Origin of the sequence: Parasphingorhabdus sp., from assembly GCF_036964565.1 — a bacterium.
GTDB lineage: Bacteria > Pseudomonadota > Alphaproteobacteria > Sphingomonadales > Sphingomonadaceae > Parasphingorhabdus.
In genome coordinates this window covers 1-57,671 of the sequence record NZ_JBALTN010000006.1, presented here as the reverse complement: position 1 = coordinate 57,671, position 57,671 = coordinate 1, and the positions used below count along the sequence as shown (strand labels likewise).

Here is a 57,671-nt window from a genome sequence, read left to right as displayed (position 1 = left end):
GGACAAGATGGTTGCCGAACTCGACAATCCCTACATCCTGATCCACGAAAAGAAGCTGACCAACCTGCAGCCATTGCTCCCGATCCTGGAAGCGGTTGTGCAGGCCGGCCGTCCGCTGCTGATCATTGCCGAAGATATTGAAGGCGAAGCGCTCGCGACCCTGGTGGTCAACAAGCTGCGCGGCGGCCTCAAGATCGCTGCGGTCAAGGCTCCCGGTTTCGGCGATCGTCGCAAGGCGATGCTCGAGGATATCGCGATCCTGACCAAGGGTGAAATGATCTCTGAAGATCTCGGCATCAAGCTGGAAAGCGTTACGCTGAACATGCTCGGTGAAGCCAAGAATGTCACGATCGACAAGGATAACACCACGATCGTCGACGGCGCTGGCAAGAAAGCCGACATCAAGGCGCGCGTGGAAGCGATCCGCAACCAGATCGAAAACACGACGTCCGACTATGACAAGGAAAAGCTGCAGGAACGTCTGGCGAAACTCGCTGGCGGTGTTGCCGTGATCAAGGTCGGCGGCGCATCCGAAGTCGAAGTGAAAGAGAAGAAGGACCGCGTCGACGACGCCCTGCACGCAACCCGTGCGGCTGTCGAAGAAGGCATTGTCCCTGGCGGCGGTGCTGCGCTTCTCTATGCCACCGCGGCGCTCAAGGGCCTCGAAGGCATCAACGACGACCAGACCCGCGGCATCGACATCGTTCGTCGTGCGCTGCAGGCTCCGGTTCGCCAGATCGCTGAAAATGCGGGCTTTGACGGCGCGGTTGTGGCCGGCAAGATGCTTGACCAGAAGAGCAAGGAATTCGGTTTCAACGCAGCGACCGACGTCTATGAAGACCTGGTCAAGGCTGGCGTGATCGACCCGACCAAGGTTGTTCGTGCAGCCCTGCAGGATGCATCCTCGGTTGCCGGACTGCTGATCACCACCGAAGCGGCTGTGGCGGAACTGCCATCAGACGACAAGGGCGGCGGCGGCGGCATGCCGGACATGGGCGGCATGGGCGGCATGGGCGGCATGGGTTTCTAAAAACCCCAACCACTCAGCCAGTGCTGAACCAATCAAGAGGGGCCGGAGGGAAACTTCCGGCCCTTTTTCGTGCGGCAGTGACAGAAGTTTGCAAATGCTGTGACTTATGCGATGAGGTTGCCTTGGATATGACAGCCACAGGATGATTTTCATGCGCAACCGTTTTCTTCTCACCAGCTCTTTCTTGATCGCGGGACTGGTCGTCCTGTCGCCGATGCCGGCCACCGCTGCGCCGGAGCGGCCGGCCCAGGCAACTGCGAGCGAAACCGACCGGATCAACGCCTGGTTCGATGCAAAATATGAGGAACAGCTGAAATTCAGCCCGATCGAGCAGACGGCGATCGGGCGCAAGACCGACTATGGCCTGATCGACGATTTCAGCGAGGCCGGTGCCGACCGGGAACTGGCGTGGCTGCGCGATGCCGTCGCGGAGATGAAAAGCCGCTTTGACTATGCCAAGCTCTCGCCCGAGGCGAAGACGTCCTATGATATCTGGCTGTATAATCTCAAGCAGGCGGAAGCGGGGGTGCCGTTCCGCAGCCAACGCTATGTGCTGCACCAGCACAATGGCCTGCAGTCCTATTTTCCCACCTTCCTGATCAACACCCACAAGGTCGAGACCGAAGCGGATATGGCCGCCTTCATCCAGCGCCTGTCGGGTGTCGCGACTGCGCTCGACCAGTTGCTGGTCCGTGCCCAGGCCAATGCCGAAGCGGGCACCCGTGCGCCCCGTTTTGCCTATGAAGGGGTGATCGACCAGTCGAGCAAGATCATCAGCGGTGCCCCCTTTGACGAGGGCGCGCCATCGGCGATCTGGACCGCAACCGAGGAGAAGCTGCAAGGGCTGGTCGATAGCGGCGCGATCGATGACGCGCGTGCATCGGCGCTCAGAGACCAGGCGAAAGCGGCGCTGGTCTCCGCCTTTGCTCCCGCCTATCAGCGTATCATTGCCTGGTACAAGGCCGACCTGCCCAATACCGACGCTACCGCCAAAGGTGTCGGGGCGCTGGCAGACGGGCAGGCTTTCTACAATTATCGCCTGGCCAACCAGACGACCACCGAGCTGACCGCCGACGAAATCCACAATCTGGGCCTGTCCGAAGTGGCGCGCCTGCGCGATGACATGGAAGCGGTCAGGGATCAGGTCGGTTTCGAGGGCGACCTCAAGGCCTTCTTCAAGTTCATCCGCGAGGACGACCAGTTCTATTTTTCCAACGACGATGCCGGTGCGGATCAATATATCGCGGCGGCCAAGGAGCATATCGCGGCGATCAAGCAGCGGCTGCCGAACTATTTCGGCATCCTGCCCAAGGCCGACCTAGAAGTGCGGCGGGTCGAATCCTTTCGCGAGCGCGATGGCGCCGCCCAGCATTATCGCAGCGGTACGCCGGACGGGTCGCGGCCCGGCATCTATTATGCGCATCTCTCCGACATGCGGGCGATGCCGATCCCGACCCTGGAGGTGATCGCCTATCACGAGGGGTTGCCCGGCCATCACATGCAGATTTCGATTGCCCAGGAGCTGACCGGCATACCGACCTTCCGGACGCAGGCGGGCTATACCGCCTATAGCGAGGGCTGGGGGCTCTATTCCGAAACGCTGGCCAAGGAAATGGGCGGCTATCAGGATCCCTATTCGGAATTCGGCCGGCTCACCAGCGAGATCTGGAGGGCGATCCGGCTGGTCGTCGACACCGGGCTGCACAGCAAGGGCTGGAGCGAAGAACAGGCGGTCGCCTATTTCCTCGACAACAGCTCGATTCCGGAAGCCGCCGTCCGCTCCGAGGTTCGCCGCTATCTGGTCAATCCGGGACAGGCAACCAGCTACAAGATCGGGATGATCAAGATTCTCGAACTGCGGGCACGGGCGAGGGAAGCGCTTGGCGACAAGTTCGACATTCGTGCGTTCCACGATGTTGTGCTGGGCGGCGGTGCCTTGCCGCTGGGCATATTGGAGCAGCGGGTGGATCAGTGGGTCGAGGCGATGAAAGCCTCCTGACCGCGCTTCTGCGATCAGCAGCGAAGACCTGTCCCAAGAGACGCCTGGCAACGACTTGCGCTCTCGGGGATTAGACCTGCATGTCCGAACCTGCCAAGCTTGCCACCGGATCGATCAGCGGACATCTGGTCGCCCAGACCGCGCCGATGCTGTTCGGAATCGCGGCGATCATGTCTATCGGCATTGTCGACGCCTATTTTATCGGCCAGCTTGGATCGCAGGAACTGGCTGCGGTCAGCTTCATCTTCCCGATCACGGTGGCGCTGTCTTCGCTGGGCGTCGGCGTGATCGCCGGGATCAGCTCGGTGGTGTCCCGTGCGCTGGGATCAGGCAAGTCCGGCCGAGCGCAGCAACTCGGCAATCTCGGGATGGCCATGGCGATCGTGTTCGGGCTGGTGGTCGCCGCCACGCTTTATCTGCTGAAGGATCCGCTGTTCCGGCTGATGCAGGCCGACGAGGAACTGCTGCCGCTGATCGACGCCTATATGACGCCTTACGCCATCGGCTTCCCGCTCTTGCTGATCACGATGGGGGGCAACGGCGTACTCCGCGGCCAGGGCGCGGCGAAGCGGGCCTCTGCCATTCTGCTGGCCTTTGCCGGCGCCAACTGGGTTCTTGATCCGATCCTGATTACCGGGATCGGATCGTTCGACGGCTTCGGGGTGGCGGGTGCCGCCTATGCCACGATCGCCGGCTGGGCCCTGGGTACGTTGCTGGCGATCGGTTTTGTCCAGTCGAGCAATATCCGGATCAATCCGGCCTGCCTGACCTCGGCGGAATGGGGCAGCGGCGTCCGGTCATTGATCAGGGTCGGGGGACCGGCAGCCTTGTCCAACGCGATCAACCCGGTCGGCCTGTCGATTCTGACCGCCCTGCTCGCCAAATATGGCCAGGACGAAGTCGCCGGCTTCGGAGCAGCCGGACGACTGCAGAGCTTCGCGGTGGTCCCGATGCTGGGACTGTCCAGTTCGATTGGCGCGATCGTGGGACAAAATTGGGGCGCCGGCCAGACCGGACGCGCGCGCCTCGCGGTGGCACAGTCGATCGGTTTCTGCCTGGTCTACGGCCTGATCATCGCGGCGATACTGGTCCTCGCCCGGGACTGGCTTGGTGGCTTTTTCAGCGAGGACGCCGATGTACTGGATGCGCTCAGTCGCTATTTGCTGATCGCGGCCTGGGGGTTTGCCGGCTATGGCGTCCTGATCGTGGTCAATGGCGCGTTCAATGCGATTGATCGCGCGAGCATTGCGCTCAGCCAGTCGGCCGGCCGGGTGTTGCTGATCATGGTGCCCTTTGCATGGCTGGCTGCCGGCTTGCTGGGGGCGGACGCGATCTACGCGGGTGAACTGGCAGCCAATGTTCTCGGCGGCGCCGGCGCGGCAGCGCTGGCCTGGTATCTGATGCGCCGATAGCCGGCATTCGCCGCGCGCGCAAAGCGGGTCGATAGTGCTGGATTGTATGCCGCCGCCGGAATAGAACGAGCGCGAGAGGGGATGGCTTATGGTCGCCAGCACATTCGAGCTGTTCAAGATTGGCGTCGGTCCGTCAAGCTCCCATACGATGGGACCAATGCTGGCCGCCGCCCAGTTTGTCGAGCGGCTGTCGGATACCGGTCGACTGAACGATATAACGCGGCTGGAGACATTGCTGTTCGGTTCGCTGGCGCTGACCGGAAAGGGCCATGCGACCGACCGCGCCATTCTGCTGGGCCTGTCGGGAAAGCGACCGGAGAATATCGAGCCGGATGCAGCGGACGCCCTGGTGGAGCAAATCCGCGCAAGTTCGGAAATCTGCCTCGACGGCTCCCGCGCAATTGCGTTTGACGAAGAGAATGATGTCATTTTCGATCAGAAGAAACGCCTCGACTTTCACAGCAATGCCATGCGGTTCAACGCGTTTTCGGGAGACGATCTGGTCGAAAGCCGGGTCTATTATTCGGTCGGCGGCGGCGCCGTGCTGGACGAGGACGAGATCGGCAGCAACAGCCCGGAAAGCGGCCTGTGGGACGTACCGCACCGCTTCTGCTCGGGCGCGGATCTGCTCCGGATTGCCGCAGACCAGCAGCTGTCGATCGCCGACATCATGCGGGCCAACGAGCGCACCCGGCTGACCGACGAGGCGATCAGCGCCGGCATCCGCGCGATTGCCGATGCGATGTCTGCCTGCATCGACCGCGGCATCCAGCAGGGCGGCATCCTCCCCGGGGGGCTGCGCGTCAAGCGGCGGGCGCCGCTGATCCACGCACGGCTGATGGAACGACAGGAGCGTTCGCTGTCCGACCCGCTCACCATCCTCGACTGGGTCAATCTCTGGGCGCTGGCGGTCAACGAGGAAAATGCCGCCGGCGGCAAGGTGGTCACGGCGCCGACCAATGGCGCCGCCGGGATCGTGCCCTCGGTGCTGCGCTTCTACGAGCGATTCGCGCCCAAAGCGGATAGCGAAGGCGTCGAAACCTTCCTGCTGACCGCTGCGGCGATCGGCTCGCTGTTCAAGGAAAATGCCTCGATCTCCGGTGCCGAGGTCGGTTGCCAGGGCGAGGTTGGCGTTGCCTGTTCGATGGCGGCGGCCGGCCTGACGGCGGCCTGGGGCGGAACGCCGTTGCAGGTGGAAAATGCGGCCGAGATCGGCATGGAACATAATCTCGGCCTGACTTGCGACCCGGTCGGCGGGCTGGTGCAGGTGCCGTGCATCGAGCGCAACGCGGTCGGCGCGGTGAAGGCGATCGAAGCGGCGCGGCTGGCGATACTCGGCGACGGGACTCACCGGGTCAGCCTCGACGAGGTGATCGAAACCATGCGCAAGACAGGGCTCGACATGTCCGATCGCTACAAGGAAACGTCACAAGGGGGCCTGGCAGTCAATCTGGTTGAATGCTGAGCAAAAACGGGGGAACAGGTCAATGAAGAAGCTGGGACTGGTTGTACTGATATTGCTGCTGCTGGCCGGGGCTGCGGCCCTATTGTTCCGGGAACAGGTTGGCGAACGGCTGTTCGCTCGCGCGGTGGAGTCCGGCGTTGCGCGCGACATCATCGGCGGTCTGCCCGATGGCATCAATGTCGTGCTGTGCGGGACCGGATCGCCGCTGCCCGACCCGAGCCGCGCAGGGCCCTGTTCCGCGGTCGTCATCGACGGCAAGATGTTCATCGTTGATATCGGCGGCGGCGCGGTCCGCAAGATCGGGATGATCGGTCTCAATCCCGGTGCCACGGAAGCGCTGCTTTTGACTCATTTCCACAGCGACCATATCGATGGCATGGGCGAGCTGATGATGCAGCGCTGGGCTGGTGGCGGACGCGATGCACCGCTGCCGGTGATCGGACCGGAAGGCGTCGAGGCGGTTGTCGACGGGCTGAACGCGAGCTACGCCGCCGATGCGCAATATCGCATCGCCCATCACGGCGCTGCCACGATCCTGCCGACCGGCAAGGGCGGGGTGGCCCAGCCATTTTTAATCCCCGAGGGGCAGGCCCAGATGGTGGTCTATGACCGGGACGGCATTAGGATCACCGCCTTTCCCGTCGACCACCGGCCGATCGCTCCCGCTGTGGGCTACCGGTTCGACTACAAGGGCCGGTCGGTCGTGTTCAGCGGCGATACGGTCAAATTGCCGTCGATCGCGAAGGCCTGCAACGGCTGCGACCTGCTGGTGCACGAGGCGTTGAACGCCGGCATGGTCCGCAGGATGGAAAGGGAATTCGAACAGGCGGGGCGCAAGCGACTGGCCAAGATCATGGCCGACATCCAGAATTATCACACGACTCCGGTCGAGGCGGCCGAGACGGCCAAGGCCGGGAAAGCGAAGATGCTGGTGCTGTCGCATATCGTGCCGGCGCTGCCGCTGGCCTATCTGGAGAGCTATTATCTCCAGGGGGTCGAGGCCGCCTTCGACGGACCGGTGGTTCTGGGTCAGGACGGGATGCTGTTCCGCCTGCCCGCCAATAAGAATAGTATCGAACGGGACGATTTGCTCTAGTTTGGCCGCCATTCCTGCGCTCCTGCGCGGGCGGGAGCCCATCTCCCGAGCAGCCATATGTACCAGCAAGCGGGAGATGGGCCCCCGCTTCGGGGGGCACGATTATGACCACGAACCGATACTGGCGTCTGAACAGCCGTCCCGAGGGCAGCAATGTGGCGGATGCGCTTTCGCTCGAGAGCGAAGCCATGCCGGAGCTGGCCGAGGGCGAAGTGCTGGTCAGGGCCGCCTTTCTGTCGATGGACGCCGGCACCCGGATGTGGATGACCGAGCGCGAGGACAGCTATCAGCCGCCACTGGAGCTGGGTACGAAGATGGTCGGGCTGGTGCTCGGCCATGTCGCCGCGTCGCGCCATGCCGATTTTGCCGAAGGCGACCTGGTGCGCGGGTTCGGGCAATGGGCCGAACATAGCGTGATGCAGCCGGAACTGGCAGGTCTGGTCAGGGTTGACGACGGCATCGACGACATCAGGCAGCATTTCGGCGTGCTCGGCTTCAACGGCTGGACCGCGCTCTGGGGTATCAAGGAGACGGCGGGGGTCAAGGCGGGTGACAATGTGCTGGTCTCCGCTGCAGCCGGGTCGACCGGCCTGCTCGCCTGCCAGGTCGCGAAGCTCCTGGGCGCCAATGTCTATGGCCTCGCCGGCGGACCGGAAAAATGCCGCTGGCTGGAGGAGGAGCTGGGGATCACCAGGGCGATCGACTACAAGAAGGACAATATTGCCGCCGAGCTGGCCAAGGTCGAGGGAGGGATTAACGCCTATTTCGACAATGTCGGCGGGCCGATTCTCGACGCCGTGCTGCCCAATATGGCGCTCTACGGCCGCATCGCGCTGTGCGGCCTGCTCGCCCAATATGAAGGCGACGGCCGCGGTCGGGGGCCGGAGCAGTTCGACCAGATCCTGATGAAACGGTTGCGCATCGAGGGCTTTTTCTCGCCGGATTTCGCCGACCAGGGCGAGCGGCTGACGGCGGAACTCAAGGTCTGGCTGGACGAGGGCCGGATCGACACGCCGTTTGATGTCACCGAGGGCATGGAAAACGTGCTGACCGCCTACGAGAAACTGTTCACCGGCGGCAATATCGGCAAGGTGCTGGTCAGGATTTCCTGAGGCGCGCGCCAAAAATGGACAATGCCATGATCGTCGTGGCGAGCGAGATCGAAAGCAGCGCCAGTCCGTGCCACCCGGCGCCGGTGTAGACCGCGGTGCCCAGCCAGCTTGAAAAGCCGCCGCCGGTGAACATGATGACGATATAGATGGTCATCAGCCGGGTGCGGATTTCCGGGGCGCGACCGAACAGAATTGTCCGGTTGGCGACATCCATCGACGAGCCGCCAAAATTGCAGAACAGGATCGGCAGGATCATGATCCAGATATCATGCTCGGAAATCAGCAGCAGAAGGGCCCCGATCAGCTGCGAGAGCGCGAACAGCATGCGGGCCCTTTCCGGGCCGATGCGATCGCCGAGCCGTCCCGACCAGGGGGCGATGAATATATTGCTGACCGCCAGCAGAGCAAGATAGCCCACCGCATCGACGCCATAGCCCATCGCCGGACTGGTCAGGTGCAGGCCGATGCCGAGCCACAGGGCGAGAAAAAATCCGAAGGACAGGGCCTGCAACAAGCCAGCGAGCAACACGTCGGGCATGGTTCTTATGATCGGCCAAAGCGACGCCAGCAGGGGCGCCATAGCTTTGGCTCGGGCTTGATTCGTCGCGGAAATTCTCGTCCTTCTCCATGATCAGCGGAACGATGACGAGGAGCAGGGCGGTCAGGCCAGCGCCGACCCAATAGGCGGCTCGCCAGCCGAAATGCTGGCCGAGCACGCCGCCGCCGGCGCGGCTTCCGAGCAGGCCGACGGTAATCCCCGCGGACATGATCCCGGTGACATGGCCGATCCTGTCCGGCCGGACCCGCTTGGTGACATAGGCGGGCAGCAGATAGGGGGTGATGGTCATGAAGCCGAGCAGCGAGGAGGCGGCGACGAACAGCAGGAAATTCTGGGACAGCGCCATGGCCAGCATCGCCAGAAACTGGCCGCCGACAAACAGGATCACTAGCTTGCGGTTGTTGATCCGGTCGCCGAGCGGCAAGAGCAGCAATATGCCAAGCGCCAGTGCAATCTGGTTGAAGGCCGGTACCAGGCCGAGTAAAATACCGTGGACATCAAATTCATCGCCGACCGGTGCGATCAGCGGGTGGATATAATAGCCGTTGGCGACCGCAACCGCGCAGGCGGCCGAAAACAGGAACAGCTTGATCTCGCTGATTCGCCGCGGCGCGGTGATTGTCGATGCAGATACGGGAACGGGCAAGGGCTGGCTTTCGATAGATGCAGACCCAGTCATGGTGCAGGAAAAACCGCAAGTCCTCTGTCTGTTTCGCTAGCCGATGATATCTTCGATATCCCGGAGCGCCTTATCATATACCCGTTCCTGCAACAGCGCCAGCACGTCCGGGTCGGCCCTATCGGGATGCCCGCTGTCAAACGGCGGCTGCGGGTCATATTCGAGACTGAGCTGGATGGTTTCGGCGAGCCGTTGCCCGGCGATTTCCGCGACCACGGTCAAGGCAAAGTCGATGCCCGATGTCACCCCGCCGGCGGTGAACAGATTGCCGTCCCTGACCACCCGCGCTTTTTCGTGGGTCGCGCCGAATTTTGCGAGCAGAGATGTGTAGGCCCAATGGCTTGTAGCGCGTTTCCCGCCAAGCAATCCGGCGGCACCCAGCGCCAGCGAACCGGTGCAAACCGAGGTGACATAGCGGGCGGCAGCTGCCTGGTCGCGCAAGAATTGCAGCGCGGCTTCATCCTGGATTACCTCCCTGGTGCCAAAGCCACCAGGCACGCACAGCAGATCGGCCTGCGGGCAATCGGACAATTGCGTCGAAGGCAGGATCGCAAAGCCGCTGTCGGTCTGGATTGGCCCCATGCCCTTTGCCGCGGTGTGGATGACGGCACCCGGTATGCGGGACAGCGCTTGTGCCGGTCCGGTGAAATCGAGTTGCGTGATCCCGTCAAAAAGCAGGAAGACTATGTGGAATGGCTTTGGGCTGTCGGTCATCGGGCTGCTCCCAGGTTAGAGAAATGCCCAGGCGATCGGCTATGGCAATCTGTCCGCTCCCCGATGGTGGCCCATCCTGATCTCGCCAGTCACGAACAGCGTCCTGTTTACCATCATCGATTTGGGCAGACAATCGTTTTCGCCGCTGCCCCGCGGCCAGCGCATGTTAATCGAGTCCCTGCTAGCAACGTCCCATGGCTTACGGGACGCAAAGCAGCAGGCAGGATCGCGCCCGATCACTGGGAGCGGTGATCGTGATTCATGCCGCCCTCGGCTATGCTCTGGTAAGCGGCGTGGGAATGGAAATTGCCAGACATGTGGATGCCGGCTTCAAGGTCATCGAGATTACCCCTCCACAACCGCCTCCACCCGCACCGGACACACAGCCGGCGGAAGCGGAAGAAGGGGCAGCCTCCCCTGAAAATCTGCGGGCAAAACCGACCCAGATTGTGCTGCCGCCGCCAGAAGTGAAGCTTGATGTCGTCACGCCGGTGGTGGTTGCGCCGGTTGCCGGACCAGGAAATGACAATCGGGCGGGTGCCTCCAGCCAGCCCGGGCCGGGATCGGGCAGCGGCGGACAGGGCGAAGGATCAGGCAGCGGCGGCAGTGGCGACGGAACGGGCAGCGGTGGCGTAGTCTCCGGACCGCGCCACCTCTCGGGCTTTTTCCGCCGCCAGGACATTCCCCGTTCCGTGTGGAAAGCCGACACGCGCGGACGGGTGATCGTGCGGTTTACGGTCGGTGCGGACGGCCGAGCCCGCGACTGTCAGATCCGGCAGACCAGCGGCCATGCCGAACTGGATGCGATTACCTGCCGGCTGATCGAACAGCGGTTCCGCTTCGAACCGGCCCGCGACAAGAACGGCCGGGCCGTGGCCAGCCCTTATGGTTGGGTGCAGGAATGGTGGCGCGACGGTCGCGGCCCGCAGGGCCTCGACGGAGCAGGCCCCTAGGCCCCCATATAGTCGCGCTTGCCGAGCGAGACCCCCTGCATCCGCAGCAGATTGTAGGCCGTCGTGATGTGGAAATACAGATTCGGCAGGAAAAAGCGGACAACATAGGCCTGGCCATCCAGATCCATGGTCTGTCCGGGGCCGACCGGCAGGGAGATCGCCATGCCGGCATTGGCGTCGATGGTCGCGTCATCCGCAGCCGCCACCGTTTCCGCGCATTCCGCGACCCGCTTCATCAGCGCGTCAAAATTATCGCCTTCCATTGGCAGGTTGGGCAGCTGGTCAGGGGCGGTGCCGGCCATCCGCGCGGCGCCGCGAACGGCGAATTCGGTGATCATCTGTACCTGCCATTTGAGGTCGTTCATGTCGGGAAACAGCCGGGCTGCGAGATAGGCCTCTTCGGCGGTCCCCGCTGCTTCGGCAGCGGCCTTGCCCTTGACCAGTAGGGTGGTCAGGCCGCGAAAGGCCTGTGCGGTCGAATCCTTGAATATTCCGGAGAGAGCAATCGTCATATGGCGTTCCTTCTGTTTCGAAGTTGCAGGCGGGTTTTAGAATATGCCGGTGAGAAGATAGAAGCCAAGCGCCATGAAGCTGCCGAATGTGCACAATGCGCCAATCGCCCGAAAAATCGGAAAGGTCCCGGCGGTGAGAGCGTCTTGCGAACCGGCGGCGGTAGAAAGCGCTATCGCGTGGAGAATTCGTCCCGCGACGAAGATGACGGCAATGATCCGGACGATATCATCGGGGACGACGGTCATTTCCGCCAAAGCGAGTACGACAATGAACAGCGCGGCATTTTCGGCAAGATTGCCATGGCGACGAATCTTGCGTTGCAGCACCGGATCATCGGCTGCGTCCGGACCATCAGGCTTGCGGATGCGATGGAGGGTCACGAGACCCATCAAGGTGGCTTGCAGGATGATGAGAACGGCCCCCGCGACGGTAGCTGCAAGGGGAATGGTCATCGAATGTCTCCTGGGCGACAGACCCCATGTCGGCGAAAATAGAGCAGCCTGATAGCAGCGGCGATTCCGGTTGGCTATACTGGTCCGGTCGAGAAATATAAGGGTCATCCGGGGACAGTTTCATACCATCGCGTTAACCATGCATCTGCATAGCGGTTAAACATATCCTGCCTAGTCCGGTACCCAATGAATACGACTCTCTCCAACTTGTCCCCGGTACGGCAGACAGCGATTGTCACGGCGATTGCGGCCCTGTTGTCGGTGGCGCTGACCAGTTTGATGTATCTTCTCTCCTACGGTTTGGACGATCGGTTCTGGTCGGCGATCAACATGGCGCTTGTGATTCCGCTGGTGATTACCGTTCCGCTGGGCCTGCACACGTCCCGGCAGCGGTTCAAGCTGGTCGGACTGGCGAACCGGCTTCAGGAAGCGCAAAGCAGCTTGCGCGAAGCGAACAAGGCACTTGAACGGCGCGCCAATTTCGATGGCTTGACGGGTCTGCTCAGCCGAGACAGTTTTTTCAACCAGCTCGATCAGGTGCGCGTCGATAACCGCGCCAATATCCTGATGATCGTCGATGTCGATCATTTCAAGAATATCAACGACAATTTCGGACATCCGGTCGGCGATCAGGCGCTGATCCTGCTGGGCAAGATATTCCGCAAGACATTGCGCCACACCGACCTGGTGGGGCGCATAGGCGGCGAGGAGTTTGGAATTTATCTGCCCGACACGAGCGTGCCCGAAGGCCAGATCATTGGCGAGATAATCCGTCACGAGATCGAGAACACGGTTTTTGAACCCTATCCCAACATGCATCATGTGCTGACCGTGAGCGTCGGCTTGACCGATGTCGCCCCGCATCAGCAGCGGGCGGCCCTGATGGGCAATGCCGACACCGCCCTGTTCACCGCGAAACGGCGCGGGCGCAACCAGGTTGTGCTGTTTGAGCCGGGACTGCGCACCAAGCCGCGGCCCGTCCACGACAAGGTCAAACCCCTGAAATCGACCATGCAGCGTTCAAATTTCCGCTGACCTTCAATTTGAAATGACGAAGCCTGTCGGCGCTGCTAGTGCTGGCGGCCATGACGGACATTTCAGACAGCGCATCCAACCATCTCTATCTCGTTGACGGCTCGGCCTATATTTTCCGGGCCTATCACCGCCTGCCGCCTTTGACCAATGTGCGGGGCGAGCCGGTCGGCGCGGTTTATGGCTATACCACGATGCTGTGGAAGCTGGCCGACGAGCTGAACAAGGCCGACGGCCCGACCCATATGGCGGTGGTGCTGGACAAGGCCGGCACCAGCTTTCGCAACGATCTCTACGAGCATTACAAGGCCAACCGGCCGGAGGCGCCCGAAGATCTGAAGCCGCAATTCCCGATAATCCGCGATGCGACGCGCGCTTTCTCTCTGCCATTGATCGAGGAAGAAAATGTCGAGGCCGACGACATGATCGCCTCTTATACAAAAGCGGCGCTGGAAGCGGGCTGGAAGGTTACCATCGTCTCGTCAGACAAGGATCTGATGCAGCTGATCGAGCCGCATGGCGAGAGCCGCGTCGACATGCTCGACACGATGAAGAATGCGCGGATGAACCGTGCGACGGTCGAAGAGAAATTTGGCGTCGGACCCGAACGGCTGGGTGATGTCTTGGGGCTGATGGGCGACAGCTCCGACAATATCCCCGGCGTCCCCGGCATCGGGCCGAAGACCGCATCCAAGCTGATCAATGAATTTGGCGATATCGAAAGCGTGCTTGCCGCCGCGCCCGAGATGAAGAAATCGAAGATGCGCGACAATCTGATTGAATATGCCGAGCAGGCGCGACTGTCGCGGGTCCTGGTGACGCTGCGTGATGATTGCCCGCTGCCGGATACGCTCGAAAGTTTTCTCATCCAGGATATTCCCGATGCGCCGTTGCGCGAATTTCTGTCGCACCACGGCTTCAGCAGCCTGCTCCGCAAGCTGGGCGGGGACGGTCACGCCGAGCCGCAGAATCCGGATGTCGCCGACAGCGCTCCGGCCGAGGCGGTCGCCAAATTGCCCGATGCGCCAGCGATCGACCGGTCAAAATATGAATGCGTGCAGACGATGGCGGCGCTTGACGCCTGGATTGCCCGCGCCACCGAACAGGGTGTCTGCGCCGTAGATCTGGAGACCGATAGCCTGGAAAGCGTGACCGCCCGGATCGTCGGGGTTTGTATGGCTACCGGCCCCAATCAGGCCTGCTATGTCCCGCTCGGCCATGCCAGCGGCGACATGTTCGGCGAGACGCCGGAACAGATCGGGCCAGAGGACGCGCTGGCGAAGCTGAAGCCGTTGTTCGAGAATGATGCGGTGCTCAAGGTCGGGCAGAATCTGAAATATGACATGGGCGTACTTGCCCAGCATGATATCCGGATCGCCCCGTTTGACGACACGCTGGTGATGAGCTTCAACCTCGACGCGGGCTTGCATGGCCATGGCATGGACGAACTGGCCAAGCTGCACCTGGGACATGAATGCATCAGCTTCAAATCGCTGACCGGAACCGGCAAGAAGGCGATCGGCTTTGCCGAGGTGCCGCTCGATAAGGCGACCGAATATGGCGCGGAGGATGCCGACGTGACGCTCCGCCTGTGGGAAATATTGCGCGCGCGGATGGTCGCGGAGCGTGCAACACGGGTCTACCAGATGGTCGACCGGCCACTGGTGCCGGTGATCGCCGGCATGGAGGCGACCGGCGTGCTGGTCGACCGCGAGGAGCTGTCGCGGCTATCCACCACATTTGCCGAGGAAATGGCGAAGCTGGAACTGCAGATCCATGATCTGGCAGGAGAGAGCTTTGCGATCGGCAGCCCGAAGCAGCTCGGCGAAATCCTGTTCGGCAAGCTGGGCCTGAAGGGCGGCAAGAAGGGCAAGTCGGGGCAATATTCCACCGATGTCACGGTGCTCGAACGGCTGGCGGGCGATGGCGAGCCGATCGCCCAGAAGATCGTCGACTGGCGGCAGCTTTCAAAGCTGAAATCGACCTACACCGATGCGCTGCAGGAACAGATCAACGCCAGGACCGGGCGAGTTCACACCTCCTATTCGCTGAGCGGCGCGCAGACCGGACGGCTGTCCTCGACCGAGCCCAATCTGCAGAATATCCCGATCCGCACCGCAATCGGGCGGCAGATCCGCCAGGCCTTTGTCGCCGCGCCCGGCAATGTCATCCTGGCTGCCGACTATAGCCAGATCGAGCTCCGGCTGGCGGCGCATATCGCCGATGTGGCGACGCTGAAGGAAGCCTTTGCTGCTGGCGAGGATATCCACAACCGCACCGCGCGCGAACTGTTTGGCAGCGAGGAGCGCGACGCCCGTGCCCGCGCCAAGACGATCAACTTCGCCATTCTCTATGGCATTTCGCGCTGGGGTCTGGCCAAGCGGCTGGAGGTCGACGCCGACGAGGCGCAGGCGATGATCGACACCTATTTCGAGCGCTTCCCGGGGATCAACCACTATATCTCGACGACGCTGCAGTCGGTCCGCGAGACCGGTTATACGGAAACCCTGTTCGGTCGGAAAACCTGGTTCGAACGGATCAAGTCGTCCAACCAGGCCGAGCGGCAGGGCAGCGAGCGGGCCGCGATCAACGCGCCGATCCAGGGAACGTGCGCCGATATCATCAAGCGGGCGATGGCCCGCATGGGACCGGCTCTGGCCGAGGCCGGGCTGGGCGATGTCAAAATGCTGATGCAGGTGCACGACGAACTGGTGTTCGAGGTGCCCGAGGCGGATGTAGACGCAGCAAGTGCGGTGATCCGCTCCGTGATGTCCGGCGCGGCGGAACCGGCGGTCAGATTATCGGTGCCGCTGGACGTGGACATCGGGACCGGCAAGAGCTGGGACGAGGCGCATTGAGCTGATCGCGGAACGGTTGGTCAGGCCTTGATCCAGAAGCGAATGAAAAGGCCGACTGCGCCGATTGCCAGCACCCCCATCACCCAATAGGCGAGCAGCCAGAGCAGGCGTTTGGGCAAAGGCGCATTGTCCGCCGATTGTCCGCCGGAGGAAAGCGGGTCGAACGGCATCAGTGATATCCGTCCGATCCGACCTTGCCGCGAAACACCCAGTAGGACCAGGCGGTATAGGCGAGAATGATCGGCACCATGATCGCCGCACCCACCAGCATGAACATCTGGCTTTCATAGGGCGCGGCGGCCTGCCAGATGGTGATGCGCCCGGGGATCACGTCCGGCCACATCGAGACGGCAAGGCCGACGAAACTCAGTCCGAACAGGCCGAGCGCATAGAAAAAGGGTGCGGCCTCCAGGTGCCTCGACAGGCTGCGGAAGAACAGGACCGACAGGATCAGGGTCGCGAGCGGGATCTGTGCGGTGGCCAGCACCCCGGGATAGGCGAGCCAGCGACTATAATATTCGGCTTCCAGAAACGGCGTGGCTGTGCTGACGGCGGCGATGGCCAGCAGCAGCAGGATGCCGAGGCGGCCGGCATAGCTGTAGCACTGTTTCTGCAACGGCCCCTCGGTCTTCCAGATCAGCCAGCAGCAGCCGAGCAGGGCATAGCCGGCGAGCAGGGCGAAGCCGGTGAGCAGGCTGAACGGGGTCAGCCATTCCCACCAGCCGCCGGCATAGGCGCGGCCTTCGACGGTGATGCCTTGCAGCAGCGCGCCGAGGGTGATGCCCTGGGCAAAGGTCGCGATCACCGAACCGGCGGTAAAGGCGAAGTCCCAGCGGGCCCGGTGGGCCGGATCGCGCCAGCGGAATTCGAAGGCGACCCCGCGCAGCACCAGCCCCAGCAGCATCGCCGTCAGTGGCGCATAGAGGGCCGGAAGGATGATGGCATAGGCGAGCGGGAAAGCCGCCAGCAGCCCGCCGCCACCGAGCACCAGCCAGGTCTCGTTGCCGTCCCAGACCGGCGCGATGCTGTTCATCGCGGTATCTCGCTCCGGTCCCACCTTGAAATTCGGAAACAGGATGCCGATGCCGAGATCGAAGCCGTCCATGATCACGTAGACGACCACGGCAAAGGCGATGATGCCGGCCCAGATGACGGTCAGGTCGATGCCGTTCATGACGCTGCTCCTTCCTCATGATCGCCCTCGAGCACCGCCGCTGCCGGGGTGATACCGGCCGAGCGGATCGGCGCATCTTCCGGCGTCGGTTCGTGCGCTTCCGGCGGTTTGGCGGCGAGCTTGAACAGATAGACGATGCCCGCCCCGAAGACGACGAAATAGACAACGACAAAGGCCAGCAGCGAGGCGGCAACCGCGGGCGCGTCAAGCGGGGCTGCGCTCTCGCTGGTGCGCAGCAGGCCATAGACGGTGAACGGCTGGCGCCCGATCTCGGTGGTCACCCAGCCGGCGAGCACGGCGATGAAACCGGAGGGACCCATCACCAGCGCCGCGCGGTGCAGCCAGGGCCAGTCATAGAGTTTCCTGCGCGTCCGGGCGATCAGGCTCCACAAGCCGATGCCGAGCATGGCGAAGCCGAGGCCGACCATGATCCGGAACGACCAGAAGACGATCCCGACCGGCGGCTCGTCCCGGTCGGGGATCGTGTCCAGCCCGGCGAGCGGGGCATTGAGGTCGTGCTTGAGGATCAGCGAAGACGCGTTGGGTATCTCGATCGCATAATCGACGCGCTTTTCCTTGCTGTTGGGAATGCCGAACAGGATCAGCGGGGCGCCATCGGGATGGCTGTCATAATGGCCTTCCATCGCCATGACCTTTGCGGGCTGGTGCTCGAGCGTGTTGAGGCCGTGCAGGTCGCCCATGAATATCTGCGCCGGGGCGACCAGCGCCGCCATCCACATCGCCATCGAGAACATCTTGCGGGCGCCCGGGTTGGTCCGGTCCTTCAGCAGATGCCAGGCACCGACCCCGCCGACCGCAAAGGCGGTGGTCAGATAGGCGGCGAGCACGGTGTGGACCAGGCGGTAAGGGAAGCTGGGGTTCCAGACGATGTCCCACCAGCCGGCGGCGGGGACAAACTGCCCGACATCGTTGATCGCGAAACCGACCGGCGTGTGCATCCAGCTGTTGACCGACAGGATCCAGAAGGCGGAGATGAAGGTCCCCACCGCCACCGCCAGAGTGGCGACAAAATGCAGCTTGCGGCCGACCTTGTTGATGCCGAACAGCATCACGCCGAGGAAGCCGGCTTCGAGGAAAAAGGCGGTCAGCACTTCATAGGCCATGAGCGGGCCGATCACGGGTCCGGCCTTGTCGGAGAAGACCGACCAGTTTGTGCCGAACTGGTAGGACATGACGATGCCGGACACAACGCCCATGGCGAACACGATGGCGAATATCTTGAGCCAGTAGCGATAGAGATTGGCGTAGACGCCGTTGTCGGTTTTCAGCCACAGACCTTCCAGCACCGCGAGATAGCTGGCGATGCCGATGGTGAAGGCGGGGAACAGGAAGTGGAAGCTGACGGTAAAGGCGAACTGGATCCGCGCCAGATTGATTGCGAGATCATTTTCCATGAAGTTGTTGACCCAATGAGAGTGTGCGGTTGTCGATCGCGTAGGTGCCGGGTCCACGGCAGTACAGGAAGAATAGAGCGCCAAAAATTGCGATATTCTTGAACAAGGGACCGACGTGCCCGGGCGCGAAATGGATAGTGATTGTGATCGGAACGAGGGTGAGCAACAAGAGCAGAGCCGAAAGCCGAGTCATCCAGCCCAAGGCAAGCGTCATTCCGAAAAAGAAGAAAATGCCGCCCGACAGCCATAACAGCCAAGAGGGATTGCCGATCTGATCGATCGTGTCACGCCACGGCGATTCCGACATCCGGTCGAGCATCATTTGATGTTCGCCAAAATGGCCCAAGCCCCCGATGATGAATATCAGGCTGGTCAGGACGCGAAAAAGGGGGTCGGCCCAGTTCTGCAAGCTGTGCGGGGGTGCGATATAGGCTTCGATCGTTCGCATCATATCAGGCCCCTTGCCATCCACTCGTCCGGCGTTGTGTCGGCCTTGTCCTCGGCATCCGCAATTGCAATTAACGCCGCATAGGCTGCGTTTTGCGAAAGAAAGACTTTGCCCGATAACTGCTCGAGAAAATGCGAGCGTTTCAGCCGGTCCATGACCGGTCCCTTTACCTCCGACAGATGCAGCCAAATGCCGCCATCTTCCAGCCGGTGGTTGATCGCCTCGATGCTTTCCAGCGCCGAGGCATCGATAGCATTGACCGCCGAGCACATCAATATGACGTGGCGGACGGTCGTCTGTTCGGCGACCTGCTCGAGAATGAATTCTTCCAGCCAGCGGGCATTGAGATAGGTCAGGCTTTCATCGATGCGGATGGTCAGGATGCGGGGGTCGGTGAACACCCTGTGGCGGTTGACGTTGCGGAAATGCTCGGTCTCCGGGACGCGTCCGACGATCGCCGCGTGGGGGCGCGAGCTGCGCCACAGGAACAGCGCCAAGCTGAGGCCGACACCGGCGATTACCCCCGGCTCGACGCCGGCAAGTAGGGTAACGCCGATGGTCGCGGCCATCGCGGCAAAATCCGGTTTCGAGTAGCGCCAGATGGTTCGCGGGGTCTTGAGGTCGACGAGGCTGAGCACGGCGACAATGATCGTTGCCGCCAGCGTGGCGATCGGCAGTGAGGCGAGCAGCGGGGTCAGGAACAGCGCCGCCAGGGCGATGCCGACCGCGGTGAAGGCGCCGGCAGCCGGAGTTTCCGCGCCGGCGTCGAAATTGACCACCGAACGGGCAAAGCCGCCGGTGACCGGATAGCCGCCGGAAAAGGCCGCCGAGATATTGGCCGCGCCGAGACCGATCAGCTCCTGATCCGGGTCGATCCGCTGTCGCCGCTTGGCCGCCAGGGTCTGGCCGACCGACACGGATTCGACAAAGCCGATGATGCTCAGCAGCAAGGCTGGCACGGCCAGCGTCTGCCACAGTTCCAGATCCACCAGCGGCACCGAAAAGGGCGGCAGGCTCTGCGGGATATCGCCTACCACCTTCACGCCCTGGGCCTCCAGTCCGAACAGGATCGTGGCGAGAGTGGATACGGCAACGGCGGCAATGGGGCCGGCCTTGGCCAGCAGTTCGGCTGGCCGGGCGGGGATCCCGAAGCGCATCAGCAGGGGTTTCAGGCCCTTGCGCACCCAGAACAGAAAGGCCGTCGCGGAGACGCCGATGATCAAGGTCGGCAAATTGGTCGTGCTGATCGTCTTGGCGATGCTGGACAGCAGTTCGGGCATGGCCGCGCCACTCGCCCGGATTCCCAGGATCGACTTCAGCTGGCTGGTTGCGATGATGATGCCGCTGGCGGTGATGAAGCCGGAGACGACGGGATGGGAGAGCAGATTGGCCAGAAAGCCGAGCTTGAATATGCCCATCAGCAGCAGGAACAGGCCGGACAGCAGCGCCAGTACCAAGGCGGCAGCGATAAAGTCGGCGCTGCCGGGCGCGGCAATGGCGCTGGCCGCGGTCAGGGTCATCAGCGAGACCACCGCCACCGGTCCGACCGCCAGCGTCCGGCTGGTGCCGAAGATCGCATAGGCGATCAGCGGCAGGATCGAGGCATAGAGGCCGATTTCCGGCGGCAGGCCGGCGAGCATGGCATAGGCCAGGCTCTGCGGGATCAGCATGATGGTGACGATGATTGCCGCGACCCCGTCATTGGTCAGCGTGGTGCCGTTATAGCGGCGGCCCCAATCGAGGATGGGCAGATAGCGGGAAATTTTCATGCGCTATCCTATTCCGCGCCGATGCGGTGCGGCTTGACCATCCATTCGCGACCCTTGAGCATGCCGTGCCAGTAGACCGGCGGCAGGATCGTGTCCTTGAGCAGCCACGACAGGCGCGATGGCCGGGTGCCGTCGATCAGCCAGTTGGGGAAACTCGGCAGCAATTTGCCGCCATAGCCGAATTCGGCCAGCACCACCTTGCCGCGCTCGACGGTCAGCGGGCAGCTGCCATAGCCGTCATAATCGGCGACCGGTGGCTTGCCATCCAGGGCGGCGAGGGCATTGACGGCCACCACGGGTGCCTGTTTGCGGACCGCTGCCATGGTCTTGGCATTGGGTGCGCTGCAGGCATCGCCGAGCGCAAATATATTGGCGTATCTTGTGTGGCGCAGCGTGGCCTGATCGACGTCGACGAAACCGCTTTCTGCCGCCAACGGACTGGATCGGATGAAATCGGGGGCGGTTTGCGGTGGCACCACGTGGATCATGTCGAAACCGACCTCGACTGTCTCGGTCACGTCGCCCTGTTTCTGTTCGAAGGTGGCGATCTGGCCCGGTCCATCGACGGCCACCAGTCTGGATTCGAGTTTCAGATGGGCGTTATAGCGTTCGACATATTCCATCAGCGCGGGGACATATTCCTTCACGCCGAACAGTACTGCCCCCGCATTGTGGAACTGCACGTCAATATTGTCCAGAACGCCTGTCCGTTCCCATCTGCTGCACGACAGATACATCGCCTTTTGCGGCGCGCCGGCGCATTTGATCGGCATCGGCGGCTGGGTGAACAGGGCGGTACCTCCAGTCAGGCTCTTGACCAGGCGATAGGTATAGGGAGCGAGGTCGAACCGGTAATTGGAGGTGACGCCGTTTTTGCCCAATGTTTCCGGCAGGCCCTTGATGGCTGCCCAGTCGAGCTTGATTCCGGGACAGACGATCAGCACGTCATAATGGATATCCTTGCCGTCTGCCGTCGTGACAATATTCCGGTCCGGGTCAAAGGATGCGGCAGCCGACTTTACCCATTGCGCTCGGTCGGGGATCAGGTCCCTTTCCCTGCGATGGGTAAACTCGGCGGAAAAGGCGCCGCCACCCACCATCGTCCAGCCGGGCTGGTAATAATGGTCGTCGGCGGGGTCGATGATGGCGAGGGAGATTTTGCGGTTGCGTTTCAGCATACTGGCAGCGGTGGCAATCCCTGCCGAGCCGCCGCCGACGATGACAACATCAAACCGGCTGGTACCAGCCGCGAGCGAGGGCGTTGGGCTGGATGCTGCCCTGGTCATTTCCGCCAATTTGGTCGAACGTGCGCCCGATCGGCAATAGGCGAGCGTCGGAGCGGGAAGATCGGCCAGCGCTGCGGCCATTTTCTCGCCGTCCCGGTCGGTGATCGCGCCGGCCACCGCCGGAACATAAGCGAATTGCAGCCCAGCATTGTGGGCAGCCGCCGCGACCGCAGCCGAACGGGGGTGGTTGCCCTCTTCCTCGTCAGGTCGGTTGCAAATGATCGAGCGGAAGCCGGACTTGGCCAGCGCCGCGACATCGTCCAGTCCCAGTTGCGGCGAGACGCTGACGGCCTTGTTCAATCTCGTAATCTCCAGCTTGCCTGTCATTGCTCGTCCTTCTCCAATTGGTCTGTTCTAGCTTGTCACGCGATGTACGATCATCCCAGCCAGCAAGGCGATTACAAAGGCCAGCGCGGGCAGGGGATTGATCGCCAGATCGGCCAGACCGGGTCCGGGACAGAGGCCGCTGATACCCCAGCCGGTGCCGAACAGCACAGCGCCGATCACCAGCTTGCGATCGATCAGCGACGTGCCGGGGAGGGAGAAATGGGCATCGGCAAAGGGACGGTCGATCCGTCGCTGAACCAGCCATGCCAAGGCCATAGGGATCATCGCGCCGCCCATGACGAAGGCCAGCGTCGGGTCCCAGGGGCCGAACAGGTCGAGAAAGCCCTGTACACGGGCCGGATCGGCCATGCCGGAAAAGGCGAGGCCCGCTCCGAAGAGCGCTCCGGCAAAAAGCGCGACGAGCAACTGCTTCACAACAGGCCTCCCGCGCGCATCAGCGCGACCGTGACGAATCCGCTGGCCATGAATATCGCCGTGGCAACCAGCGACCGGGGCGACAGGCGCGACATGCCGCAAACGCCGTGGCCGCTGGTGCAGCCGGAACCCAGTCTGGTGCCGTAGCCGACCAGCAGTCCGCCGACCAGCAGCGGGATGACGGAGGGCGGAAAGCGAGTTTCCACGCCGCCGATCAGCGCCGACAGGAGCAGGGCCCCCAGAGGCAGGCCGATGACAAAGGCGGCAGCCATGGCGCGCGGCGCACCGCTGTCGGCAATGCCGGTGGCGCGGGCAGCGAGCCCGCTGACCCCCGCGATGCGACCGAGTCCAAGCAGCATCAGAGCCGCTGCCACACCAATCATCAAGCCGCCGATCAAGCCTTGCAGCGGCATGGCATGGGGAAAAGCGGTCAGCATCAGACGCCGTTCAGCGGCACTTTGAGATAGCGCACGCCATTGTCTTCCGCCGGCGGCAAATGGCCGGCGCGCATGTTGACCTGGACCGAGGGCAGGATCAGCCGCGGCATGTCCAGCGTCTTGTCACGCTCGGTCCGCATCTTGACGAATTCGTCCTCGGTGACGCCGTCATGGGCATGGACATTGTGCTTGCGCTCTTCGGCGACGGTGGTTTCCCAGACATATTCGGTCCGGCCCTCCGGCAGATAGTCATGGCACATGAACAGCCGGGTCGTGTCGGGAAGAGAGAGGATCCGCCGCATCGACCGGAAGAGCTTGCGCGCGTCGCCACCGGGAAAATCGGCCCTGGCCGTACCATAGTCGGGCATGAACATGGTATCGCCGACAAAGACCGCGTCACCGATGACATAGGCGATACAGGCGGGTGTGTGGCCGGGCACGTGCATCACGGTGACGTCGATATTGCCGATCGTGAATGTATCGCCGTCAGCGAAGAGCCGGTCGAAGTCCGAACCGTCTCTTTGAAATTCGGTGCCGGCGTTGAACAATTTTCCGAACACGTTCTGGACCGTCACGATATGTTCGCCGATCGCGATCTTGCCGCCCAGTTTCTCCTGCAGATAGGGTGCCGCCGAGAGATGGTCGGCGTGGGCGTGGGTTTCGAGCAGCCATTCGACCTTGAGATCCTGTTCCCTGACATAGGCAATCACCTTGTCTGCGGAATCAAAGGAAGTCCGGCCGGACGCCGGATCGAAATCAAAGACGCTGTCGATGATCGCGGCGCATCGGGTCGCTGGATCGTGCACCACATAGGTCACGGTATAGGTCGCGGAATCAAAGAATGACTGGATCACCGGGATGCTCTGCTGCGCACGGGTGATTTGTTCTGTTGCATGAATCAGGGCCGAATCGGTCATGGGAAAGTTCCTTATATTCATATTTACATAAACTATGTAATACATTATATGTATTGCGTCAACCCGGCTGTGCTGGCAGTTGACGGGAAAGGTTAAGACTAATGACAGACATGCTGCAGAAAAAGCCCGGTTCATTGCGTATAGGTGACGTCGCGCCAGATTTTCAGGCGCGCAGTACTCTCGGCCCTGTCAGGCTCTCCGACTATCGGGGTCGATGGCTGATATTCTTTTCCCATCCGGCCGACTTTACCCCGGTGTGCACCACCGAGTTCGTGGCGCTGGCGCGCGCGCAGAAGCGTTTTGAAGCGCTGGACTGTGCCTTGCTTGGCCTGTCGGTGGACAGCCTGTATGCGCATTTCGCCTGGGTCCGCGCGATTCAGGACAAGTTCGATGTCTCGATATCTTTTCCGATCGTGGAAGACCCGAGCATGGCTGTGGGCCGTGCCTTTGGAATGATCGACGAGGGCGCGGCCGATTCGGCGGCGATGCGGACCAGCTATTTTATCGATCCCGAAGGGATTGTCCGCGCCACGACATGCTATCCCTATAATGTAGGGCGCTCGGTCGACGAAATGGTCCGGCTGCTGACGGCGCTGCAACTCACCGACGAGAAGCAGGTGCTGACGCCGGAGGGTTGGCAGCCGGGCGACGATGTGCTGGCGGTGCCGCCCTTGTCGACCAACGAGGCCGGCGTGGAAGACGACTGGTTTTGCCAGACTGTGAAGGCACCATGACAGCAATTTTCGAAAGCCGTGATCGGGCCGAGATGGCCAGCGAAAAGCTGAAGGTCTATGCGCAGCCGCAACGGCTGATGATCCTGTCCTTTCTTCTCACTGGCGAAGCCAGTGTCAGCGAGATTGATGCTGCAACCGGGATCGGTCAGCCCGCCCTGAGCCAGCAGCTCGCGGCTTTGCGCCGGGCAGATATTGTCAAAACCCGGCGTGAAGGGAAACAGGTCTGCTATGACCTGGCAGATGAGACTGCGCGCCTGTGCGTCCGGACGATGGAAGCGCTGTTGACGGATCAGCCGGATCCGCAAAGCGTAAGCCGGGCAGCAGGGACGCAAGCCCGGCCAGATACAACGCCATCGACCGGGACGGCCGGTTTCGCCAGAATCTTATAGGACAGGATATTCTCGATGCACAGTGGCGCAGGCAAGGACGATCGACAGAATCAGCAGCCGAAACCGGATGACTGGTCCGGAGACCGGGGTCTGAAATGGCTGGCCAATCTCTCGTTGATTGAACAGATGATCGCTCCGATCGGCGATTCCCTGCTGGATCGGGCTGACTTTCGGCAAGGCGAGACCGTCATTGACCTGGGATGTGGCGGCGGTGCCACTACCCTTGCCATAGCCGAGACGGTTGCAGCTTCCGGAAAAGTCACGGGTGTCGACATATCGCCCGACCTGATCGCGGCCGCGCGCGAACGGGCTGACAAAGGCGGAGCGACGAACGTTGAGTTTGTCCACGCCGATGCCGCCAGCGTCGTCTTGCCGGAGGCGCCCTATGACCGGCTGTTCTCCCGCTTTGGCAGCATGTTTTTCCCGGAACCGGCAAAAGCCTTTTCGCATTTGCACGGACTGCTGAAAAAGGGTGCGCGCATGGATCTGGCGGTGTGGGGACCGCCGCGCGACAATCCGTGGATGACGGAAATGATGGGGGTTGTCAGAAACCATGTCGAAGTGCCGCCAGCGGTGCCGCGTGCTCCAGGCCCGTTCGCCTTTGAAGATATGGACTATCTTCGCGACATCATGGACAACAGCGGCTTTACCGGGCTTGACGTCGCCGCTTACGAAGGTCTGCAACCCATCGGCGGGATCGGTGCGACCCCGGAGAAAGCCGCCGAGTTCGCCCTTGCGGCGTTAGCCATCGGGCAGCTGCTGAGCGATAGCGACGATGCCGTGCGCAAGGCAGCCAAAGCCGAGCTGACCGAGGTCTTTGCGAACAATCATAGTCCGGACAGGGGGGTGTTGATGCCGGGCAAGGTGTGGCTGGTCTCGGCAATCGCGTGAACTTTGCCGGTACCGCGGGCCCCAAGGCCTCAAAGCGCCCCGTATTCCAATGTAACAGACCCGGGAATTCAGTCGTCCTGCAGCTTTCTGCGCTTGTAGACCGCGTCGAACCCGCCGGCCATGAAGGTGACAAAACGGTCTCTCACCGCTTCAAAATCGTCGGAATCGCAGAGCCCGTCGGACAGGCGGTCGATCCGGCCGGTGCGCGACAAGATTAGTGAATAGGCCCCCGAGGTGAACTGGAAGCTCCAGAAAATATCTTCTTCCTGGGCGTCAGGCAGCGCCTTTTTCAACAGCCCGATAAGCCGGACGACGAGTGGATCGATATAGGTTCCCATTGTCTCGACGCCATAGCCCGGTGCGTTGTTGACCTGCGCAAAGATGCGACCGAAGTTGCGCCAGCCCGTGTCGCCATTGATCTGGGCCTGGATCGCATTGCCGTAATAGGCGCGCAGCGCGCCTTCTACCGTTGGCCGGTCGCCGACCTCGGCTTCATAGGCGTCCAGTCCCGCGGTTCGTTCGGTTACCGCCGTCTTCACACGGCGTTCGAACACGGCATCGAACAGGGATTGCTTGCCATCGAAATAATAATGGATCAGGGCGGGATGAATGCCCATCTTGTCGGCGACATCCTTGATCGTCACGCCAAAATAGCCGAGCTGGGAAAACAGGGCTTCGCTGGTGTCCAGAATGGTTTTCACCGTTGCAGCGCGCTGCTCGGCGCGCGTTCGGCGTCCGCCCCCTTTTGCTGCTGCCATTTCCTCAAACCTTTCTGAACGAACCTGAATTTGGCAACGCCATCGACCCGAAACCGGTGCTTAACCATGGGACGGCAGCCTTCTCCAGTCAAGCGCGACCTCGGCTTTCGGGCAACGATTTCATTTAGCACTAAATTAATGAACTTGACGAAGCGGCAGCGTTGCGATAGCCGATCCGCAAATAAAACGCAGGGAGAGGGCTAATGAACAATATTCGCAACAGCCGGCGGCATCGTGCGCTGACAGGTACATCCGTCGTGGCAGCCATGTTCGTTGCAGCAGCACCGAGCTGGGCCCAGGACAATGTTCCACCATCGCAAGTTGCCGCTGAAGAGGCGACCGACGATGCCGAGATCATCGTCACCGGCACCAGTATTCGCGGCGTTCCGCCCACGGGTTCCAATCTGATCGGCGTCACCCGCCAGGAAATCGAGCTGATCGGCGCGACCTCGACCCCGGAATTGCTGGCCACCGTTCCCCAGTTGAACAGCTTCAACACCGCTCCCCGCACCAGCAACGGCGGTCTCGGATCCTTTGCACCCGGCCTTCGCGGATTGCCGTCAAGCGCCACCCTGCCACTGATGAACGGGCACCGGCTGATTTCGGGCAGTACCCAGCAAACCAATCCCGACTTTCCCTTTCTGCCGGACCTGGCGATCGAACGGGTCGAAATCGTGGCGGACGGCGCATCCGCCATTTACGGGTCGGACGCGGTTGCGGGCGTGATCAATTTCATCACGCGCAAGCGGTTCTCCGGCATCGAGGCGAGCGCCCGCTACGGCATGGCTGACGACTATTACACCTTCAGTGCCGGCGGCATTGTCGGCAAGGACTGGGGCAGCGGCTCGGTTGCCCTGTCCTATCAATATTCCGAGAACAGCAACATCACCGGTGCCGACCGTGACTACCGGTCGCTGGATTTTCGCGATGCCGGCGGCGTCGACACGCGCTCCACCGTGTGCCCGGACGCCAATGTCAATCTGTTCGCCGGCACCATCTATGCCGCTCCGAGCCTGGCACCGGGCGTCAACACCTGCGACCCGAGAGGTCCGGTCGATCTGCTCCCGACGAACCGGACGCACACCGGCTATCTGACCATCCGCCAGGATGTCAGCGACAATGTGACGATCTGGGGCGAAGTGCTTTACACGGATCGAAAGGATACGGTGCAGGCTGCCTTGCCGAGCCAGACGTTCGTGCTCATCGTTCCGTCCAATCCGTTTTTCCGGGCCCCTCCCGGGACCGGTGCGGCGTTCGAATTTGTCGATTTCCGGCCCGACAATCTGGTCGGCGCGGATCATTTCGACCAGACCTACCGGGTCAGAAGCGGCAATTCGTCCGTGGGCGTCGATTTGAATTTGCCCGGTGATTTCAAGGTCACCGCTTCAGGCACGTTCAACTGGTCGCGCAATGATACGTTCCAGCCGGGGCTGGACACGGCCGCGTTGACCGCCGCTGCTGCCGGCACCACGACCGCGACCGCTCTCGATCCATTCGGAACCGGGACCAGTCCGGCAGTCGTTGCCGACATTCTCGACTTCAACACCGATTTCACCAATCATCAGCGCACCCGGTTGGCGGCGCTGAAGATCGATGGCCCCCTGGCAGAGCTCCCGGGCGGGCAGTTCAAGATCGCTGCCGGCGCCGAATATCGTCGGGAAACCTACGAGCAGCGCGGCGCAAGCGGCGGCGTACCGTTCCCCGAGAATCTCGATCGCAACGTTACGTCACTTTATGGCGAACTGTTCGTGCCGATTTTTGGCCAGGGCAACGAGGCTCCGCTGATGTACAGCCTGACGCTGTCATTGTCGGGCCGCTATGATCATTACAGTGACTTCGGATCGACCACCAATCCCAAATTCGGCGTCAACTGGGAGCCGGTGCAGGGCCTGAACCTGCGCGGGACATATGGCCGGTCGTTCCGCGCCCCGGGATTGCGTGATCTTGGCTCCACCGTCGGCTCTTATTATGCGGCCGCTGCCCTCGTCGATGCGTTCGGCGTGCGCGATCCTTCGCGTGGCGCTGCGCAAGTCAACACCATGCTGCTGCTCGGCGGCAATCAGGATCTGAAGCCGGAAAAGGCGCGCACCTTTTCGTTCGGCGCGGATCTGCGCCCCGCCTTTCTTCCGGGTTTCCGGGCGAGCGCGACCTTTTACGACATTGTCTATGATGACGTGATCGGAACGCCGTTCGGACTGGGGGCGCTCATATTCACCGATCCGACGTTCGCGCCGCTGGTCGTGCGCAATCCGACGGCCGCGCAGGTTGCCGGAGCGATCGACAATACGGTTCCCTTTTTCTACACCTCTGGCGCGGTGCCGGCGATCGGCAACCTGCTTGACTTGCGTCAGGGAAATTTCGGCGTTCGCAAGACCAACGGGCTGGATTTCGACGTCAACTATCGCAGCTCCACCGGTTTCGGCAGCATTTTTGCCGGCATCGCCGGCAATTATATCCTCAACTACGAAACGCAATTGTCGCCTACTTCCGCTGTCAGCAATTCGCTGGATGCCGGAATCCCGCGGACAACCTTGCGCACCACGCTTGGTTTCCAGGCGGGCCCGGTCACCGTGGCAAATTTTGTCAATCACCGCAGCGGCATTACCAACAGCTTTGCCACGCCGACAGGATCCAGCGTTTACAAGGCCAAAGGATATACGACGGTCGATCTCCGGCTGTCGGTGAAACTGCCCGACACCGGTTTCGCTGAAGGGACGGAGCTATCGATGCAGATCAATGATCTGTTTGATGCAACACCGCCGTATTTCCCGGGTACCGACGGAATCGGCGGGTCGTACAACCCGATTGGCCGATATGCGGCCGTCAGCCTCAGCAAAAAATTCTGAGGTCAAATCCAGATATGGTTCCCAATCGCGGCACAACCGGTCCTTCCTTCGACCCCACCGAACCCGTCGATGTGCGCCCCTCTCTGCAGTCCTTCGTTGACTCTGGGGAGCTGGCAGGCGTTGTAACGCTGGCATCGCACCATGGCGAGATCGTGCAGGCCGATGCTGTCGGCTGGCGCGATATCGAGTCGCGATCGCCGATGCGGATGAACAGCCTGTTCCGGATCGCCTCCATGTCCAAACCGGTTACATCCGTTGCGGCGATGATGCTCGTCGAGGAAGGCAGGATTGCTCTTGACGACCCGGTCGCCAAATGGATTCCCGAACTCGCCGATCCTCAGGTTCTGCTCGACCCGGCGGGGCCGATCAGCGCGACCATTGCGGCTCGACGGCCCATCACGGTCGATGATCTGCTGACCCATCGTTCCGGCATCGCCTATGCTCCCTTTTCAGAGGGCCCGCTCAAGCAAGCCTATGAGGATGCCCTGGGCGATCCTGCCAACAACCGGGCGACCGTGGACGAATGGCTAGCGGCCCTTGGCAGCTTGCCGCTCGCCCATCAGCCGGGTGAACGATTTCACTATGGCCATTCGACCGAAGTGCTCGGCTTTCTGATTGGACGCGTGGAAGGCAAGCCATTGCGCCAGGTGCTGAAGGAGAGAATATTCGCCCCCTTGCAGATGATCGATACGGATTTCTGGCTGCCGCTGGAAAAGCGGGATCGTCTTGCCAGCGTCTATGCCTATGACGAAAGGACCGGTCGGCTGGAAAAAATGCGTCCCGAGATGTACGACGAGCCTCCGGCCTATACCCCGGGCGGGGGAGGCCTGATCTCTTCGGCAGCGGACTATCATCGTTTCGCACGCATGTTGCTGAACGGCGGTGTGCTGGACGGCGCGCGGTTGCTCCAGCCCGAAACCGTTTTGCAGATGCGAACCAACAGGCTGACCGCCGAACAGCGCCGCTATCCCTTTGCCGGCATGCCGCTGTGGCAGAAATCGGGGTTCGGGCTGGGGCTGGCGATCGCCGAAGACCTGGTCGATAACCCCTATGCCTGCGGCGCGGTCGGGTCGCTGACCTGGCCCGGTGTCCTGGGTACATGGTGGCAAGCCGATCCGGTGAATGACCTGATCATGATCTACATGATCCAGCATCAGGTGCCGGTCTCGGCCAATTCCGGTTCGTCGATTGCTACCGGTGTGGGGGCGGCCGGCCGGCAAGCGCTGCCAGCCTATCAGCGCGCCATCTATTCGGCCTTGCAGACGCGTTCGGCACGCTTGGAGACGAATGAATGACATTCACGGAACAGGCACGCAATTCCGTCCACATCATCGGCCGCGGCTCATATGGTGGAGGAAGACCCATGCCGGTCAAGTTCGCGGCACTGGTCATGATGGTCGCTGGTACATCCGGTTGCGCCGCATCTCTTCCAGCGCCACCGCCAGCCGCTGCCGCCGCTCCGGATGAGGTTTCTGTCCCGGCCTTGCAATCGCTGCTGGACGGTTATGTCGATTCCGGAAAAATGCCGGGAATTGTCGTGGCAATTGGTCGCGGCGACGCGCCTCCGACATTTGTTGCCGCCGGCGCTATCGCCAATGACGCGGACGCCCCCCGAGTTGGGCCTGACTCCCTGTGGCGGATCTATTCAATGACAAAGCCGATCACGGCGGTTGCCACGATGATGCTTGTCGAAGAAGGCAGACTGGAACTGGATCAGCCGATCAGCGATTTCCTCCCGGCGTTTCAGGCGATGCGCGTTCTGGACGCGCCGGCAACGTCCCTCGACAATCATCCCGCTGCCCATGCCATTACCGTCAGGCACTTGCTGACCCATACCAGCGGCCTTGCTTACCAGTTTCTCGGCAAAGGACCGATATTTGACGAATATAAGCGGCTCGGCCTGTTCGGGGGTAGGGAGAAGGGCAGGGATCGGGAACGGCAGCCATCGACTCTCGCGGAATTTGCCGATCGCGCAGCGAGTGTACCCCTGCTCGCGGAGCCCGGGACCGAATGGCATTATTCCATCAGCAGCGACGTCCTCGGTCGCGTTGTCGAAGCGGCCTCGGAAATCCCGCTTGATCGATTCGTGCAGACCCGCATATTGCAGCCCCTGGGCATGACCTCGACATACTGGACGGTGCCGGCGGGCGAAACGGCGCGCCTCTCCACCAACTATGCCTGGGTCGAGGGTAAAATGGTGCCGATTGATGCCCGCTCGCAGACCGAATGGGTCAAACCCGCGAAGATTCCCTACGGTGGTTCCGGACTTGTTTCCTCGGCACGGGATTACGACCGATTTCTGCAGATGCTGGCCGGTGAGGGCAAAGCCGGAAACGTGCGCATACTGAAGCCTGAAACCGTTCGACTCTCGCTTTCGAACCTTCTGCCGAATGGCGTCAAGGTTTCCGGAAACAGCGCGCCGGATACGGCAAAGGCCGATGGCTTTGGTGCGGGCGGCTGGGTCTATCTCGCCGATGTTCCGGAAGGCGTCCGCGCCGGGACCTACGGCTGGTTCGGAGCGGCGGGCACAGTTGCCTTCATCGACGTGAAGACAAGGTTGCGGGTGACGGTCATGGCCAATTATTTTCCGGCGGATAAATGGCCTGTCCAGGCTGACGTCGTGCGGGTCCTGTATTCCGTGCGAAATTCCAAGTAGAAGCGGTTCGGGCTCCAGCACACCGTTGCCGGTTTGCAGATTCGCGGGCCCGCACGCTTTCCCTTGGCCGGCGAGCAGGTCACGCCGCGGCCGCCGATACCATCCAGACCGGATCCTTTGGAGGCTCAAGCAGATTATCAAAAGCGCATGGCCAGATAATTGTTGTCCTGATATGAAAATCTCGTTAGCCAGATGGTCTACAGGAATGAATTCCGGCCGTCATGACCAATGGGCGCAAAAGCGCAGGGACGCCGAATTTGCAACGGACAAGGAGAAGTCGGATGAAGGTGCGTCAGAAAAGAAGATCCAGAATTGCATTGCTGGCCCTGAGTCTATCTGCTGGTACCGCCGCATTGGTGATGTCTGTGCCGGCACAGGCACAAGCTTCGACCGCTGCAAGCGCCGGGGCAACTTATTCCGAGCCGAAAGACTGGACGGCAAAGCCGCAGGGCGCGGCAACGATTTATGTCTCTCCGGAAAAGGATCTGAATGTGGCCGTCGTCAACGTGGCCAGTGCGCCGGACGCCAAGGCCGCTGCGGCAAAGGCATGGTCCGCCTACAAGCCCGATATAAGCGAACGGAAAATTCACCTCCTGACCCCGGCCGCACCTGGTGATGGCTGGGACGAGCGCGTTCAAATCAGTTACGAAACGTCTCCGACGGAAAAAATGGTGGTCTCCGCCCTGGTGATGCGAAAGGACGACGCATGGACGGTCATGATAACCGATGGCGCGGACGCGACGGCCAACAAGCGCTACGCAGCGCTCTCGATCCTTCAGGAAAGTATCCGTCCCGCGGGCTACCAGGCCGAAACATTCGCCGGCAAGACCGCACATTCCTTGACGCCGGAGCGCATCGAACTGCTGCGTCAGTTTGTGGCCGATTCCGCCCGCACGCTGGACGTACCGGGCGTGGGCATCGCACTGATCGATGGTGGGAAAGTTGTCTGGGAAGGCGGCGTCGGTGTCCGCGCGCTTGGCTCCCCCGAACCGGTTGACGAACACACGAAATTCATGGTGGCATCCAACACCAAGGGCATGGCGACACTTCTTCTGTCGACGCTGGCAGACGACGGCATGCTGGACTGGGATACACCGGTCACGTCGCTATATCCTTCGTTTCGGCTTGGCAGCGACGAGACCACCAAATCCACGCTGGTGCGGCATCTGGTCTGCGCCTGTACCGGGTTGCCGCGCAGGGATTATGCGTTCATCCTTGCGGATGCCGGTGCCCCGGCAACCGATACGTTTCGGCAACTGGCCGAATCCTATCCGACCAGCGATTTTGGCGAACTGTTTCAATATAACAACCTGATGGCTTCGGCGGCAGGCTATCTGGGCGGTGCGCTGGCCTACCCCGAAATGGAACTGGGGGCGGCCTTTGATCGCGCCATGGATGAGCGGATCTTTGAACCGCTGGCCATGGTTGACACCACTTTCGACTTCGAGAAAGCGATGAGCGGAAACTGGGCGCGGCCGCACGGTCTGAACGTTGACGGTCAGGTGGAGGTGATTCCGAACGACTTCAACTTTACCGTCGACCCGCACCGGCCTGCGGGCGGCGTGTGGTCTACCGCTGCCGACATGGCCCATTATGTCCAGCTCGAGCTGTCAAAAGGACTGGGTCCAGATGGCAAGCGGGTGGTCAGCGAGGAGAATCTGCTCGAGCGGCGCAAGCGCGGCGTGCCGGTCGGCGAGAACAGCTGGTATGGCATGGGCCTGTTTGAGAAGATCGCCTGGGGCGTTCCGGTCGTCACCCATGGCGGCACCCTGCTCGGCTACCGCAGCAATTTCTTTGCCTTGCCCGAGGCCGATATCGGGGCGGTGATCCTGACAAATGCCGACAGCGGCTCGGCGATGATTGATCCGTTTTTCCGCCGGCTGATGGAAGTGCTATATGATGGCAAGCCGGAAGCTGCGGCAGAAATCGCCGTGATTGGAACGCGGATCAAGGCGCAAAGCGCAAAGCGCCGCGCAGAATTGACCGTGCCGGGCGATGCGACCGTGCTCGCCAATCTGGCCGAGAAATATGTCAGCCCCGGTATCGGCACCATCACGATCAGTGAAAAGAACGGGACCAAATGGATAAAGGCGGGATTTGTCGAAGGTCCTATTGCAACCGATGCCAATGCCGACGGTAGCATTTCGCTCGTTTCGGCAGCACCGGGTGCGATCGGCCTGACGGCTCTGGTCGGTGAGGCGGATGGCAAGCGCACGCTGATGGTGCGCGATGCCCAGGACGAGTATATCTATACCGAGGTACGCTGATCGGGCGCACGCCTGCACGCTTCCGGTCTGAAAGGGTCGGCCCGGAAGCGGCAGCCCCGGTTCTGCCTAGAGCTTTTCGAGCTTTTTCTGTTCTTCGTGTATGGAAAGCAGCGACTGCATCAGTTCCTCGTCCGGGCTGGACATGATCCCGAGAACGTCCGCCTCTTCACAGCCGTCCGCGGCAAGATAGGCGTGGCCCATTTTTGCATCGATATAGATGGACTGGCCTTCGATGAGGGTAACGGGATCATAAAATTCGGTGTGGACGATGATCTGGCCCTTGAGGACATAGATAAATTCCTCGCCCTCGTGGCGAACGAGCGACCCGAATTCTTCCGGTGTCTTGGCCCTGATCTTGGTTATGACCGGGATCATGCGCTTCTGCCGCAGTTCGGTGCAGAGATAGTAATAATCGTAGTTCGCGGTCTCCACGCGGACAGAATTCTGAATCTCGCCGATGCTGCGGCGCGCCATGATCGATGGCCGCTCCGCTTCGCTGTTTTCCGCAAACAGCTCCGACATCCTGATGCCGAGCCGCTGGCTGACCTGCAGCAGCTTGTCATAGGTCAGGGTCAGGCGATCATGCTCGACTTTCGACAAGGTGGACAGGGGAATGCCGCAGGCCGCGCTCATCTGTTTCAGCGTCCAGCCATTGGCCTGGCGCAGGTTTCGCAAAATGGATCCCAGTGTAACGTCAGAAGCGAGCATATTGACCTTTGATTTACTCTTTATTTCTCTGACAATATTGAATCTGCTTAGTCAACTTAAACATCCATCCACCATTTCATCGCGATTTCAGGAAAATCGGTGCGGTCACCGTGATTCTGCAGCGGGCTGTGGCACAGGGCCAAGCCGGGAACATTGCTCGCCGCGATTCAGCCACCGGTGGGATTAGCGCAGACGGAGCGCTCCTGGCCGGGAGGCGTCGCAATGGTCTTGCGGCCGTCTGCGTACCTGTTTTTTCAATCTGCAGCGATAAAATGATAGGCGGTATAGGGCTGGAAGGAGAATGACAGGCGGGCCCCGCGATCAGTTTCGTAGAATTCTGCCCGTTCGTAGGGACCATTTTCTGGCACATCCGTTACCTTTTCGTAGAGATGCGGTCCGATCCGTTCCCAGATCGTCTTTTCCTCCTGGATGATGAACTCCACACTATTCGGCCCCGCCGCGCTTGCTAGGATGTCATAATCCGGGTTGGGGACCTTGCTGTAATCCCGCCGATTGGAACGATAGCGGCCCATGGGAGCGGTCTCCGCCGCTCCGCCCCAGCGAGCGGTTGGCTTCTGCGGGAACATATAGCCGGTGATCGCCTTGCTCAGCACGGTGCGGGCCTCCGAACTGCCCTCGCCGCCGGACATGGAAATATAATAGCCAAAGCCAAGGTCCGGTGCGATCACCAGATCGGAGTGAAAATCGATCGTGTTGCCGGCATGGCCTACAAGACGCGGATTGGCTTCCCGCTCGACCAGAAAGCCATGCGCCATCCCCTCGACACGCGGCGCATTGGCAGCGGAGTTGCTGAACAGCAGGCGCACCGTTTCCGGTTTCAATATCCGTTGCCCGTCGAGAGAGCCTCCGTTCAGCAACGCCAGCATGAAGCGGCCCATGTCCTTGCCGGTCGACGAGGCTGAGCCTGCCGGCATGACCAAGGCCAGATATTCATGTCCTTTCGCGACAAATTTCCCGTCCTTGACTTCGTAGCCGGTAGCCATGTTCTCGCCCAACGCCCCCTGGAGCGGCTCCGAAAAGGTGGTCGATGTCATGCCAAGCGGCTTGAAGATATGGTTCTGCGCATATTGGTCGAACGGTTCGCCGGACATGCGCTCGACGATATAGCCGGCCAGCGACGCGCCGAAATTGGAATAGGCCGTTTCGACCCCCGGCTCCCAGACGCGGCGCGGCACTTTTGCCTTCATCCACTCGCTGTAGGGCATCAGTTGCGTTGCATCATAGACGATGAAACCGCTGATGTCGCTCATTCCCGGCCTGTGTGACAGAAGGTCGCGGACCTTGATCGGAGCAAAGCCGTTACGCGGGATTTCAAAGTCGATATAGCTGTTTACGTCGGCATCCAGATCCACCTTGCGGGCCTCGATCTGCTGGGCCAGCGCGACCCAGGTGAACAGTTTCGAGACAGAACCAGGGTGAAACAGGGTGGCGTCCGGATCGACCGGCACATTGTCCTCGATATTCTTGAAACCATAGCCCTTGTCGGTGAATATTTTTCCGTCATGAACGACGGTTACCACCGCTCCTGCCACTTCGCTGGTGCGCAGCTGGCTTGCCACCATCTCGTCGATAAAAGCGGGAAGTGTGTTCAGGCTCTGGCGCTCGACTTTGTCCACCGCGTCGATTGGCGGCGCGACCGGGCTGCCTGCTATCGCGGCGATTGGCAGCAACAGGGCAGGGACCAGAGCCAGCAGAACCTTGTTGCCGAACCGTGACGCTGCGCCGATGAAATTCTGCGACATAACCCGTCCCTCCTTTGATATTCTCCAATCAGGATTGTCTGGCAGAATTGGTTTTTGCTGTCAACGCTTTGAAAAACTGTGAATTCAAGGCGGCATTTCTTGAAAGCAGCTACACAAGGCGCCTCAAACGTGCAGAGTTGCGCTGATCGGAAAAAGCAGCGTTCGGGGAAGTTTTCCCAGATTTTGTAATTCTTGGCCGGGTGCTCCTAGCGGAAGTGGATTCGAAAATGCGCTAATCCCTTGTAAAAATTAGATATCCCATATTTTATATTGCGCAATCATCCAAGCTGTGCAAATCAGGAAAAAAGAGAATATTGTCCTGATAAGAAAAATTAAATTTAATCCGGTCAATAATTCTTCAATTCCAAGGGAGTAAGCAATGACCGGTAGCCTGATGAAAACACGCAACGCAATCTTTCAAGGCGGCTATATAAGCGCAGCGGCAATCGGCCTCTTGAGCGCACCCGCAGTTCAGGCCCAAACCGATGCAGACTCGGAAAAGACCGCGACCAATTCAGCAGAACCCATCGTCGTTACCGGTTCGCGTATTGAAAGAGCGGGATTTGATCAGCCTACCCCGACGACGGTCATCGGTGGAGAGGATCTCCTTCAGGGCGACCGAGTGAATATCCAGCAGATTCTGAACGATCAGCCGCAGTTCCGCGCCACGGTAACGCCAACGGTTTCGGTAGGAAATACCAGCAGCGGGACCGCCCCTGCGGATCTGCGCGGGCTGGGGACCAACCGTACCCTCACACTCGTGAACGGAAGACGGTTTGTTGGCGACAACAATCTCAACTTCGTTCCGGTTAGCTTGATTTCCCGCGTCGAGGTTGTAACTGGCGGCGCTTCTGCTGCCTGGGGTTCGGGCGCGGTGGCCGGCGTTGTAAATATCATTCTCAACGACGAGCTTGAAGGTCTGTCGCTTGGCGCGGACTACGGATTGTCCTCGCGTGGAGACGGCGCGCGCTACGGCTTCGAGGGAAGCTACGGAACGTCCTTTTCCGATGGCGCCGGCCATGTCATGATTGGCGCCGAATATGTGAAGGACAAAGGCGTTCTCGACCGCAACTCGCGCGAAAATCTTGGCAGCGCCAATTTTATTCCGGTGGCCGGGGGGCAGCAACTGGTCCGAGATGTCAACACTCTGCCTTTTGGTATCAGTGGCGGTGGCGGGCTGATCACGTCAGGAATATTTGCCGGACAGACCTTCAACCTTGATGGATCGCTCCGCCCGTTTGATGGCCCGAATGCACAGGGTGTTGGCGGAACTGATGCGGTCGGGCTTTACGACCATATCATTGTCTCGACCCCGCTTGAGCGCCTCAGCGTATATGCCCGAGCAAGCTATGAGATCGGCAATGCCAAAATCTGGATCGATGGTACCTATGGCCGGTCCGAATCCGACTATGACTTCCTGCCGGACTTCCTGGTTCCACCGCTGACCATCCAGGCAAACAATGCCTTTCTGTCAGCGGGAATCCAGAGCCAACTGGCCGCTGCCGGCGAAACCAGCTTCAGCTATTATCGATTGTTCGACGACCTGTTGATGCTGCGATTTGACGGGGTCCGCGAGAACAAGGAAGGCGCGATCGGCATCGATGGCACCTTTGGCAACGGGTTCAAATATAGCGCCCATTACAGCCATGGCGAAGTCGACAGCGATCAGTCATTGCGGAACGCGCGCCTGGCCGGCAACTTCAACAATGCCGTCAATGCCGTCCTCAGCGGCGGATCCATTGTCTGCGCCATCAATGCGGACGTACCAACGGCAAATGATGATCCTGCCTGCGCGCCGCTGAACCCGTTCGGTCAGAATAATGCTTCCGCAGCCTCCCTCGATTATGTGACAGGTACGCAGCGTTCCTTCTCGACCAGCAAGCTCGATTCCATGGGTGCCGAAATTCAGGGAGATTTGTTCTCGCTCTGGGCTGGCCCGATCACTCTTGCCTTGGGTGTCGAAGCACGATGGGAAGAGCTGGTTGGAACACGGACACCCGAAACAGTGGCTGGCGGTTTTGGTATTCCGGTATTTACCTCGGACCTGTCTGGCGGGTTCAATGTCAAGGAAGGCTTTGCCGAAGTTGTAGTGCCGTTGCTCGATTTCGAGGACAAGTTCGCTCTCGATTTCAACGGCGCGGCGCGCTATTCCGACTACAGCACCAGCGGCGGCATCTGGTCATGGAAGGCCGGTGGTACGGCTCGTCTGTTCAACGACGTGCTGTTACGGGTAACCCGCTCGCGCGATATACGGTCCGCGTCCGTCAACGAACTCTTCTCCCTTAGATCGATCAATGTCAGACCTCTGGTTGATCAGGATACCGATGGCCGTGCCGCAGCCAATCCCGCCTATAATTCCAACCCGACGCTGGTCACCACATTCACGGGGGGCAATCCAGATCTGAAACCCGAAATAAGCAGCACGCTGACCTTCGGTGGATCGATTTCGCCATCCTTCCTGCCGGGCTTGCGGTTCTCTGTCGATTATTATGATATCAGCATTGATGGCGCAATTGCGACCTTGAGCGGCTCCAACCTGACTTTGGCGTGTAAGCAGGGAAGCGCTGACGCATGCTCGCGCATCACGCGTGACGGCACCGGCACGGTTACGCAAGTTTTGGCAAACTTCCAGAATATTGCCCGCTTCGAGACGAGCGGAATTGATTTTGAAGCCGCCTATGTCCGGCCACTATTTGACGGGTCCCTGAGAATTCGGGCGATTGCTTCCTACGTGGACAACTTTGTTTTCGATACCGGGCTGAACCGAACCGATACGGCCGGAGACGTGGGATCCGGAACCACAAATGGCGTTCCGCAATGGCGCGGGACCTTGAGCGCGGGTTACGACAACGACGAATTCGGCGCAGATGTTCGCGTCCGCTATGTTGACGGCGGCCTCTATGACCATCTGCTCACCAATCTGGTCAACAACAAGACCGATGCAGAAACATACGTCGACCTGGGAGTCCGGTTCAAGGTCAACGACCGGTTCACGCTTTCGGGCAATGTGAACAATCTGTTCGACAACAAGCCGCCGTTGTCGCCCCAGGGCAACCCGCATTATGATGTGGTTGGCACCTATTTTTCCGTTGGTGCCAAGGCGAAGTTCTGATTTATCCCTTATAAATCAGAAAAAGGCGGTCAGTGAAAACTGGCCGCCTTTTTGTTGTTTGCTTCCCGTCTGATGCAGCCCCTTACTTGCCTCCGCAGGCCCGCAATCGACGCGCTTCCGTCTATTCGACCACGGGCAGATCGATATAGGATGGATTTTCCGCATCATGGTGAATTTCATTCTTCGCCACCGTTGCCTTGCTTTCTGTCGCAACATTGCCCCCGCCGTTGAGGTTGCGGACGAATTTGGGAAAGTTGGAGGAGGTTACCTCGACGCGGATGCGATGGCCCTTGCCAAAGCGTATGCTGGTGGTCATCGGTGTTGGCCGGATCGTGTAGACCTGATCCGGATTCATCAGTTTTTCTTCGTCATATCCATCCCGATAGCGGGCGCGCTGAATGGTGTCGCCGATGATCCAGGCGGTTCCATCCGGTGCGACATCGACCAGTTTTACGGCAAAATCCGTATCTTTTGCGCTCGAGGATATGTTGAGCACGGCATCAACGAAACCGGTAACGTCCAGAGGTGCCTCCAGAGGATCGCTGGTATAAACCAGCACATCGTTTCGCGCTTCGATGACGCGTTGGTCGGCGGCGCCGGGGATCACGATTCCGCCATTGCAGCAGTCGCCGCCGCCAATGGTCTGGACCGGATTCAGGGGGTCATAATGATATTGATCGCCGGGCTCGTCTGCCGGTGGCATGGCCGTGCTCAGCTTGCCGTCGCCATAAAGGCTGTTCGCATTGCCGTCGCTGCGCAGATAGAAGCGGACCGTGATGGCGGTCGCCGGAGGCCATTGCGGAGCCGACTTCCAGCGGTTTTCTCCCATGTTGAAATATTGCACGTGCGGGGTGCTGGCCGGGAATGCCTTGCGGTCGCCCTTGAGCCAGCGGTCGAACCAGCCGAATATTGCACCGTCCACATCAAAACTGGTGTCGCCCATGTCGCGATCCCCAACCACCGTGTCGCGCCCGAGCTTGCTGTAGGCGCAGTGCACGACCGGCGCGATAACCGCATATTGATTGTCACGTGTTTCCTTGTCCTTCCCCGCGGCGCGGGCATGGTTGAACAATTCCATGTTGGGACCGATTGACACGTCATACCAGGAGTTGAACCACAGGCTGGGCACTCCCCATCCCATGTCCTCGTGATACAGGCCGCCCTCGCGCCAGGCGGGGTCGCCGGGCGTGCGGGCGATCAGCGTGTCGAACGTGCCTTCCGGCTCGCCCAGATCCGACATTATGTCGGCAGGCGGAAGATGCCTTATCTGATCTTTCCATTCCACTTTCGGCTTGGCTGCGGCAAGGCTGTTATAGGCTGCGATCCGTGCCCGCGTAGGCTGGTCAAGGCCGGACGGGATCTGCGCGCGAAGCGGGTTATCGACATTATACAACCACGGAATGAACAGGCTGCGCGGGACCCCTCCCGTGTACCAGTTGCCCTGCTCCTGGAATCTGCCGACTTTCCCGATCCCGGCCCCGGCCGACATCGGCACCATCGCCTTGTGCGCCGGATGGTCCATGCCAGCGAGCGCCAGCTGCCATTCTGCCGAGGACGAGCATCCGAGAGTGCCGATATTCCCGTTGGAAAATTCCTGTGCGGCGAGCCAGCTCAACGTGTCATAGCCATCGCTCTGCGGCTTGCCGAGAATTTCAAACTCACCTTCGGAAAAATAGCGGCCCCGCTCGTTCTGCACCACGAACACAAAGCCCCGCTGAACCGCCTTGATGGCGTAGCGCAGCGTTCCGCCCTTGATATCATGTTCGCTATAGGGTGTTTTCCAGAGAATGACTGGAAACGGCCCCTTCCCCTTTTTCGGTGTATAGATGTTGGTCGAAAGGCCGATCCCGTCGCGCATGGGTACCAGCACCGCCAGCGTTTCGTCGGCAATGTCCGCCAGCTCGGATTTCAGGGCCTCGTCGCTATATTTGGAATAGTCCTGCGCGGCGACAGGAGCGGAAAATGCAATCGCAGCCGGGGTCGTGCACAGCGCAGCTGCCAGTAGAATTGTCTTTTTCATCCGAAGGCTATCCTCTTCCTCGAACCGATTAGTTCGCGCTTTCCGCCACCGTGACAGAGATCGCAGAAGCATTGTCAGGTGTATGATAGATGCTGTGCGTCTGCACCTTATAGTCTGCCGCCTTTGCCTGCAGGATATTGGGCACCCATGTTTGCGGGTTGCGGTTGATGAGCGGGAACCAACTGCTCTGCACCTGCACTGCGATCCTGTGACCTTTCTTGAACACATGCGAGGCATAGTGCAGGTCGATGTCATAGCCAAGCACTGCTCCTGGTTCCAGGGGCTCTGGATTTTCGTAACTCTTGTAATAACGGCCCCGGAACACGTCATTGGCGATCATCCTTTGCCGTCCGCGCAGTTCGGCCGGGGTCTGCTCGTCGGCGGGATATACATCGAGCAGTTTGACCACCCAGTCCGCGTCGTTGCCGGTCGTGCTGGCGAACAGCTTTGCCGCCACGTCGCCGGAAATGGTGACGTCGGCAGGCAGCGGATCGCTCTCCCAGAACAGCACGTCGTTGCGACTGGCAAAGGAAGACTGGTCATCCGCAAGCCAGGTCGACCAGGTCGAGCCCTTGGTCATGAACGGCTTGATATCGGAGCGCTCGCGATAGGGGACCGGGTTCGCCGGGTCGGAAACAAAGGTGGCTGCGGGTGCCTCGCCCGCCTGTGGCGGTTCAAAGGACAATTTCCCTCCCGACCTGAGATAGAGATTGCGCGAGACGGCCTTTTCCCTGATCGGCCAGGAGGCGAGCCTCTGCCACTGGTTGCTGCCGGTCTCGAAGACCAACGCCTCCGGCTGGTCGAGCGTCCCCTCACCTTTCAGCCAATATTGGAACCACGGCAGTTCCACCTCTGAACGGAAATAGGTGCCGGTCGCTGACCCCAGTTCGAACGGGCCGTAGCTTGCGCCCTCTCCCCTCCAGCCGCCATGGTTCCAAGGCCCGACGACCAGGTAGTTCAGCCCGTCCTCGTCACCCTTTTCCTGATTCTTGTAGATTTCCAGCGGGCCGTAGAAATCTTCCTGGTCATACCACCCCGCGACGATCAGATTGGGCACCGCGACCTTTGCCGGCATCATGTGCGAAGGGCGCGATCGCTTCCAGTAATCGTCATAATCCTTGTGCTCGACAAAATTCTGCCAGCTCGGCACCTTGCGGCCCAGATGCTGTTCGTCCAGCGTGGCAAGATCGCTTTGCCGCAGATACCAATCATAGCCATCCTCGCTGCCGAACTGAAAGGGCTTCATCGTCTTGCCATCGGATTCAAGCGCGGTCACCCAGGACCAGGCGTAGTCCAGCCGAAACGCGCCATTGTGCGCAAAGTCGTCGCCGATAAACATGTCCTCGGGTGATGCCTGCGACGAGACCGCCTTCAGCGCCGGATGCGGATCGATGGTCGCCATGGCCGCGGTCCAGCCGCCATAGGAAACCCCCATGACCGCAGCCTTGCCGTTGTTCTCCGGAAGGTTTCTGACCAGCCAGTCGATCGAGTCATAGGTGTCGGTGGATTCGTCGATGCCGCCGGCCGTGCTCTTGCGCGGGCGCAGCGTGACATATTCCCCTTCCGAACTGAAACGGCCACGGATATCCTGGAAGACGAAAATATAGCCATCTGCTGCCAGATAGCCGTACGAACCGCCCTGCTGCAGTGCATCGGCAATTCTCTCTTTGCTGAAGCCATAGGGGGAGCGCATCATGATGATCGGAAGTTCGGCGTCTGAAGGGGCAGGGCGCCATATCTGGGCGTGCAGCCGAACCCCGTCACGCATCGGGATCATCACATCCTCGCCGGCGTAATCCTCGCTGGCAAACGTGGCTGGTGCCGCCTGTTCGGTCGCAGGTGCTGCCGCACTGGCCGCGAGAAGCGGCGCGAGGGAAGCGAAAGACAAGGCGAGAGCGGCGGCGACCGTTGCGACAAGCCGGAAGAATGGATTTCCCGCCAGCCGATGTCTCAGAAAATTCATTTTACCTCTCCGTTGCCTGTTTGAATATCTCTACCTTTGTATCATTCGGTTCGTGCATCCGCATCGCCATCCGCCGCCGCCTTGGACCCATGCCGTCAATCGGCGGCTACCGAGGATGAGGACAGGCGCTGCGCACGATAGAGCTTCACGATGCCCAGCGTCATCAGCGGCAGAATGTAGACGGTGATGAATATATAGGCGAGCGCGGTATAGCCGCTGGCAATGAGCGCGATCAGGCCAAAGCGGTCCGCCACGAAAATGCAACCCACGAGGATCAGCGCCGCGATACCGATGCGGGCACCGGTGCCAAGCCCGGCATCACGCCGCGCCACCAGCACATGGTCGATGCGTTCGTTGATCGAGTGAATGGCACCGACACCGCTTTCCAGAAGCGCGGTGAAAATCATCAGTTGAAAGGCGAGCTGGAACAGCGGACTGTTCAGCCTTTCGAGCATGACATTGGATGGGAGGGTCTCGGTCTCGATGCCGGGAAAAAAGGCGATCATGCAGATGAAGAACATGATCGCTGGCCACATCGCCAGCGGCCCCGCAACCAGTCCGGCGATTACCGCGTCGCGGCGGCTGGTGAGATGGCGGAGTAGTGGCAGAATGACGACCGCACCGACGACATTATAGCTGGCATAGGTCAGTCCGCCGAGTGCCCAGCCGTCTCCGGAACCGGCGACCGCGAAATGACCGGCGATCCGTTCGCCAAAACTGGTGAAGGCGAGAACCATGAAAATGACATAGACAAGATAGATAAACGGGGTCGCGAACTTGAAAAGCCGCTCCACCGACGCGTTGCCGAGCGCGGTGGCGGCAATGATCGCGAGCGCCAGCGCGATCGAGCCGGCGACTACCGGTATATCGAACATCGCCGCGCCAATTTCACCCGCGGCGGCGCCGAAAACGGCGACGACCAGAATGATGAAGAGCACATAGGCGATTTCGAACACAACCCATCCGCGCCCGAGCAGGGCGGCGAAGAAACTGCGATAGTCAAAAGCCTGAAAGGCCTGGGCAAAAGCGAAGGTCGCGGCGCAGATCAGGCTCCACAGGGCCATCGCCAGCACCATGCCCGCGAGACCGCCCCACGGGCCGCTGACCAGAAAAAATTCCGCCAGCTCGCGCCCGGTGGCATAGCCGCCGCCGATGACAAAGCCCTTGAATGCGAAGCCGGGAAGCAGAAAGCGCTGGAAAAAGCTTGCCTTTGTGCCTTCTGCCCCGGCGTCCATCACTCGTCACCCAGGCAGGAGGCAACCAGGGCTTCAAAAGCCGGGCCCTTGCGGATCGGATCGGCGACCGGAAGGCCAAGCCGTTCGCTTTCCCTGGCCATCAGTTCCTCGGCCTGTTCGGCGGATAGATCCGATGTGTTGAAGGCGATACCGCCACAGCGTATATCCGGATTTGTGCGTTTGCCGAGCATGATGGTAAGCGCAATCACTTCCTCGATCGTTGGCAGCGGAAAGTCGGGCAGTCCAAGAATGGTCTTTCGCCCCGGCTGATGGCAGACGACAAATACATCGGGCTGGCTACCGTGCAAAAGCCCGAGCGATACGGCGGCATAGGCGGGATGATAAAGCGAGCCCTGACCCTCGATCACATCCCAGTGGTCGTCGGTCGCGTCCGGGCTGAGCATCTCCGCCGCCCCCGCTTCGAAATCAGAAATGACCGCGTCCATCGGCATGCCCCCGCCCGAAATCATGATACCGGTCTGACCCGTAGCACGAAAATCGCAATTGATACCGCGTTCTTTGAACGCCTGTGCAATGGCCAATGTTGCATATTTTTTCCCGAGCGCGCAGTCGGTTCCGACAGCCAGCAACCGTTTCCCGCTGCGCTTGCGACCGGTACCCACTGGAATGTTCCTGGGAGGGACGCGTACATCAATCAGTTTTTGCCCTGATCGGGCTGCCGCCTCACGCAGCACAGGCGAATCCTTCAGACGCATGTGCAAGCCGCTGATGATGCTCAGACCGGAATCCAGCGCTTCGACCAGCGCGGCTGTCCAGCTTTCGGGAATGACCCCGCCGGGGTTGGCGACGCCGATGACCATCGACCGTGCGCCGGCAGCTTTCGCCTCTGCCGGAGTCATTGCTCGAAGGCCGGCGCTGACCGCATCCGGGGAGCATGCATATTCGCCGACACACATGTCCCGGGCCCAGTCGCGAAGGCCAAAGGCGGTCTTGGCGTAGCCGGGTTCTGTCGTGTCCCCGAGAAACACGAGATATGGCTGCGGCAGCACCGGCAGAATATGGTCCGCGAACGGCGAGGGGGCATTCATGATATTGGGTTCCTAGAAAAAGCCGATACCGGCGTGGATCACTTCCATGTATCGCGCAGCAGGCGCTGGAAATTGCCGCCGAGCACGGCCTTGATATTCTGTGCAGAATAGTTGCGCCGGAGCAGCTCCTCGGCGAGATCGAACATCTTGAGCGGATGGTCGAAGCCATCGACGTCAATCTTGTCGCGGAAGGCATAGCTGCCCTTGTAGGCGGCGCGAAGCATCTTGTTCTGCTTGGGCTTCATGTCATCATAGCCGTAAAGATCGGAGTCCGACCCGATACCGACATGCTCGATCGCCGTCAGCTTGACGACATGATCGATATGGTCGGCGATATGGGTGATATTGGTCGGATCGGTCTTGCTGACAAACTGGCGGACGCCGGCAATTCCCATCACTCCGCCCTTGTCGCCCAGCGCCTTGATCGCCTCGTCGGTCTTGCTGCGGACATGGCCGGAAATGGCCCGGCAATTGCTGTGCGTGAACGCGATCGGGACCGGAGACAGATTGACCGCGTCGAGCGTGGTCTGATCGCCGCTGTGAGATACGTCGACCAGCATGCCGACCTCGCTCATGGCCTTGATGATGCTGACCCCAAAGTCGCTGACGCCACCGTCCACACGCTCCGTGCTGCCCGAGCCCAGCCTGTTCTGGCTGTTATAGGTGAGCTGCGAACATCGCTGTCCGAGATCGTAGAAGGTTTTGACGTCTTCTGCTGTCCGGAAATGGTCGGCATTTTGCACACCCATGATGACGCCGATCCGGCCGGTCGCCTTGGCATGCTCGAGCTGCGCCATCGTGCCGATCAATGCAAAGACATCCGGGCTCCGGCCCGCATAGCCCTGCCAGTTGGCAAAATAACTAAGGGCATGTGTGTAGGCATCGGGCCCGCCCAGCCCGAAGGCATTGTGAAAGCCGGTTATACCGCTGGCCTTGTAGTCGGCGATCGCCTGCGCGCTCGGCGGTTTCGTGTTGGCATCGGGGGAAAAATCCATGTGGAGCGGCGCCAGCATGTCAATGACCAGGGTTTCGCCGACGATGTCCATCGCATGCTTGGAATATGTGCGGGAGCTGGCAGCGCTCAGGCTGTAATAGCCAAAACTGACCATGGGAAATGCCAGAGCTGCGCCGCCGGCGCCTGCCACAAATGATCGCCGGGTAACTCGAGTCTGTTTGCCCATCTGATTTCCCCTGAATGTCCTATCCTAGACAGGACATTAATTATCTATTTAGAGAAATGTCAACGAGTTTCTGGAATATTGCAGGTGCGGAACCACATTACGTCCATGATTCAACTGCCGTGCAATCCCCACAATCCGGCGGGGCACCAGATATTGCCATCGGCATATTCCACAGCTGGGCTGCGGTCCGCGCGCAGAAAGGTCGGGCCGTCGAGATCGACCACATCGCACAATTGCCCGACAATGAAGGACGGGGCCATGGACAGGCTGCTCCCCATCATGTTGCCGACCATGACACCGAGCCCAAGCTGCTTGGCACGCCGGGCAATGGCCAGCCCCTCGGTAAGTCCGCCACATTTGTCGAGCTTGATATTGATGACGTCAAAGCGCCCGACCATGGCGTCCACATCTTCCAGCGACAACGCGCTCTCGTCCGCGGCAAAGGGCATGCGCCGTTCAAAGCCGTCAAGGTCGCTTTCCCGCCCACGGGCCAAGGGTTGCTCCAGCAATTGCACACCATTCTCGAGCAGCACCTCCACCAGCGCTGCAAGGCCGTCGATCCCGTAGCCCTGGTTGGCATCGACGCCGATCCAGCAATCCGGGCGCACGGCGCGCACTTCGGCGACCCGGGCAAAGTCAGTTTCCGCCTCGCCGGTCAGCTTTAGTTTCAGCGCCCTGAAATCGGTGAGCGCGGCCGCTTTCTCTGCCATGACGGCCGGCTCCTGCGCGCCCAGCGTGATGGTTGTGAGCAGGGGCTGCGGCTCGGCCGCAAGCCCGGCGATCTCCCAGACCGCCGTTCCGCTGGCCTTGGCCTCGAGCTCCCACCAGGCGCAGTCCAGCGCATTGCGGGCACCACCATGGGGCAGCAGGAGCTGCAATTCCGAGCGGGTGGCTCCGGCTTCGATTGCTTGCCTGACCCGTTCGATTTCGGCGAGCATCTTTTCCGTATCGTCCCCCAGATAATAGGCGCCGGCCGCTTCGCCGCGACCGACATGGGTGCCGTCTGACAAGCTTACCAATACCACCTCGGTCTCGGTAAACAGGTGCCCCGAAATGCGAAACGGCTCACGAAACGGAAATGTCTCGGTGGAGACATCAAGGGTCAGTTGTCCAGTCATCAGATAGTCTTTCTGTGGGGAAGGCCGGTCAGTCGGTTATTTGTCTGCTGCAACGGGCTCGAACAGCAGGTCATGATAATCGTAGCTGAAGTCGGCAATGGGTGAGACCGCCTTCATCGTCACGCGCTCCACCGCACCGTCGGCATCGAGCGAGAATGTTACCGCCGCCGGCTCGATCGTCTTGTCGGTGAGGCGGGTGACGAAACTGTCATACTGATGATGTTCGAGCCGTCCGTTCATGCGCGGCGTTGACGTAAAATCAATGGTCAGGCCCTGCTTGTCGCGGCCGACAATGATCTTGCCATACCACGGGTCGACATATTCTCCGACATAGGCATCGAGCGCCAGAGACGGCCCGACTTTGGCGGGTTTTGCTTGCGCAGACTGCAGCATAGCAAGCCCCTTTTCGACGCGGTCCCGTCGCAGGGCGGACCATTTTTCCGGCCAGTCCGCCTTCGGCGCGCCGAGATAGTGATCGAGCAACTCATACATCATACCGAGCAGAACCTGCCCGTCCTCCGAATTGATCATGATCGCAAAGCCGACATCCTGGCCGGGTATCATCGCGACAATGGTCTGGAACCCGAATACCGCCCCGCCGTGGGATATGATCTTCACGCCGCGATAGTCACTGACATCCCAGCCAAGCGCATAGGTGCTGAAATTGGGCTTGGTCGCGGCCAGTTCGGGGGCGGGATCCCGAATCGGCATCAGCACCACCGGTGTCCACATTTCCTTTGATGCCTGTTCGCTGAACAGGCGATCGCCATTGGGCATCTTGCCATGAGCCAGCTGAATTTTCAGCCATGTCGCCATGTCGCGGGCGCTGACGGCCAGACCGCCAGCCGGCGCCGCTGTCCGGCCCAGTTCGTCGCGCTCGTCCAGCATCTCCTGATTGCCGGCACCGCGCAGGCCGCCATCAAGCCTCGCATGCGGAAAGGCCCGGTTGTCAGCAGAAAAGCGCGGTTCGCTCGCGGCGGTGCTGTCGCGCATGCCTGCCTTCGCGAATATATGCTCGGCGGTATATTCTTCCCATGTCTGGCCGGTGACCTCCTCGATCAGCTGGCCGGCGACCATGTAAAGGATGTTGTCATAGGCATAGCCGTAGCGAAAGCTTGTGGCCGGCTTGATATGGGCGAGGCGCCGGACCGATTCCTTTCGCGTCAGGTTGGTGCGCGGCACGAACAGAAGGTCGCCCGCGCCCAGCCCCAGGCCGCTGCGATGGACCAGCAGGTCGCGGACCGTCATCTCCCGCGTGACATAAGGATCATACATCCGGAACCACGGCAGATGGTCGATCACCTTGTCGTCCCAGCCAATTTTTCCCTGGTCCACAAGCAGGGCGAGCCCCGCGACCGTGACAGCCTTGCCGGTCGAACCGGTTGGGAAGATGGTCGCCTCATCAACCGGCTTTGTACCGCCCAGCTTGCGAGTTCCGTAACCCTTGACCAGCGTGGCTTCGCCCTGCTCGACAATCGCGATGGCCATGCCGGGGACGCCGGCCTTCTGGCGAACCACCTCCATCCGCGCGTCAAAATTTTCGGGTGGTTGTGCGAGGACGGAGACAGAAAGCGGCAAGGAGAATACGAATGCCACGACATATTTCAACAGCCGGTAATCATTGCTCATGGTCTCAACCCCCTATAGCGGCCTCTTTCAGAATGAAAAAGCGGCACTCAGAACTTAATTGAATAATTTGTAGCCCAGAATGAGAATTATTCCAAATCAGAAAATTGCTATTTTTGTGCGGTATACCTTGCCTGTGCTGCAAAATGAGGCGCTGTTGCGATACACTGGGGCAGGGAAGATCGACACCATCGGGTCGGAGAAATAGGAACCGGGGTGGTGCGCGATGCGATCTGGTGCGAACGGGCTTCAGATCAAATACCGCTGCTAGGCGGCGTGGACAAATTTGAGCCTAGGCCCTGCCCTCGGGCAGATCGATCCCGTCCTGCTGCACCGCGCCGACTTTCGAGGCGAGATAAAGCGCCGTGCCCACAACAATCATAATTCCGGTGTAAAATACGGAGTTCGCATCAAGCTGCAAAAGCAACCACACGACGTAGCCGGTCGCGACCGGTATTATGATGGCCCAGCGAAAGCCCATCGTCTCACGCAAGCCTGCATCATTGCGCCGCCACATGACGATGAGCGACCCAATCGTCATGAGAAAGGCGAGCTGTTCGACACTAACAAGCAGCTCCGCGAGCAGCTCAAAAGTACCGGACAGAGCAAGAGCGGCGACGAACGCTCCAAAGAAGCCGATAGCAACAACCGGCGATTTGAAGCGGGGCGACACATAGGCGAAGACATGTGGTAAAAGTCCGCGCCGCCCCATCCCGAACAAGATGCGCGGTGCTAGGAAAAACAGGTTGAGGCCGAGGGTCGCGGTGGAGAAGATCGCTGCGACACTGACCAACAATGCGCCGGTTGGTCCGAGCAAACTGGTCCCCATCGCTGCGAGCGGAATGTCCGCCTGCGAGGCATCGGGGGCAGAGGCCGAATATACCAGCTGGACGAGCGCGTAGAACGCTGCGACCATCGCCAGATTGGCGAACAGCGCGCGCATCAACGTTTTGCGCGGGTTCGTTGCCTCACCGGCGGCGTTCACCGCCATGTCGCACCCCGAAAAGGCGAACGCGAGCAGGAGCGCAACGGACTCGAACGCGCTGAACGTTGGGAGCGTGATGTCGGTGGGGATGCCGTTCTGCGTTAGGCCGACAGCGATCAGGATCAGGATTGGCGTCAGTTTGAGGACGGTGCCCACGGCGATCGCCTCAATCGCCCGCACCGTGCCGCTGGCGCTGATCGCGAAAAAGGTGACTGCGGCAAACGTCATCGTCGCAAGGCGAATGACAGGATCGTCAAATACCGGGAACACTGCCGCCAGATACGACACCATCACATGCAGGCTGGCTGACGCGCCCGCCATGCTGCCTGCGACCGCAAACCAGCCCACCTGAAAGCCTACCGCGGGACCAAAGGCGTGCTGCGCATAAAGCTGCGCCCCGCCCGATTGCCGAAAGACGGTCGAAAGTTTGGCAGTGACGGCCAGCATGGTCCCGTAAAGGCAGGCGAACAGCAAGATTGCGATGGGCGAGAAACTCCCGGCCGCTGCAAAGAGCAGTGCGGGAAGAGCGAAAATGCCTGAACCGACGACCCCGTTGAGGCTGGTCAGGATGGCTCCGCCCATGCCGACCACGCGCGGTGGTTTCTCATCGTATGAAATTGTCTGTCCCCCCGGCAGCTGTTCTGGCGGGTATGCATCATCGATACGCGCCGTGCAAGGTTGCCGATATTTGGATATTGAGCTTCGAAGAACGGCTCTAGGCGGCGTCGACAAATTGGTTGACGCGAGACTCGGCGATTGATTCAAGGCTTCCTTTTGGAGGCGGGCTTGAGCCGGGGTGATCTGAGCGAAGCGGACTGGCGTGTTTTGAAGGGTTTGTTGCCGATCGATGCGGCAAACCGAGGGCGTGGACGACGGCCAGAAGAGAACCATTCGATTATCAACGGCATACTCTGGCGGCTTCGCTGCGGCACGCCCTGGCGCGATGTTCCGCCCAAGTACGGCAATTGGAACACGATCTATCGGCGGTTCAGGCGGTGGAGCGAAGCTGGGGTCTGGGAGGCAGTGTCGGTCACCCGTCCTGTCGCTGGATCGGCGGTCGATTATGCTCCAGCCGGAGCACGACACCCCGGCCGGAATCTCATTACGAGTTGGCGTCTTCGATGAGAGTAAGTTTACCGTTTTTCGTTTCATGAAAAACATGAACGTCAGGATCACGGCCAGTCCTATGTGGGATAAATTGGTCTACAAATTCGACGCTATAGGTGTCGCACAGATTGGCTATAAGGTTCGCCAGTCGCGTCCGATCATTCCAGTTGAGTTTGATGAAACCGCGTATCATATGTAATATCAGAGGCTTGTAAGGTTATCGTGCTTTAATGAGAGTGAGGTGCCTGTTGACCGGCGAGATAGTTTTCCGTCCGTCAAATCGGATTGATTGCTACGGTATATGGTGTTCGCATTGTAAGGTCTGGTTGCCGGGGGAGGGAGGGGGCATCAAGATTGACCAACTCTGCTGACTTCATCCGGCCGGAACGGACAGCTCCCCCTCCCTCCACCAACTTAAGGTTTCGGCTCTCCCATTTTTCCTGCCACAACGCCGACGGCCACAACGGCCAGCAGAAAAAAACTGATCAGGGACCAGCCGGGATATGCGCAGGGCTCCGATGGACGGCTGGGTGAGGACTTTGTCGAGGTCAAGACCATAACGTCCTTCAAGGCCAATGACCAAGTGGAGGTCAAAGCCAGCGGCAATTTCAGCAAGCTACTGGTGGTGAAGATCAATCAGGATTTCGAGCTGTCCTGCCGGATGATCTCCAGGAAAGATCTGCCCAAGGCCAAAGGCGGCAACGAACAATGCCCGCCATCTATCCCCTGTCACCTTTATCTCGACCAATGCATTCAAGAACCGTGTCCCAAATCTTGTTCTTGCCCCAAAAGCGTAACTTTATCTGTTGAAGACCCTTCATCTCCAGCACGGTTGTATTACCGAATTCCCTACTTTCCCAAGCAAGCATGACCTCTTCAGGCCGATCAGGTTGCCGATAGACCCACGGCTTTCCAATATTGTTATTCTCGATCACACAGCGCTCGACGTCGAACAAATTCAAAGATACCTCCGCAGTGAACTCCGGCTTTTTTGCGCGATTTTCGCCAATTCTGTCTGCTTGTGCCGCAGTAGCAAGGCAGGCTAATACTATTCCGCAAAAGACTCTTTTCATATGATTACTCCTGACGTGACAAACCCCCTATCTAACTGAAAAAAAAATTGGCGCCATAAGAACAAATTTGGCCGCCAAAGCCATGAGGCTGGTGAACTAATCGAAGAGATGGGTAGATGGCGGAAATCGTGATTAGAGGTTCAGCAGACTGACGTCGCTCACAGGAAACCGGTAAAATTCGATCCCCCGATCAAGGCCGTCGACCAGATCAACCGGAACGCCCTGATAGTGGAGCGGCTCAGGTCCCAGCGCACGTTTCGCGTTCGAACCCAAGGTTTGACCGACGCAAATTTTCGAAAGCGGCACGCCTCGCCGCTCGCACGCATCGACAACGGATCTGATCAGGAAAGTTACTTCACCCGGTGAATGTCCCAACATTTCCAAGAAAAGGGGTTCCGGCATCGGTGAGCTTGCGAGTACACTCGAAACTCCTTCCGCAATTTCGTCCAATCGCGCCATGAGGTAGGCGTAAGTTAGAGCCAGTGGGGTGTCAACGATACGTTTCACCCGTAAACCATTGTCAGCCTTGCGGTTTTGGTGTTAGCAAACGCCATGGCCATTCCAGACTATCAATCTCTGATGCTTCCTGTTCTGCAGTTGTCTGCGGAGGGCGAAACCAAGGTCCCGATCGCCGCCGAGAAAATCGCAGATGGCCTTGGATTAGCGCAAGAGGAGCGCGACGAGATGCTCCCGAGCGGGAAACAGCGCTTGCTTCACAACAGGATCCACTGGGCCAAGTTCTACATGAGCAAGGCTGGCCTGATTGATACGCCCAAGCGTGGTTTCTTTGTTGCGAGTGAAGCAGGCCATAAGCTTTTGGCCAGTTCTCCAACGCGCATAGACAATGAAACGTTGAAAAGGATTCCTGAGTTTCTGGAGTTCTATCAGTCCAGTGGTAGTGCCGCTTCCACGAATGAAAAACCGGCCGCAAAAGCCGCTGCCGATGCCGACGTTACGCCGGAAGAGCAGGTCGATGCCGCTCAAGCCGTACTGAACAAAATATTGCGCGCCGAAATCTTGGAACGGATACGCGAAAACACTCCAACATTCTTCGAGCGAGTGATCGTCGATCTCCTAGTTGGCATGGGTTACGGTGGTTCACACGAAAAAGCGGCTCTGCGTCTGGGAAGAAGCGGAGACAGCGGGATCGATGGGGTGATTGACGAAGACCGCCTGGGCCTCGACAGAATATATGTGCAGGCAGGGCCAGTGTCGCGATGATTGGTTTATCCATGTTGATTTCCTTTTGATTGGGCAAAAAAAAGCGCCCTGGAGGGCGCTGCGATTGGTGCTTGTTGGGGGTTCGTCAGCTGCGGCACAGGTCCAGTAGCTCGGCGTCGGTCTCGGGATGATCCTGGACAAACAACGTGATGCCGAAACCATCATCGCTCATTATGAACACGGCTTCAAACCAGCCGCCGTGATCCTCGATCCATTCCCAGGAAGGGGTGAAAGCGGGATCGCCGAAGCGTGCACCATCCACAGGATTGACCAGCAGTGACCACCCGCGTTCGTGTTCCGCATCCGCCGTCGTGTCTCCAGGCTGGATGATGAGGAAGTGCGTCAGGTCGCTCAGGTCGATGCCTTCCCAGGTGTTGGTCAGTTGGTCGAACCGCTCGGTCAGCAGGGATCGCAGCTGGTTGTCGGCGAGCAGTTCGATGGTGCTTTTGACCGCCGCTGCGGTGCGAAGTGAGATCATAGCGAATTCCTTTCAGGCATGAAAAAGGCCCCAGGAAATTGATCCGGAGGCCTAGGTTGGTGGAAGGAGATGGCAACTTAGCTTCTCCATATAAGATACCGCTATTTGCGCGAAGTTATAGAATGGATTGGGGCACAATTTGCCTCCGCACGTAGCCGAGCAGGCAAGTGCTAGATTCCGAAAATCTGATACATTGTATCGCTGGTATTGACAGCAATGAAGAAACGCCAGATATCAAGTGAACTTTTGAAGTGCGGTGGAAATGACGTTTGCAATTGAAAAACCACGTTATTGCTTGGAATATTCTATGAGAAAAGAAAATCACGTACTAAATCCACCAGAATTGGCCGAAGCCAAGAAATTAATTCAAAAGATCAAAGCCAGCATTTATACCCTTAAAAAGCTGTGCGGAGCAGCTTGGGCTAAAGTTGCAGTTCCGACCAACTTCGGTGAGCGTTTAATGGCTTCATTGGGTAACGAGGATCCAAAGTTTGTTGTGCTGGAAGAAAAAACTAGCGCCAATGCCCTGCAATATATTGTCAAAGGTGGATATTGATGATCGTAAGCGCATTGGCACTAATGTTGGGTAGTGGAGCAGACTTTATCAGGCTTTCCTCGCCTGTTGTCGTAACAAAAGAATATTGCGACACCTCCTGCCAGGTTCGCAGATATGCAGATGAAGTGGACAGGGAGATGGCTCGCAAGCGTTCCTCACCGAAAAAGAAAACGTATGCACAACCTCTGCCGCCACAGATGCCACCCTTTGCGGCCAAGCAGTCGCAGAGCTGGATCATTAAGGCGCTACCAGAAGAACACACCTGCGAGGCATTTGCGGATTACATTGGAGGTACTAGATTTACCTTGGCCTTTGATTCTAAGAAGAGCGAATATTTTTCTTTCTTAAGCAACAAAAAGTGGCAGTCATTAGAGAAAGATAAAAAATATTCGTTAAGTTACATTGTCGGTGACATAACATGGACTGACAATGAAACATTAGCTGTTCAAGGCAGTCGAGGAGGGCTTGAACTAAAGTCTAATTTTGATGAGGACTTTGGGCGTCAATTGATGCCAGCATCGCATGTAGTCATAAGGTACGATAATCAGGTACTTGAAACACTGTCGCTAAACGGCACATCCAAATCTCTACCAGCCTTGGTTCGCTGCTCACAAGAAGCATATCGTAACGCAAAGATTGATCCGTTTGCGAAGTAACGGAGCTTTGGCTGTCAGGATTTGTTGCAATGACCTTCTCCTGACTAATGATTCATCGATATTGTGTTGTCTTTTCCTGATTACAGGAGGCGATTATGTTGGGTCCGGATGATGGCGAGTGGGTCGATTGGGGTGAGATAGAGCAGCAAATCCGGTACGAGGAATGGGGCGCGAAATACCCCAACGCCGATCAGTCCCTGATACTGATCTTCGGAGGCCAATGACTCCGTGGAGTTCAAAGCCAGCGGGATTTTCAGTAAGCTGCTCGTGGTGAAGATCAATCAGGCATTCGACTATCCTGTCGGGTGATCTCCAGGAAACCGGTAAAATTCGATCCCCCGATCAAGGCCGTCGACCAGATCAACCGGAACGCCCTGATAGTGGAGCGGCCCAGGCCCCATCGCGCGTTTCGCGTTCGAACCCAAGATTTGACCGACGCAAATACTCGAAAGTGGCACGCCTCGCCGTTTGGACGCATCGACAACGGATCTGATCAGGAAAGTTACTTCACCCGGTGAATGTCCCATCATTTCCAAAAACAGTGGTTCCGGCATCGGTGAGCTTGCGAGTAAAGGTTCTGCCGGATTGCTTAAGTCCACACCCTAACTTTGCTTCAATTACGACCTGATAACCGCTACCCGCCGTGATTATATCCATGCTCAAATCACGGGAACGGCCTCTGGCGAAGATCTATGACTTTTACCGCTAGACGGTGAATTGTAAGTAACATATTGAAATTAGCAGAAATTTGTTCAATATAATACTGACTAAAGAAATCAGAGAGTAGTGCATTAAATGACCAAAGACAAGCAACCCGCACCGAGAAAATTTCTCAAAGACCTCGGGTTTTTATTCAACGTAAAACCTGCTCAACGAGATCGGAGGTTCTTGAAGCTTCTAACTGTCCCCCGTCAGCATTCAATAGACAGACTGGCTGCATGAAATAAGTGAGTGTTTTGGTTTCATTGCAGTGACTGTAAGGAACGGAAATGAAACCAAAACACTCAAAAGCCCCCGCGCAAGCGGTGGTCAAAGATATCCGCAGAGCGACCCGCAAACAGTATAGCGCGGAAGAGAAGATCAGGATCGTGCTGGAAGGCCTGCGCGGCGATGACAGTATCGCTGAGCTGTGTCGCAAGGAAGGTATCGCGCAGGGCGTATATTACAAATGGTCGAAGGATTTTATGGAGGCTGGCA

General features: G+C 59.7%; 50 protein-coding genes and 1 riboswitch (1 of these 51 running past the window's edge). Of the genes, 22 read left to right on the top strand and 28 right to left on the bottom strand.

Translation table 11 applies throughout. The annotated features are described in order from the left end of the window. From groL to V7650_RS09710, 6 genes are all read left to right on the top strand, one after another. Window positions 1-1,030, top strand: the 3' portion of a protein-coding gene (groL, locus tag V7650_RS09735; RefSeq protein ID WP_335656050.1) for a chaperonin GroEL. Its footprint begins 623 nt before the window's first position; only the last 1,030 of its 1,653 coding nucleotides appear in the window; the start codon falls outside the window, past its left edge; its stop codon occupies window positions 1,028-1,030. A gap of 151 nt (window positions 1,031-1,181) precedes the next feature. Continuing rightward, the gene (locus tag V7650_RS09730) at window positions 1,182-3,029 is read left to right on the top strand and encodes a DUF885 domain-containing protein (RefSeq protein WP_335656049.1); all 1,848 of its coding nucleotides are present in this window, start codon (window positions 1,182-1,184) and stop codon (window positions 3,027-3,029) included. An 80-nt stretch (window positions 3,030-3,109) separates the two neighbouring features. Further along, on the top strand, window positions 3,110-4,441 hold the full coding sequence (locus V7650_RS09725) for an MATE family efflux transporter (protein WP_335656048.1): 1,332 nt from the start codon (window positions 3,110-3,112) through the stop codon (window positions 4,439-4,441). An 88-nt stretch (window positions 4,442-4,529) separates the two neighbouring features. Continuing rightward, window positions 4,530-5,906 (top strand): L-serine ammonia-lyase, encoded by a 1,377-nt coding sequence (locus V7650_RS09720; protein ID WP_335656047.1) that lies wholly within the window; start codon window positions 4,530-4,532, stop codon window positions 5,904-5,906. Between the two features lie 22 nt (window positions 5,907-5,928). Then, window positions 5,929-7,002, top strand: coding sequence for an MBL fold metallo-hydrolase (locus V7650_RS09715; protein WP_335656046.1), 1,074 nt, complete (start codon window positions 5,929-5,931; stop codon window positions 7,000-7,002). 104 nt (window positions 7,003-7,106) lie between these two features. Next, a complete protein-coding gene (locus V7650_RS09710; RefSeq protein WP_335656045.1) occupies window positions 7,107-8,114 on the top strand; it encodes an NADP-dependent oxidoreductase in 1,008 nt (335 codons plus the stop codon). Here the strand turns inward: V7650_RS09710 and V7650_RS09705 are convergent. From V7650_RS09705 to V7650_RS09695, 3 genes are all read right to left on the bottom strand, one after another. Beyond that, the gene (locus V7650_RS09705) at window positions 8,101-8,439 is read right to left on the bottom strand and encodes a hypothetical protein (RefSeq protein ID WP_335656044.1); all 339 of its coding nucleotides are present in this window, start codon (window positions 8,437-8,439) and stop codon (window positions 8,101-8,103) included. The genes V7650_RS09710 and V7650_RS09705 overlap by 14 nt on opposite strands. Beyond that, complete coding sequence (locus tag V7650_RS09700) at window positions 8,381-9,319, bottom strand: MFS transporter (protein WP_335656043.1); 939 nt, start codon at window positions 9,317-9,319, stop codon at window positions 8,381-8,383. Before V7650_RS09700 ends, V7650_RS09705 begins: the two co-directional genes overlap by 59 nt. Before the next feature lie 69 nt (window positions 9,320-9,388). Continuing rightward, the gene (locus tag V7650_RS09695) at window positions 9,389-10,066 is read right to left on the bottom strand and encodes a DJ-1/PfpI family protein (protein WP_335656042.1); all 678 of its coding nucleotides are present in this window, start codon (window positions 10,064-10,066) and stop codon (window positions 9,389-9,391) included. An 18-nt stretch (window positions 10,067-10,084) separates the two neighbouring features. Beyond that, window positions 10,085-10,169, bottom strand: a riboswitch (ZMP/ZTP riboswitch). 91 nt (window positions 10,170-10,260) lie between these two features. Here V7650_RS09695 and V7650_RS09690 point away from each other — a divergent pair. Then, window positions 10,261-11,019: an energy transducer TonB gene (locus V7650_RS09690; protein WP_335656041.1), complete on the top strand. Its 759-nt coding sequence runs from the start codon at window positions 10,261-10,263 to the stop codon at window positions 11,017-11,019. On the opposite strand, the gene V7650_RS09685 is transcribed toward V7650_RS09690, so the two are convergent. Together V7650_RS09685 and V7650_RS09680 are read right to left on the bottom strand one after the other, a co-directional pair. Further along, window positions 11,016-11,531 carry a DUF1993 family protein gene (locus V7650_RS09685; protein ID WP_335656040.1) on the bottom strand — a complete coding sequence of 172 codons (516 nt, stop codon included), beginning with the start codon at window positions 11,529-11,531 and terminating at the stop codon, window positions 11,016-11,018. The two genes, V7650_RS09690 and V7650_RS09685, sit on opposite strands and share 4 nt — an antisense overlap. 36 nt (window positions 11,532-11,567) lie before the next feature. Beyond that, complete coding sequence (locus V7650_RS09680) at window positions 11,568-11,984, bottom strand: MAPEG family protein (RefSeq protein WP_335656039.1); 417 nt, start codon at window positions 11,982-11,984, stop codon at window positions 11,568-11,570. Between the two features lie 186 nt (window positions 11,985-12,170). Between V7650_RS09680 and V7650_RS09675 the strand changes: the two genes are divergently transcribed. Together V7650_RS09675 and polA are read left to right on the top strand one after the other, a co-directional pair. Further along, complete coding sequence (locus tag V7650_RS09675) at window positions 12,171-13,019, top strand: GGDEF domain-containing protein (RefSeq protein WP_335656038.1); 849 nt, start codon at window positions 12,171-12,173, stop codon at window positions 13,017-13,019. A gap of 50 nt (window positions 13,020-13,069) precedes the next feature. Continuing rightward, complete coding sequence (gene polA / locus V7650_RS09670; protein ID WP_335656037.1) at window positions 13,070-15,874, top strand: DNA polymerase I; 2,805 nt, start codon at window positions 13,070-13,072, stop codon at window positions 15,872-15,874. A gap of 20 nt (window positions 15,875-15,894) precedes the next feature. Here polA and V7650_RS09665 read toward each other — a convergent pair whose 3' ends face one another. The 9 genes from V7650_RS09665 to V7650_RS09625 are packed head-to-tail and all read right to left on the bottom strand — an operon-like array spanning window position 15,895 to window position 24,082. After that, window positions 15,895-16,044 (bottom strand): DUF2474 domain-containing protein, encoded by a 150-nt coding sequence (locus V7650_RS09665; protein ID WP_335656036.1) that lies wholly within the window; start codon window positions 16,042-16,044, stop codon window positions 15,895-15,897. After that, window positions 16,044-17,048 carry a cytochrome d ubiquinol oxidase subunit II gene (gene cydB, locus V7650_RS09660; RefSeq protein WP_335656035.1) on the bottom strand — a complete coding sequence of 335 codons (1,005 nt, stop codon included), beginning with the start codon at window positions 17,046-17,048 and terminating at the stop codon, window positions 16,044-16,046. Before cydB ends, V7650_RS09665 begins: the two co-directional genes overlap by 1 nt. Beyond that, window positions 17,045-18,463, bottom strand: coding sequence for a cytochrome ubiquinol oxidase subunit I (locus V7650_RS09655; RefSeq protein ID WP_335656034.1), 1,419 nt, complete (start codon window positions 18,461-18,463; stop codon window positions 17,045-17,047). Before V7650_RS09655 ends, cydB begins: the two co-directional genes overlap by 4 nt. Then, window positions 18,453-18,914: a DoxX family protein gene (locus V7650_RS09650; protein ID WP_335656033.1), complete on the bottom strand. Its 462-nt coding sequence runs from the start codon at window positions 18,912-18,914 to the stop codon at window positions 18,453-18,455. The genes V7650_RS09655 and V7650_RS09650 overlap by 11 nt, the downstream gene beginning before the upstream one ends. Further along, window positions 18,911-20,680, bottom strand: coding sequence for a SulP family inorganic anion transporter (locus tag V7650_RS09645; RefSeq protein ID WP_335656032.1), 1,770 nt, complete (start codon window positions 20,678-20,680; stop codon window positions 18,911-18,913). The genes V7650_RS09650 and V7650_RS09645 overlap by 4 nt, the downstream gene beginning before the upstream one ends. Window positions 20,681-20,688: 8 nt before the next feature. Further along, window positions 20,689-22,281, bottom strand: coding sequence for a TIGR01244 family sulfur transferase (locus tag V7650_RS09640; protein WP_442955284.1), 1,593 nt, complete (start codon window positions 22,279-22,281; stop codon window positions 20,689-20,691). A gap of 39 nt (window positions 22,282-22,320) precedes the next feature. Further along, window positions 22,321-22,728: a DUF6691 family protein gene (locus tag V7650_RS09635; RefSeq protein ID WP_335656030.1), complete on the bottom strand. Its 408-nt coding sequence runs from the start codon at window positions 22,726-22,728 to the stop codon at window positions 22,321-22,323. Continuing rightward, on the bottom strand, window positions 22,725-23,165 hold the full coding sequence (locus V7650_RS09630) for a YeeE/YedE family protein (RefSeq protein WP_335656029.1): 441 nt from the start codon (window positions 23,163-23,165) through the stop codon (window positions 22,725-22,727). The genes V7650_RS09635 and V7650_RS09630 overlap by 4 nt, the downstream gene beginning before the upstream one ends. After that, entirely contained in the window at window positions 23,165-24,082 is a 918-nt protein-coding gene (locus V7650_RS09625; RefSeq protein WP_335656028.1) for an MBL fold metallo-hydrolase, read from the bottom strand. Before V7650_RS09625 ends, V7650_RS09630 begins: the two co-directional genes overlap by 1 nt. 101 nt (window positions 24,083-24,183) lie before the next feature. Between V7650_RS09625 and V7650_RS09620 the strand changes: the two genes are divergently transcribed. The 3 genes from V7650_RS09620 to V7650_RS09610 are packed head-to-tail and all read left to right on the top strand — an operon-like array spanning window position 24,184 to window position 26,096. Further along, window positions 24,184-24,816 (top strand): peroxiredoxin, encoded by a 633-nt coding sequence (locus tag V7650_RS09620; RefSeq protein ID WP_335656027.1) that lies wholly within the window; start codon window positions 24,184-24,186, stop codon window positions 24,814-24,816. Further along, window positions 24,813-25,205, top strand: a complete 393-nt coding sequence (locus V7650_RS09615) for an ArsR/SmtB family transcription factor (RefSeq protein WP_335656026.1) — start codon at window positions 24,813-24,815, stop codon at window positions 25,203-25,205. Before V7650_RS09620 ends, V7650_RS09615 begins: the two co-directional genes overlap by 4 nt. Before the next feature lie 15 nt (window positions 25,206-25,220). Further along, a complete protein-coding gene (locus tag V7650_RS09610) occupies window positions 25,221-26,096 on the top strand; it encodes a class I SAM-dependent methyltransferase (protein ID WP_335656025.1) in 876 nt (291 codons plus the stop codon). Window positions 26,097-26,164: 68 nt separating this feature from the next. Here V7650_RS09610 and V7650_RS09605 read toward each other — a convergent pair whose 3' ends face one another. Further along, window positions 26,165-26,854, bottom strand: a complete 690-nt coding sequence (locus V7650_RS09605) for a TetR/AcrR family transcriptional regulator (RefSeq protein ID WP_335656024.1) — start codon at window positions 26,852-26,854, stop codon at window positions 26,165-26,167. Between the two features lie 203 nt (window positions 26,855-27,057). Between V7650_RS09605 and V7650_RS09600 the strand changes: the two genes are divergently transcribed. The 4 genes from V7650_RS09600 (at window position 27,058) to V7650_RS09585 (ending at window position 34,623) form a co-directional block, all read left to right on the top strand. After that, window positions 27,058-29,700: a TonB-dependent receptor plug domain-containing protein gene (locus V7650_RS09600; RefSeq protein WP_335656023.1), complete on the top strand. Its 2,643-nt coding sequence runs from the start codon at window positions 27,058-27,060 to the stop codon at window positions 29,698-29,700. Between the two features lie 14 nt (window positions 29,701-29,714). Further along, entirely contained in the window at window positions 29,715-30,995 is a 1,281-nt protein-coding gene (locus tag V7650_RS09595) for a serine hydrolase domain-containing protein (protein WP_335656022.1), read from the top strand. After that, window positions 30,992-32,356 (top strand): serine hydrolase domain-containing protein, encoded by a 1,365-nt coding sequence (locus tag V7650_RS09590; protein ID WP_335656021.1) that lies wholly within the window; start codon window positions 30,992-30,994, stop codon window positions 32,354-32,356. The genes V7650_RS09595 and V7650_RS09590 overlap by 4 nt, the downstream gene beginning before the upstream one ends. 359 nt (window positions 32,357-32,715) lie before the next feature. Beyond that, window positions 32,716-34,623: a serine hydrolase domain-containing protein gene (locus tag V7650_RS09585; RefSeq protein WP_335656020.1), complete on the top strand. Its 1,908-nt coding sequence runs from the start codon at window positions 32,716-32,718 to the stop codon at window positions 34,621-34,623. Between the two features lie 66 nt (window positions 34,624-34,689). Here the strand turns inward: V7650_RS09585 and V7650_RS09580 are convergent, their stop codons facing one another. Next, the gene (locus tag V7650_RS09580) at window positions 34,690-35,331 is read right to left on the bottom strand and encodes a helix-turn-helix domain-containing protein (RefSeq protein WP_335656019.1); all 642 of its coding nucleotides are present in this window, start codon (window positions 35,329-35,331) and stop codon (window positions 34,690-34,692) included. Between the two features lie 254 nt (window positions 35,332-35,585). Then, a complete protein-coding gene (locus V7650_RS09575; protein ID WP_335656018.1) occupies window positions 35,586-37,094 on the bottom strand; it encodes a serine hydrolase domain-containing protein in 1,509 nt (502 codons plus the stop codon). A 379-nt stretch (window positions 37,095-37,473) separates the two neighbouring features. Here V7650_RS09575 and V7650_RS09570 point away from each other — a divergent pair, with 379 nt between their 5' ends. Then, on the top strand, window positions 37,474-40,206 hold the full coding sequence (locus V7650_RS09570) for a TonB-dependent receptor plug domain-containing protein (protein ID WP_335656017.1): 2,733 nt from the start codon (window positions 37,474-37,476) through the stop codon (window positions 40,204-40,206). Window positions 40,207-40,327: 121 nt separating this feature from the next. Here V7650_RS09570 and V7650_RS09565 read toward each other — a convergent pair whose 3' ends face one another. From V7650_RS09565 to V7650_RS09530, 8 genes are all read right to left on the bottom strand, one after another. Beyond that, window positions 40,328-42,226 (bottom strand): CocE/NonD family hydrolase, encoded by a 1,899-nt coding sequence (locus V7650_RS09565; protein ID WP_335656016.1) that lies wholly within the window; start codon window positions 42,224-42,226, stop codon window positions 40,328-40,330. Between the two features lie 28 nt (window positions 42,227-42,254). Further along, the gene (locus tag V7650_RS09560) at window positions 42,255-44,189 is read right to left on the bottom strand and encodes a CocE/NonD family hydrolase (protein ID WP_335656015.1); all 1,935 of its coding nucleotides are present in this window, start codon (window positions 44,187-44,189) and stop codon (window positions 42,255-42,257) included. 95 nt (window positions 44,190-44,284) lie between these two features. Beyond that, complete coding sequence (locus tag V7650_RS09555) at window positions 44,285-45,424, bottom strand: YkvI family membrane protein (RefSeq protein WP_335656014.1); 1,140 nt, start codon at window positions 45,422-45,424, stop codon at window positions 44,285-44,287. After that, window positions 45,424-46,473: a DUF1611 domain-containing protein gene (locus V7650_RS09550; RefSeq protein WP_335656013.1), complete on the bottom strand. Its 1,050-nt coding sequence runs from the start codon at window positions 46,471-46,473 to the stop codon at window positions 45,424-45,426. The genes V7650_RS09555 and V7650_RS09550 overlap by 1 nt, the downstream gene beginning before the upstream one ends. Before the next feature lie 38 nt (window positions 46,474-46,511). Beyond that, complete coding sequence (locus V7650_RS09545; protein WP_335656012.1) at window positions 46,512-47,654, bottom strand: dipeptidase; 1,143 nt, start codon at window positions 47,652-47,654, stop codon at window positions 46,512-46,514. Window positions 47,655-47,764: 110 nt separating this feature from the next. Next, window positions 47,765-48,772 carry a dipeptide epimerase gene (locus V7650_RS09540; protein WP_335656011.1) on the bottom strand — a complete coding sequence of 336 codons (1,008 nt, stop codon included), beginning with the start codon at window positions 48,770-48,772 and terminating at the stop codon, window positions 47,765-47,767. A 36-nt stretch (window positions 48,773-48,808) separates the two neighbouring features. After that, window positions 48,809-50,401, bottom strand: a complete 1,593-nt coding sequence (locus V7650_RS09535; RefSeq protein ID WP_335656010.1) for a serine hydrolase — start codon at window positions 50,399-50,401, stop codon at window positions 48,809-48,811. A 289-nt stretch (window positions 50,402-50,690) separates the two neighbouring features. Further along, window positions 50,691-51,965: an APC family permease gene (locus V7650_RS09530; protein WP_335656009.1), complete on the bottom strand. Its 1,275-nt coding sequence runs from the start codon at window positions 51,963-51,965 to the stop codon at window positions 50,691-50,693. A gap of 174 nt (window positions 51,966-52,139) precedes the next feature. Here V7650_RS09530 and V7650_RS18215 point away from each other — a divergent pair, with 174 nt between their 5' ends. Next, complete coding sequence (locus V7650_RS18215) at window positions 52,140-52,508, top strand: transposase (RefSeq protein WP_442955281.1); 369 nt, start codon at window positions 52,140-52,142, stop codon at window positions 52,506-52,508. Window positions 52,509-53,209: 701 nt separating this feature from the next. Here the strand turns inward: V7650_RS18215 and V7650_RS09520 are convergent. Then, window positions 53,210-53,563 (bottom strand): hypothetical protein, encoded by a 354-nt coding sequence (locus V7650_RS09520; protein WP_335656007.1) that lies wholly within the window; start codon window positions 53,561-53,563, stop codon window positions 53,210-53,212. Between the two features lie 132 nt (window positions 53,564-53,695). Continuing rightward, the gene (locus V7650_RS09515; RefSeq protein WP_335656006.1) at window positions 53,696-54,070 is read right to left on the bottom strand and encodes a hypothetical protein; all 375 of its coding nucleotides are present in this window, start codon (window positions 54,068-54,070) and stop codon (window positions 53,696-53,698) included. Between the two features lie 45 nt (window positions 54,071-54,115). Here V7650_RS09515 and V7650_RS09510 point away from each other — a divergent pair, with 45 nt between their 5' ends. Further along, the gene (locus V7650_RS09510; protein WP_335656005.1) at window positions 54,116-54,784 is read left to right on the top strand and encodes a winged helix-turn-helix domain-containing protein; all 669 of its coding nucleotides are present in this window, start codon (window positions 54,116-54,118) and stop codon (window positions 54,782-54,784) included. Window positions 54,785-54,869: 85 nt separating this feature from the next. Here V7650_RS09510 and V7650_RS09505 read toward each other — a convergent pair whose 3' ends face one another. Then, window positions 54,870-55,262, bottom strand: coding sequence for a hypothetical protein (locus tag V7650_RS09505; RefSeq protein ID WP_335656004.1), 393 nt, complete (start codon window positions 55,260-55,262; stop codon window positions 54,870-54,872). Window positions 55,263-55,524: 262 nt separating this feature from the next. Here V7650_RS09505 and V7650_RS09500 point away from each other — a divergent pair, with 262 nt between their 5' ends. The 3 genes from V7650_RS09500 to V7650_RS09490 all read left to right on the top strand — a co-directional run. Next, the gene (locus tag V7650_RS09500) at window positions 55,525-55,818 is read left to right on the top strand and encodes a hypothetical protein (RefSeq protein WP_335656003.1); all 294 of its coding nucleotides are present in this window, start codon (window positions 55,525-55,527) and stop codon (window positions 55,816-55,818) included. Then, window positions 55,818-56,474 carry a hypothetical protein gene (locus V7650_RS09495; RefSeq protein ID WP_335656002.1) on the top strand — a complete coding sequence of 219 codons (657 nt, stop codon included), beginning with the start codon at window positions 55,818-55,820 and terminating at the stop codon, window positions 56,472-56,474. The genes V7650_RS09500 and V7650_RS09495 overlap by 1 nt, the downstream gene beginning before the upstream one ends. A 989-nt stretch (window positions 56,475-57,463) precedes the next feature. Next, window positions 57,464-57,671 (top strand): transposase (locus V7650_RS09490; protein ID WP_335656001.1); only part of this gene is annotated, 208 nt, incomplete at its 3' end.

Bases quoted from the DNA above. Each gene is read 5' to 3' on its own strand.
- V7650_RS09730 (WP_335656049.1), top strand. From the start codon at position 1,182: ATGCGCAACCGTTTTCTTCTCACCAGCTCTTTCTTGATCGCGGGACTG.
- V7650_RS09725 (WP_335656048.1), top strand. From the start codon at position 3,110: ATGTCCGAACCTGCCAAGCTTGCCACCGGATCGATCAGCGGACATCTG.
- V7650_RS09720 (WP_335656047.1), top strand. From the start codon at position 4,530: ATGGTCGCCAGCACATTCGAGCTGTTCAAGATTGGCGTCGGTCCGTCA.
- V7650_RS09715 (WP_335656046.1), top strand. From the start codon at position 5,929: ATGAAGAAGCTGGGACTGGTTGTACTGATATTGCTGCTGCTGGCCGGG.
- V7650_RS09710 (WP_335656045.1), top strand. From the start codon at position 7,107: ATGACCACGAACCGATACTGGCGTCTGAACAGCCGTCCCGAGGGCAGC.
- V7650_RS09705 (WP_335656044.1), bottom strand. From the start codon at position 8,439: ATGCTGTTCGCGCTCTCGCAGCTGATCGGGGCCCTTCTGCTGCTGATT.
- V7650_RS09695 (WP_335656042.1), bottom strand. From the start codon at position 10,066: ATGACCGACAGCCCAAAGCCATTCCACATAGTCTTCCTGCTTTTTGAC.
- V7650_RS09690 (WP_335656041.1), top strand. From the start codon at position 10,261: ATGGCTTACGGGACGCAAAGCAGCAGGCAGGATCGCGCCCGATCACTG.
- V7650_RS09685 (WP_335656040.1), bottom strand. From the start codon at position 11,531: ATGACGATTGCTCTCTCCGGAATATTCAAGGATTCGACCGCACAGGCC.
- V7650_RS09680 (WP_335656039.1), bottom strand. From the start codon at position 11,984: ATGACCATTCCCCTTGCAGCTACCGTCGCGGGGGCCGTTCTCATCATC.
- V7650_RS09675 (WP_335656038.1), top strand. From the start codon at position 12,171: ATGAATACGACTCTCTCCAACTTGTCCCCGGTACGGCAGACAGCGATT.
- polA (WP_335656037.1), top strand. From the start codon at position 13,070: ATGACGGACATTTCAGACAGCGCATCCAACCATCTCTATCTCGTTGAC.
- V7650_RS09665 (WP_335656036.1), bottom strand. From the start codon at position 16,044: ATGCCGTTCGACCCGCTTTCCTCCGGCGGACAATCGGCGGACAATGCG.
- cydB (WP_335656035.1), bottom strand. From the start codon at position 17,048: ATGAACGGCATCGACCTGACCGTCATCTGGGCCGGCATCATCGCCTTT.
- V7650_RS09655 (WP_335656034.1), bottom strand. From the start codon at position 18,463: ATGGAAAATGATCTCGCAATCAATCTGGCGCGGATCCAGTTCGCCTTT.
- V7650_RS09650 (WP_335656033.1), bottom strand. From the start codon at position 18,914: ATGATGCGAACGATCGAAGCCTATATCGCACCCCCGCACAGCTTGCAG.
- V7650_RS09645 (WP_335656032.1), bottom strand. From the start codon at position 20,680: ATGAAAATTTCCCGCTATCTGCCCATCCTCGATTGGGGCCGCCGCTAT.
- V7650_RS09630 (WP_335656029.1), bottom strand. From the start codon at position 23,165: ATGCTGACCGCTTTTCCCCATGCCATGCCGCTGCAAGGCTTGATCGGC.
- V7650_RS09625 (WP_335656028.1), bottom strand. From the start codon at position 24,082: ATGACCGATTCGGCCCTGATTCATGCAACAGAACAAATCACCCGTGCG.
- V7650_RS09620 (WP_335656027.1), top strand. From the start codon at position 24,184: ATGACAGACATGCTGCAGAAAAAGCCCGGTTCATTGCGTATAGGTGAC.
- V7650_RS09615 (WP_335656026.1), top strand. From the start codon at position 24,813: ATGACAGCAATTTTCGAAAGCCGTGATCGGGCCGAGATGGCCAGCGAA.
- V7650_RS09610 (WP_335656025.1), top strand. From the start codon at position 25,221: ATGCACAGTGGCGCAGGCAAGGACGATCGACAGAATCAGCAGCCGAAA.
- V7650_RS09605 (WP_335656024.1), bottom strand. From the start codon at position 26,854: ATGGCAGCAGCAAAAGGGGGCGGACGCCGAACGCGCGCCGAGCAGCGC.
- V7650_RS09600 (WP_335656023.1), top strand. From the start codon at position 27,058: ATGAACAATATTCGCAACAGCCGGCGGCATCGTGCGCTGACAGGTACA.
- V7650_RS09595 (WP_335656022.1), top strand. From the start codon at position 29,715: ATGGTTCCCAATCGCGGCACAACCGGTCCTTCCTTCGACCCCACCGAA.
- V7650_RS09590 (WP_335656021.1), top strand. From the start codon at position 30,992: ATGACATTCACGGAACAGGCACGCAATTCCGTCCACATCATCGGCCGC.
- V7650_RS09585 (WP_335656020.1), top strand. From the start codon at position 32,716: ATGTCTGTGCCGGCACAGGCACAAGCTTCGACCGCTGCAAGCGCCGGG.
- V7650_RS09580 (WP_335656019.1), bottom strand. From the start codon at position 35,331: ATGCTCGCTTCTGACGTTACACTGGGATCCATTTTGCGAAACCTGCGC.
- V7650_RS09575 (WP_335656018.1), bottom strand. From the start codon at position 37,094: ATGTCGCAGAATTTCATCGGCGCAGCGTCACGGTTCGGCAACAAGGTT.
- V7650_RS09570 (WP_335656017.1), top strand. From the start codon at position 37,474: ATGACCGGTAGCCTGATGAAAACACGCAACGCAATCTTTCAAGGCGGC.
- V7650_RS09565 (WP_335656016.1), bottom strand. From the start codon at position 42,226: ATGAAAAAGACAATTCTACTGGCAGCTGCGCTGTGCACGACCCCGGCT.
- V7650_RS09560 (WP_335656015.1), bottom strand. From the start codon at position 44,189: ATGAATTTTCTGAGACATCGGCTGGCGGGAAATCCATTCTTCCGGCTT.
- V7650_RS09555 (WP_335656014.1), bottom strand. From the start codon at position 45,424: ATGGACGCCGGGGCAGAAGGCACAAAGGCAAGCTTTTTCCAGCGCTTT.
- V7650_RS09550 (WP_335656013.1), bottom strand. From the start codon at position 46,473: ATGAATGCCCCCTCGCCGTTCGCGGACCATATTCTGCCGGTGCTGCCG.
- V7650_RS09545 (WP_335656012.1), bottom strand. From the start codon at position 47,654: ATGGGCAAACAGACTCGAGTTACCCGGCGATCATTTGTGGCAGGCGCC.
- V7650_RS09540 (WP_335656011.1), bottom strand. From the start codon at position 48,772: ATGACTGGACAACTGACCCTTGATGTCTCCACCGAGACATTTCCGTTT.
- V7650_RS09535 (WP_335656010.1), bottom strand. From the start codon at position 50,401: ATGAGCAATGATTACCGGCTGTTGAAATATGTCGTGGCATTCGTATTC.
- V7650_RS09530 (WP_335656009.1), bottom strand. From the start codon at position 51,965: ATGGGCGGAGCCATCCTGACCAGCCTCAACGGGGTCGTCGGTTCAGGC.
- V7650_RS09520 (WP_335656007.1), bottom strand. From the start codon at position 53,563: ATGAAAAGAGTCTTTTGCGGAATAGTATTAGCCTGCCTTGCTACTGCG.
- V7650_RS09510 (WP_335656005.1), top strand. From the start codon at position 54,116: ATGGCCATTCCAGACTATCAATCTCTGATGCTTCCTGTTCTGCAGTTG.
- V7650_RS09505 (WP_335656004.1), bottom strand. From the start codon at position 55,262: ATGATCTCACTTCGCACCGCAGCGGCGGTCAAAAGCACCATCGAACTG.
- V7650_RS09500 (WP_335656003.1), top strand. From the start codon at position 55,525: ATGACGTTTGCAATTGAAAAACCACGTTATTGCTTGGAATATTCTATG.
- V7650_RS09495 (WP_335656002.1), top strand. From the start codon at position 55,818: ATGATCGTAAGCGCATTGGCACTAATGTTGGGTAGTGGAGCAGACTTT.